This window comes from Streptomyces sp. NPDC059010 (assembly GCF_042740355.1).
GTDB lineage: Bacteria > Actinomycetota > Actinomycetes > Streptomycetales > Streptomycetaceae > Streptomyces.
This window is the reverse complement of sequence record NZ_JBHYJA010000025.1, coordinates 57,553-105,433: the sequence shown is the minus strand read 5'-3', so window position 1 is coordinate 105,433 and position 47,881 is coordinate 57,553. Positions and strand designations below refer to the sequence as shown.

At 71.6% G+C, this 47,881-nt stretch carries 45 protein-coding genes, 1 pseudogene and 1 riboswitch (1 of these 47 cut by a window edge); of the genes and pseudogenes, 18 read left to right on the top strand and 28 right to left on the bottom strand.

What is annotated here, in order from left to right; all coding sequences use genetic code 11:
* Positions 1-4 precede the first annotated feature (4 nt).
* Genes ACFWYS_RS26480 through ACFWYS_RS26460 form a run of 5 tightly spaced genes read left to right on the top strand, consistent with a single transcriptional unit; the run spans position 5 to position 4,427 of the window.
* Positions 5-1,312, top strand: a complete 1,308-nt coding sequence (locus tag ACFWYS_RS26480; protein WP_384773807.1) for an MFS transporter — start codon at positions 5-7, stop codon at positions 1,310-1,312.
* On the top strand, positions 1,309-2,160 hold the full coding sequence (locus ACFWYS_RS26475) for a putative hydro-lyase (RefSeq protein ID WP_384773736.1): 852 nt from the start codon (positions 1,309-1,311) through the stop codon (positions 2,158-2,160). The genes ACFWYS_RS26480 and ACFWYS_RS26475 overlap by 4 nt, the downstream gene beginning before the upstream one ends.
* Positions 2,161-2,188: 28 nt before the next feature.
* On the top strand, positions 2,189-2,947 hold the full coding sequence (locus ACFWYS_RS26470; protein WP_384773734.1) for a LamB/YcsF family protein: 759 nt from the start codon (positions 2,189-2,191) through the stop codon (positions 2,945-2,947).
* Complete coding sequence (gene pxpB / locus ACFWYS_RS26465) at positions 2,944-3,561, top strand: 5-oxoprolinase subunit PxpB (protein ID WP_384773732.1); 618 nt, start codon at positions 2,944-2,946, stop codon at positions 3,559-3,561. The genes ACFWYS_RS26470 and pxpB overlap by 4 nt, the downstream gene beginning before the upstream one ends.
* Positions 3,558-4,427 carry a biotin-dependent carboxyltransferase family protein gene (locus ACFWYS_RS26460; protein ID WP_384773729.1) on the top strand — a complete coding sequence of 290 codons (870 nt, stop codon included), beginning with the start codon at positions 3,558-3,560 and terminating at the stop codon, positions 4,425-4,427. The genes pxpB and ACFWYS_RS26460 overlap by 4 nt, the downstream gene beginning before the upstream one ends.
* Positions 4,428-4,705: 278 nt before the next feature.
* Here the strand turns inward: ACFWYS_RS26460 and ACFWYS_RS26455 are convergent.
* The 3 genes and pseudogenes from ACFWYS_RS26455 to ACFWYS_RS26445 all read right to left on the bottom strand — a co-directional run.
* Positions 4,706-5,551: pseudogene (locus ACFWYS_RS26455) on the bottom strand (SGNH/GDSL hydrolase family protein); the annotation flags it as partial.
* On the bottom strand, positions 5,548-6,711 hold the full coding sequence (locus tag ACFWYS_RS26450; protein ID WP_384773727.1) for a glycosyltransferase: 1,164 nt from the start codon (positions 6,709-6,711) through the stop codon (positions 5,548-5,550). The pseudogene ACFWYS_RS26455 and the gene ACFWYS_RS26450, both read right to left, overlap by 4 nt.
* Positions 6,708-7,838: a glycosyltransferase family 4 protein gene (locus tag ACFWYS_RS26445; protein WP_384773724.1), complete on the bottom strand. Its 1,131-nt coding sequence runs from the start codon at positions 7,836-7,838 to the stop codon at positions 6,708-6,710. Before ACFWYS_RS26445 ends, ACFWYS_RS26450 begins: the two co-directional genes overlap by 4 nt.
* Here ACFWYS_RS26445 and ACFWYS_RS26440 point away from each other — a divergent pair.
* Positions 7,740-7,958 carry a hypothetical protein gene (locus ACFWYS_RS26440; protein WP_384773813.1) on the top strand — a complete coding sequence of 73 codons (219 nt, stop codon included), beginning with the start codon at positions 7,740-7,742 and terminating at the stop codon, positions 7,956-7,958. The two genes, ACFWYS_RS26445 and ACFWYS_RS26440, sit on opposite strands and share 99 nt — an antisense overlap.
* A 102-nt stretch (positions 7,959-8,060) precedes the next feature.
* On the opposite strand, the gene ACFWYS_RS26435 is transcribed toward ACFWYS_RS26440, so the two are convergent.
* Positions 8,061-9,479 carry a HEAT repeat domain-containing protein gene (locus ACFWYS_RS26435; RefSeq protein ID WP_384773721.1) on the bottom strand — a complete coding sequence of 473 codons (1,419 nt, stop codon included), beginning with the start codon at positions 9,477-9,479 and terminating at the stop codon, positions 8,061-8,063.
* Positions 9,480-9,780: 301 nt separating this feature from the next.
* Positions 9,781-10,173 (bottom strand): ankyrin repeat domain-containing protein, encoded by a 393-nt coding sequence (locus tag ACFWYS_RS26430; RefSeq protein WP_272118490.1) that lies wholly within the window; start codon positions 10,171-10,173, stop codon positions 9,781-9,783.
* A 327-nt stretch (positions 10,174-10,500) separates the two neighbouring features.
* Between ACFWYS_RS26430 and ACFWYS_RS26425 the strand changes: the two genes are divergently transcribed.
* Together ACFWYS_RS26425 and ACFWYS_RS26420 are read left to right on the top strand one after the other, a co-directional pair.
* A complete protein-coding gene (locus ACFWYS_RS26425; RefSeq protein WP_004002760.1) occupies positions 10,501-10,695 on the top strand; it encodes a hypothetical protein in 195 nt (64 codons plus the stop codon).
* 39 nt (positions 10,696-10,734) lie between these two features.
* Positions 10,735-12,396 (top strand): ATP-binding protein, encoded by a 1,662-nt coding sequence (locus ACFWYS_RS26420; protein WP_384773718.1) that lies wholly within the window; start codon positions 10,735-10,737, stop codon positions 12,394-12,396.
* Positions 12,397-12,643: 247 nt separating this feature from the next.
* Here the strand turns inward: ACFWYS_RS26420 and ACFWYS_RS26415 are convergent, their stop codons facing one another.
* On the bottom strand, positions 12,644-14,143 hold the full coding sequence (locus ACFWYS_RS26415) for a PLP-dependent aminotransferase family protein (RefSeq protein WP_384773715.1): 1,500 nt from the start codon (positions 14,141-14,143) through the stop codon (positions 12,644-12,646).
* Between the two features lie 30 nt (positions 14,144-14,173).
* On the opposite strand from ACFWYS_RS26415, the gene ACFWYS_RS26410 reads away from it, so the two are divergent.
* The 4 genes from ACFWYS_RS26410 (at position 14,174) to ACFWYS_RS26395 (ending at position 17,804) form a co-directional block, all read left to right on the top strand.
* Positions 14,174-14,923, top strand: a complete 750-nt coding sequence (locus tag ACFWYS_RS26410) for a YitT family protein (protein WP_384773712.1) — start codon at positions 14,174-14,176, stop codon at positions 14,921-14,923.
* Positions 14,920-15,690, top strand: a complete 771-nt coding sequence (locus ACFWYS_RS26405) for a glycerophosphodiester phosphodiesterase (RefSeq protein WP_384773709.1) — start codon at positions 14,920-14,922, stop codon at positions 15,688-15,690. The genes ACFWYS_RS26410 and ACFWYS_RS26405 overlap by 4 nt, the downstream gene beginning before the upstream one ends.
* Before the next feature lie 57 nt (positions 15,691-15,747).
* Complete coding sequence (locus ACFWYS_RS26400; RefSeq protein ID WP_384773706.1) at positions 15,748-17,151, top strand: MFS transporter; 1,404 nt, start codon at positions 15,748-15,750, stop codon at positions 17,149-17,151.
* A 278-nt stretch (positions 17,152-17,429) separates the two neighbouring features.
* On the top strand, positions 17,430-17,804 hold the full coding sequence (locus tag ACFWYS_RS26395) for an RNA polymerase-binding protein RbpA (protein ID WP_003977404.1): 375 nt from the start codon (positions 17,430-17,432) through the stop codon (positions 17,802-17,804).
* 166 nt (positions 17,805-17,970) lie between these two features.
* On the opposite strand, the gene fxsA is transcribed toward ACFWYS_RS26395, so the two are convergent.
* The 4 genes from fxsA to ACFWYS_RS26375 all read right to left on the bottom strand — a co-directional run bounded on the left by fxsA (position 17,971) and on the right by ACFWYS_RS26375 (position 22,226).
* Positions 17,971-18,525 (bottom strand): FxsA family membrane protein, encoded by a 555-nt coding sequence (gene fxsA / locus ACFWYS_RS26390; RefSeq protein WP_384773703.1) that lies wholly within the window; start codon positions 18,523-18,525, stop codon positions 17,971-17,973.
* A gap of 105 nt (positions 18,526-18,630) precedes the next feature.
* Positions 18,631-19,452, bottom strand: coding sequence for a polyprenol monophosphomannose synthase (locus ACFWYS_RS26385; RefSeq protein WP_384773700.1), 822 nt, complete (start codon positions 19,450-19,452; stop codon positions 18,631-18,633).
* 597 nt (positions 19,453-20,049) lie between these two features.
* Positions 20,050-21,663: an amidohydrolase gene (locus ACFWYS_RS26380; protein WP_384773697.1), complete on the bottom strand. Its 1,614-nt coding sequence runs from the start codon at positions 21,661-21,663 to the stop codon at positions 20,050-20,052.
* 122 nt (positions 21,664-21,785) lie between these two features.
* A complete protein-coding gene (locus tag ACFWYS_RS26375) occupies positions 21,786-22,226 on the bottom strand; it encodes an Lrp/AsnC family transcriptional regulator (RefSeq protein ID WP_384773695.1) in 441 nt (146 codons plus the stop codon).
* Between the two features lie 268 nt (positions 22,227-22,494).
* Here ACFWYS_RS26375 and ACFWYS_RS26370 point away from each other — a divergent pair, with 268 nt between their 5' ends.
* Positions 22,495-22,932, top strand: a complete 438-nt coding sequence (locus ACFWYS_RS26370) for a hypothetical protein (protein WP_384773692.1) — start codon at positions 22,495-22,497, stop codon at positions 22,930-22,932.
* 25 nt (positions 22,933-22,957) lie between these two features.
* Here the strand turns inward: ACFWYS_RS26370 and ACFWYS_RS26365 are convergent, their stop codons facing one another.
* The 3 genes from ACFWYS_RS26365 to ACFWYS_RS26355 all read right to left on the bottom strand — a co-directional run bounded on the left by ACFWYS_RS26365 (position 22,958) and on the right by ACFWYS_RS26355 (position 26,705).
* A complete protein-coding gene (locus ACFWYS_RS26365) occupies positions 22,958-24,055 on the bottom strand; it encodes a phosphotransferase family protein (RefSeq protein WP_384773690.1) in 1,098 nt (365 codons plus the stop codon).
* A gap of 12 nt (positions 24,056-24,067) precedes the next feature.
* Entirely contained in the window at positions 24,068-25,108 is a 1,041-nt protein-coding gene (locus ACFWYS_RS26360; RefSeq protein ID WP_384773804.1) for a hypothetical protein, read from the bottom strand.
* A 424-nt stretch (positions 25,109-25,532) separates the two neighbouring features.
* The gene (locus ACFWYS_RS26355) at positions 25,533-26,705 is read right to left on the bottom strand and encodes an acyl-CoA dehydrogenase family protein (protein ID WP_384773687.1); all 1,173 of its coding nucleotides are present in this window, start codon (positions 26,703-26,705) and stop codon (positions 25,533-25,535) included.
* 332 nt (positions 26,706-27,037) lie between these two features.
* Between ACFWYS_RS26355 and ACFWYS_RS26350 the strand changes: the two genes are divergently transcribed.
* Positions 27,038-28,288, top strand: coding sequence for a glycoside hydrolase family 18 protein (locus tag ACFWYS_RS26350; protein WP_384773684.1), 1,251 nt, complete (start codon positions 27,038-27,040; stop codon positions 28,286-28,288).
* Between the two features lie 63 nt (positions 28,289-28,351).
* Here ACFWYS_RS26350 and ACFWYS_RS26345 read toward each other — a convergent pair whose 3' ends face one another.
* The 5 genes from ACFWYS_RS26345 to ACFWYS_RS26325 all read right to left on the bottom strand — a co-directional run bounded on the left by ACFWYS_RS26345 (position 28,352) and on the right by ACFWYS_RS26325 (position 33,509).
* Positions 28,352-29,011 carry a TetR/AcrR family transcriptional regulator gene (locus ACFWYS_RS26345; protein ID WP_384773681.1) on the bottom strand — a complete coding sequence of 220 codons (660 nt, stop codon included), beginning with the start codon at positions 29,009-29,011 and terminating at the stop codon, positions 28,352-28,354.
* A gap of 147 nt (positions 29,012-29,158) precedes the next feature.
* Complete coding sequence (locus tag ACFWYS_RS26340) at positions 29,159-29,299, bottom strand: SCO1431 family membrane protein (RefSeq protein ID WP_384773678.1); 141 nt, start codon at positions 29,297-29,299, stop codon at positions 29,159-29,161.
* Between the two features lie 46 nt (positions 29,300-29,345).
* Positions 29,346-30,725 (bottom strand): peptidase C39 family protein, encoded by a 1,380-nt coding sequence (locus tag ACFWYS_RS26335; RefSeq protein WP_384773675.1) that lies wholly within the window; start codon positions 30,723-30,725, stop codon positions 29,346-29,348.
* Between the two features lie 251 nt (positions 30,726-30,976).
* Positions 30,977-32,431, bottom strand: coding sequence for an amino acid permease (locus tag ACFWYS_RS26330; RefSeq protein WP_384773672.1), 1,455 nt, complete (start codon positions 32,429-32,431; stop codon positions 30,977-30,979).
* A 124-nt stretch (positions 32,432-32,555) separates the two neighbouring features.
* The gene (locus ACFWYS_RS26325; RefSeq protein WP_384773669.1) at positions 32,556-33,509 is read right to left on the bottom strand and encodes a hypothetical protein; all 954 of its coding nucleotides are present in this window, start codon (positions 33,507-33,509) and stop codon (positions 32,556-32,558) included.
* A 253-nt stretch (positions 33,510-33,762) separates the two neighbouring features.
* On the opposite strand from ACFWYS_RS26325, the gene ACFWYS_RS26320 reads away from it, so the two are divergent.
* Together ACFWYS_RS26320 and ACFWYS_RS26315 are read left to right on the top strand one after the other, a co-directional pair.
* Entirely contained in the window at positions 33,763-34,383 is a 621-nt protein-coding gene (locus ACFWYS_RS26320; protein WP_384773801.1) for a uridine kinase, read from the top strand.
* A 431-nt stretch (positions 34,384-34,814) separates the two neighbouring features.
* Positions 34,815-36,680, top strand: a complete 1,866-nt coding sequence (locus ACFWYS_RS26315; protein ID WP_384773667.1) for an AAA family ATPase — start codon at positions 34,815-34,817, stop codon at positions 36,678-36,680.
* 32 nt (positions 36,681-36,712) lie between these two features.
* On the opposite strand, the gene ACFWYS_RS26310 is transcribed toward ACFWYS_RS26315, so the two are convergent.
* The 9 genes from ACFWYS_RS26310 to ACFWYS_RS26270 all read right to left on the bottom strand — a co-directional run bounded on the left by ACFWYS_RS26310 (position 36,713) and on the right by ACFWYS_RS26270 (position 44,243).
* Positions 36,713-37,801: a hemolysin family protein gene (locus ACFWYS_RS26310; protein WP_384773664.1), complete on the bottom strand. Its 1,089-nt coding sequence runs from the start codon at positions 37,799-37,801 to the stop codon at positions 36,713-36,715.
* The gene (locus ACFWYS_RS26305) at positions 37,798-39,123 is read right to left on the bottom strand and encodes a hemolysin family protein (protein ID WP_384773661.1); all 1,326 of its coding nucleotides are present in this window, start codon (positions 39,121-39,123) and stop codon (positions 37,798-37,800) included. The genes ACFWYS_RS26310 and ACFWYS_RS26305 overlap by 4 nt, the downstream gene beginning before the upstream one ends.
* Positions 39,124-39,328: 205 nt before the next feature.
* A complete protein-coding gene (locus ACFWYS_RS26300; RefSeq protein ID WP_384773658.1) occupies positions 39,329-39,787 on the bottom strand; it encodes a PH domain-containing protein in 459 nt (152 codons plus the stop codon).
* A gap of 19 nt (positions 39,788-39,806) precedes the next feature.
* Complete coding sequence (gene hisG, locus ACFWYS_RS26295) at positions 39,807-40,658, bottom strand: ATP phosphoribosyltransferase (RefSeq protein WP_384773656.1); 852 nt, start codon at positions 40,656-40,658, stop codon at positions 39,807-39,809.
* A gap of 49 nt (positions 40,659-40,707) precedes the next feature.
* Positions 40,708-40,980, bottom strand: a complete 273-nt coding sequence (locus ACFWYS_RS26290) for a phosphoribosyl-ATP diphosphatase (RefSeq protein WP_384773652.1) — start codon at positions 40,978-40,980, stop codon at positions 40,708-40,710.
* Positions 40,981-41,014: 34 nt separating this feature from the next.
* On the bottom strand, positions 41,015-41,500 hold the full coding sequence (gene ribH / locus ACFWYS_RS26285; protein WP_093908860.1) for a 6,7-dimethyl-8-ribityllumazine synthase: 486 nt from the start codon (positions 41,498-41,500) through the stop codon (positions 41,015-41,017).
* A 42-nt stretch (positions 41,501-41,542) separates the two neighbouring features.
* Entirely contained in the window at positions 41,543-42,922 is a 1,380-nt protein-coding gene (ribB, locus tag ACFWYS_RS26280; RefSeq protein ID WP_384773649.1) for a 3,4-dihydroxy-2-butanone-4-phosphate synthase, read from the bottom strand.
* Positions 42,919-43,569 (bottom strand): nicotinamide riboside transporter PnuC, encoded by a 651-nt coding sequence (locus ACFWYS_RS26275; protein ID WP_384773646.1) that lies wholly within the window; start codon positions 43,567-43,569, stop codon positions 42,919-42,921. Before ACFWYS_RS26275 ends, ribB begins: the two co-directional genes overlap by 4 nt.
* Positions 43,566-44,243, bottom strand: coding sequence for a riboflavin synthase (locus ACFWYS_RS26270; RefSeq protein ID WP_384773643.1), 678 nt, complete (start codon positions 44,241-44,243; stop codon positions 43,566-43,568). Before ACFWYS_RS26270 ends, ACFWYS_RS26275 begins: the two co-directional genes overlap by 4 nt.
* 147 nt (positions 44,244-44,390) lie before the next feature.
* Positions 44,391-44,521, bottom strand: a riboswitch (FMN riboswitch).
* 332 nt (positions 44,522-44,853) lie between these two features.
* Between ACFWYS_RS26270 and ACFWYS_RS26265 the strand changes: the two genes are divergently transcribed.
* Both ACFWYS_RS26265 and ACFWYS_RS26260 read left to right on the top strand, forming a co-directional pair.
* Entirely contained in the window at positions 44,854-45,744 is an 891-nt protein-coding gene (locus ACFWYS_RS26265) for an RNA polymerase sigma-70 factor (RefSeq protein WP_384773641.1), read from the top strand.
* A 112-nt stretch (positions 45,745-45,856) separates the two neighbouring features.
* Complete coding sequence (locus tag ACFWYS_RS26260; protein ID WP_384773638.1) at positions 45,857-46,612, top strand: SDR family oxidoreductase; 756 nt, start codon at positions 45,857-45,859, stop codon at positions 46,610-46,612.
* 359 nt (positions 46,613-46,971) lie between these two features.
* On the opposite strand, the gene ACFWYS_RS26255 is transcribed toward ACFWYS_RS26260, so the two are convergent.
* Positions 46,972-47,881, bottom strand: partial view of an ROK family transcriptional regulator gene (locus tag ACFWYS_RS26255; RefSeq protein ID WP_384773636.1) — the 3' portion only. Its footprint extends 443 nt past the window's final position; 910 of the gene's 1,353 nt are visible here — the last part of the coding sequence; the start codon falls outside the window, past its right edge; the stop codon is at positions 46,972-46,974.

Here is a 47,881-nt window from a genome sequence, read left to right as displayed (position 1 = left end):
CAGCGTGGTCCCCAGTCGCACCACCCCACCACCTACGGCACTCACAAACCCCAACCCCACAAAACACAACCGGCCCCTCGTCTCCGCCGCGTTCGGCTGGCTGCACGCCCTCGGCCCGCGCGGCCGCCGCGCTTTCGCGGGCGCTTTCGGTGGCTATGCTCTGGATTCGTACGACTACTTCACCCTCCCGCTGAGCATGGTCGCGCTGGCCGCGTACTTCGGCCTGGACAGCGGCCAGACCGGTCTGTTCACCACCGTCACGCTCGTGGTCTCCGCGATCGGCGGCGCCCTCGCGGGGGTGCTGGCCGACCGGATCGGCCGGGTCAGGGCGCTGATGATCACGGTGATCACCTACGCGGTCTTCACCGTCGCCTGCGGTTTCGCGCCCAACTACGAGACGCTGCTGGTCTTCCGCGCCCTCCAGGGCCTCGGCTTCGGCGGTGAGTGGGCGGTCGGCGCGATCCTTGTCGCCGAGTACGCGAGCGCCAAGCACCGCGGCCGCACCCTCGGCGCGATCCAGAGTTCGTGGGCCGTCGGCTGGGCCCTGGCCGCGATCATGTACACGGTCGTCTTCTCGTTCGCCGACGACGACCTGGCCTGGCGCGTCATGTTCTGGACCGGCGCGCTGCCCGCCCTGCTCGTCATCTGGATGCGGCGCCGGGTGCACGACGCCCCCCAGGCCGTGGCCGTGCGGGAACAGAGCGCCGAGAAGGGCTCGTTCTCGGCGATCTTCAAGCCCGGCCTGCTGCGTACGACGATCTTCGCCGGGCTGCTCTCCACCGGCGTCCAGGGCGGCTACTACACGCTCGCCACCTGGGTGCCGACCTATCTCAAGACCGAGCGCGAGCTGTCGGTCGTCGGCACCGGCGGCTATCTGACGTTCCTGATCTCGGGCGCCTTCATCGGCTATCTGACCGGCGGTTACCTCACCGACCGGCTGGGCCGTCGGCGCAACATCTGGCTGTTCGCGCTGCTGTCGGCGGTCTGCATCCTGGCGTACGCGAACATCCCGAGCGGCGCCAACACCCTGCTCCTCGTGCTCGGTTTCCCGCTCGGGTTCTGCATGTCGGCGATCTTCAGCGGGTTCGGGTCCTACCTGAGCGAGCTGTACCCGACGGCCGTGCGCGGCACGGGACAGGGCTTCACGTACAACACCGGCCGCGCGGTGGGCGCCGTCTTCCCCACCACGGTCGGCTTCCTGGCCGACAGCTGGGGCGTGGGCGGAGCGCTGGTCTTCGGCGCGATCGGCTACGGCATCGCGGCGCTGGCCCTGTTCGGGCTGCCGGAGACGCGCGGGAAGGAGCTGGTGTGAACCGCACGGACGACCGTCCGCCCGCCGTAGCGACGGCGGACCAGCCCGTCACCGCCGTCGACGAGCACGCGCACGCGTGGAGCCCCGCGACCGCCCGCGCACGATTCCGGGACGGACTCACAGGCCCCACGGCCGGAGTCGCGGCGGGCCACACCCAGGTGAACCTTATCTCGGTGCCCGCCGACTGGGCGTACGACATGCTGCTGTTCTGCCAGCGCAACCCCAAGCCCTGCCCGGTGCTCGACGTCACCGACGCCGGCTCCTGGACGACCGTCCTGGCGAACGGCGCCGACCTCCGCACCGACCTGCCGCGCTACCGGGTGTGGCGGGACGGCGAGCTGGTGGACGAACCGACGGACGTCCGCGCTCACTGGCGAGGCGATCTGGTGTCGTTCCTGATCGGCTGCAGCTTCACCTTCGAGTGGGCGCTGGCCGAGGCGGGCGTCCCGATCCGCCATGTCGAGCAGGGGCGCAACGTCCCGATGTACGTCACCGGCCGCCCGTGTCGTCCGGCGGGACGGCTGCACGGCCCGATGGTGGTGTCCATGCGCCCGGTGCCGCCGCAGCACGTGTCGGCGGCGCTGCGGGAGACCGGCCTCCTGCCCGCGGTGCACGGCGGCCCCGTGCACTGCGGCGATCCCTCGGCGCTCGGCATCACCGACCTCGGCCGACCGGACTTCGGCGACCCCGTGGTCCTGGAGCCGGACGACATCCCGATGTTCTGGGCCTGCGGAGTGACCCCGCAGGCCGCGGTGATGGCCTCGCGCCCGCCGTTCGCCATCACCCACGCACCGGGCCAGATGTTCCTGACCGATGCCCGCGACGAGCAGTACCGCATCGTCGCTTGACCACCGGACTGAGGAAACGACGGAATTCATGACCTCGATCGATCTCAACGCCGACCTCGGCGAGGGCTTCGGCCGCTGGCAGCTCACCGACGACGAACGGCTGCTGTCCGTCGTCACCAGCGCCAACGTGGCCTGCGGCTTCCACGCCGGGGACGCGGCCACCATGCGGCGGGTGTGCGAGCAGGCGGCCGAGCGCGGGGTGCGGATCGGTGCCCAGGTCTCCTACCGCGACCTGGCGGGGTTCGGGCGGCGCGCGATGGACGTGCCGCCCGCCGAGCTGGCGGCCGAAGTGGCGTACCAGATCGGCGCCCTGGAGGTCTTCGCGCGAGCGGCGGGCACGCGCGTGTCGTACGTCAAACCGCACGGCGCGCTCTACAACCGCGTCGTGCACGACGAGGAGCAGGCCGGCGCGGTCGTCGACGGCGTGCTCCTGGCGGACGCCACGCTGCCCGTGCTCGGCCTGCCGGGCGCACGCCTGCTGGAGCTGGCCGCCAAGGCGGGACTCCCGGCCGTCACGGAGGCGTTCGCGGACCGCGCGTACACCGAGCGGGGCACGCTCGTGCCGCGCGGGCAGGACGGCGCCGTGGTCACCGACCCGGAGGCCGTCGTGGCGCGCTCGGTGGGCCTGGCCCGCTCGGGCGTGGTCACCTCGCACTCCGGCACGAACGTCGAGGTACGCGCGCGTTCCCTGTGTCTGCACGGGGACACGCCCGGCGCCGTCGAGCTGGCCCGCCGGGTGCGGGCGCGGCTGGAGGAGTCGGGTGTCCGCGTGGAGGCCTTCGTATGAGGACGCGGCCCGTCGGCGACGACGCCCTGCTCGTCGAGGTGTCCTCGGGCGAGGAGGCCCGGGCACTGCACGCGGAGCTGTTGCGCCGCCGCGCCGAGGGCACGCTGTCGGTCCGCGAGATCGTCCCCGCGGCCCGCACGGTCCTGCTCGACGGCCTCACCGACCCGGCCCGTCTGGCCTCCGAGCTGACCGCGTCCGAGGTGCCGCCCGCTCCCCCACGCGCGCGTGAGGCCGTCGAACTCCCGGTGCGCTACGACGGCCCGGACCTGGCCGACGTCGCCGCGCACTGGGGCGTCTCCCCGCGCGAGGTGGCCCGCATCCACGCGGACACCGAGTTCAGCGTCGCGTTCTGCGGTTTCGCGCCCGGGTTCGGCTATCTCACCGGTCTGCCGCCGCGCTACGACGTCCCGCGCCGGGCCACTCCGCGCACGGCCGTCCCCGCCGGTGCGGTGGCGCTGGCGGGCCCGTACACGGGCGTGTACCCGCGCTCGTCGCCGGGTGGCTGGCAGTTGATCGGCACCACGGACACGGTGCTGTGGGACCACACGCGTGTGCCGGCCGCGCTGCTGTCGCCGGGCACACGCGTGCGCTTCGTTCCGGTGGGGAGCTCATGACCGACCGCGCGCTCTGCGTCGTACGCGCCGGGGCGCTGACCACCGTGCAGGACCTCGGCCGTCCCGGGCACGCCCACCTCGGAGTGCCGCGCTCCGGTGCGCTGGACGGGCCCACGGCGACGCTCGTCAACCGGCTGGTCGGCAACGCCCCCGAGGCAGCCGTACTGGAGACCACGCTCAACGGCTGTGCGGTACGGCCCCGTTCGACGGTCACCGTGGCGGTCGGCGGAGCCCCCTGCCGGGTCACGGTGGACGGACGCCCGGTGGCGTGGGGCGCCCCGGTGCGCATAGAAGCGGGTTCGCTCCTGGACGTGGGCGCGGCCGTCCGCGGCGTACGCAGCTATGTGGCCGTCTCCGGCGGCATCGCCGTGGAGCCGGTCCTCGGCAGCCGGTCCACGGACCTCCTGTCCGGCCTCGGCCCGCCGCCCCTCACGGACGGCGCGGTGCTCCCCCTGGGCCCGCCGACGCCGCTCCACGCGCGCGTGGACGTCGCCCCGCAGCCGGCTCCCCCCGCCGAACTGGTCCTGCGTGTGACGCTGGGCCCGCGCGAGGACTGGTTCACGCCGGAGGCCGTGCGGGTCCTCGTCTCCCGCAGCTATCGCGTGTCCCCCGCGAGCAACCGCATCGGCCTGCGCACCGACGGCCCGGCCCTGGAACGGGAGCTCACCCGCGAACTCCCCAGCGAGGGCATGGTCCTGGGCGCGGTCCAGGTCCCGCCCGACGGCAGGCCGGTCGTGTTCCTGGCCGACCACCCGACGACGGGCGGCTACCCGGTGATCGCCGTCGTCCGCCCGGCCGACCTCCCGGCCGCCGCCCAGGCCGTACCGGGCACGCCGGTCCGCTTCGTGGCCGTACGCCGCCGCTGACTCCCCCAGCGATATCTGCGGTACCCGCAGTACCCGCGACACCTGCGCTACGCCGCCTCCGGTTCCGGCTGCTGCTTCGGCGCCGAGCGCTGTCCGGGCAGCAGCAGTCCCTCGGGCAGGGACAGCTGGCCGGGCACCGTCAACCCCTCCGACGGCAAGGACCGCTGACCCGGCATCGACACCCCCTCCGGCACCGACCAGTGCTCGGCCGCCGGCCGCTGCTCGGACAGCGCCCGGTACTCCGGTACCACCCGCTGCTCGGCCAGCGGCGCACGCTCAGCCACCGGCACCTCCTCAGGCACCCCCAGCGACGCCAGCGCCCTCGACACCGCCTGCGCCGCACGCAGGTCGAGCCGCCCGCTGGTGCCCCGCGCGCGGTGCCGCATCTCGGTGGCGGCGAGGCGCAGCAGCTGGGGCAGCAGGTCGTTGCAGCGCCGGATCACCCAGGCGGTACCCGCGGTGGCCAGCCAGAGCAGGCTCGCCGACTTGGTGGGCGGCGGGAACTCGGGCTCGGGCGAGGGCGCCGTCTGTGTCGCGATGCCCCGGTGCCGCAGCATCGCGTGGAAGCGCAGGGCGATCTGCCGGTGCCCGCGCTCCCCGGGATGCAGCCGGTCCGCGCTCCACATCCCGCGGTCCATGATCCAGGCGTCGTCGACGGCGTGCAGATGCACCGCCCCGTACCGCTCGGACAGTGTGTGGACCACCGTGTTGACGGCCCGCTGCCTGCGAGCCAGCGGATGGCCCAGCACCCCCGGCAGCCCCAGCATCGTGCCCGGGTCGGGCAGGCAGGCGGTCAGCACGGCCGTGCCCTGCCGGGTGAAGGACGCGTAGACCTTGTCGAGGCGCTGGGCGATCTTCTCGATGTCGAAGGTGCCGCGCAGGGTGTCATTGACGCCCACCAGCACGGACGCGACGTCCGGGCGCAGCTCCAGCGCGGCCGGCAGCTGCTTCTCCAGCACGTCGCGCGTCTGCGCCCCGCTCACCGCCAGGTTGGTGAACTCGGCGGACGGCTCGGACAGCCCGCCGGCGAGCAGCGCGGCCCAGCCGCGCCACCCGCTCCCCACGGGATCGCCCACGCCCTCGGTCAGCGAGTCCCCGAGGGCGACATACCGGAGCGGTCTCATGCCGCGCCCTCCGCACGGACGAAGGGACGTGCCGGCACCGCCGCGTCGTGCGCGGTGAGGAAGGCGTCCACCGCCGTGCCCCAGCCGAAGCACTCCGCACGCGCGCGTGCCGCCTCCCGGCGCTCGCGCTCGGGACGGTCGAGGAGCATCTCCACGGCGTCCGCGAAGGCGTCCCCGTTGTCCGCCGCGGTCGCACCGGCGGATCCGATCACCTCCGGCAGCGCGGAGGACGCGCTCGCCACGACGGGCGTACCGCAGGCCATGGCCTCCAGCGCGGCGAGTCCGAACGTCTCGGCGGGCCCGGGGGCCAGGGCCACGTCGGCGGAGGCCTGGAGGGCGCCGAGCAGGCTGCGGTCGGCGACATGCCCGAGGAAGGTCACCGGCAGATCGCGCTCCTGGGCCCGCTTCTCCAGCCCCGCGCGCAGCGGCCCGTTCCCGGCGACCACGAGCACGGCGCGCACTCCGCGCCGGCGCAGGGACTCCAGGGCGTCCAGCGCGGTGCCGGGCCGCTTCTCCACGGAGAGCCGGGAGCACATCACCAGCAGCGTCTCGTCGGCACGCACGTGTGTGCCGCGCAGTGCCGCGTCACGCAGGGTGGGACGCCGGTTCATCAGGTCGACGCCCAGGGGGGCCCGTACGACGTTGCGGGCACCGATCCGCACGAACTCCCGCTCGGCGAACTCGGTGGTGCACACGACCTTGGAGTACGTGTGGGCGGTGCGGACGTTGAGGGCGTCGGCGGCGCGCCGGGACATGTTCTCCGACAGGCCCCAGGTGCGCAGTACGCCGTCGGCGGTCTCGTGGGAGACCATCACGGCGGGGACGCGGGCACGGCGGGCCCACCGTCCTGTCCACCGCAGCGTCGTACGGTCGGAGACCTCCAGGCGGTCGGGCGCGAGCTCCTCCAGGAGGGCCGCGACCCGCCGCTTGTCGAGCAGCACGCGGTAGCCGCCGGTGCCGGGCAGCATCGGGCCGGGCAGGGTGATCACCCGGCCCTGCTCGGTCTCGCAGTCGCTGTACTTCTCGCCCGGCACGATGAGGACGGGGTCGTGCCCCGCCAGCTTGAAGCCCTTGCCGAGCTCGCGCAGGGCGGTGCGCAGCCCTCCGGAGGCGGGGGCGACGAAGTTCGCCAGCCGGACGATCCGAAGCGAGGTGTTCATGCCACCACCGCCGGCCTCCGCGCCTTGAGCACGGCCTCGTAGTGATCGATGAGCTGGTCGCCGATGGCCGCCCAGGTACGGCCCTCGACCGTCGCCCGCCCGGCGGTGCCGTACACGGTCCGCAGCGCCGGGTCGGCGACCAGGGACCGCACGGCGTCCCGTACGGCGTCGGCGTCGCGCGGCGGCACCAGCAGGCCGGTGCGGCCGTGGTCGACCAGATCGAGCGGACCGCCCGCGGCCGGTGCGACGACGGGCACACCGCTGGCCATGGCCTCCTGCACGGTCTGGCAGAAGGTCTCGAACGGACCCGTGTGGGCGAAGACGTCGAACGAGGCGAAGATCCGGGCGAGATCGTCGCCGCCGCGGCGGCCCAGGAAGACCGCGCCGGGCAGCGCCTCGGCGAGCGCGGGCTGGCTCGGCCCGTCGCCGACGATGACGACCTTGACGCCGTCCAGGCCGCACACGCCGGAGAGCAGCTCGATGTGCTTCTCCGGGGCGAGCCGTCCGACGTAGCCGACGATGACCTCGCCGTTCGGGGCGAGTTCGCGGCGCAGCTTCTCGTCGCGGAGCTCGGGGCGGAAGCGGGCGGTGTCCACGCCGCGTGCCCACAGCCGGAGCCGGGGAACGCCGTGGGCCTCCAGGTCGTTCATGGAAGCGCTGGAGGGGACGAGGGTGAGGTCGGCGGCGGAGTGGACGGACCGTATGCGCCGCCAGGCTGCGGCCTCGCCGGCGCCCATGTAGGTGCGGGCGTAACCGGCCAGGTCGGTCTGGTAGACGGCGACGGCGGGGATGCCGAGCCGGGCGGCGGCGGCCATACCGCGTACGCCGAGGACGAAGGGGCTGGCCAGGTGCACGACGTCGGGCTGGTGCTGGATCAGCGCGGCAGCCAGGCGCCGGCTCGGGAGCGCGACCCTGACCTGGGGATAGCCGGGGAGCGGGAGGGAGGGGACATGGACGACGGGGCAGGGCGCCATGGAGGCGGCTGCCTTGTTCCCGGGAGCGGGAGCCGGTGCGACGACGAGGGGAGCGTGACCGCGATCGACGAGGTGTCGGGCGGTCTGGAGCGCGCAGTGGGCCACGCCGTTCACATCGGGGGGAAAGGATTCGGTCACGATGACGACACGCATACCGGTGTTGTCGCCGCACCGGACGTGGCCGCGTCAAAGTGGATCTTTCCGAACGACAAACGTCCCATGAGCGTTCCGCTGCGCACCCGAGCGGGTCAGATCGCGTCCATGCGCGCCTGACCCGCAGGTCATCGGGTGTTCACCCGGCGGGCGGTTCTCCCCGAGATTCACAGCGTGCGCACATGTCCCGCCCGATGATCAGCCGACCGTCGGGGCCGGTGATCAGCCGACGGTCGGGTCCGGTCCGATCCGGCTGCGTACGGCCGTCTGCACCTCGGCCTCCTCGGCCGGGTCGGCGGCGAGCCGGCGCAGTCGCTCCACGACGCGCGTGTCCCCGGTCTCGGCGTGCCGGGCGGCGATCTCGCGGGTGGTCTCCTCGCAGTCCCAGAGGCACTCGACGGCGAATCCGGACGGGAAGGAGGGATCGGTGGCGGCCAGGGCGCGGGCCGTACGGCCGCGCAGGTGGGAGGAGGCGGTCTCCCGGTAGATGTGGCGCAGCACCGGGGCGGCGCAGGCGATGCCGAGGCGTCCGGTGCCGTCGACGAGGGTCCACAGGGTCGGGGCGTCGGGACCTTCGCCTCGTACGGCCTCACGCAGGGCCGCGAGGACGAGGTCCTTGTCCTCGGCTCCGCCCCGGCAGGCGAGCATGCGTCCGGCGGCGGCACCCAGCGGATCGGGCCGTCGGGCCCAGCCACGCGCACGGTCGACGGCGGCGATACTGCGCATACGTTCGAATGCGTCGACGGCAGCTTCCACGACGGCGGGCGAGCCGGTGATCACGGCCGCCTCGATCAGGTCGAGGGCTTCCGGATCGTTGCTGTCGGCCAGGTACCGCAGAGCCGTGCAGCGGGCTCCGTCGGTGCCGTCCTTGGCGGCGGCGACGATCTCGGGCCGGTCCTCGGGACCCGCGACGGCGACGAGGCACCGCGCGGCGGGCACATACAGCGCGGCACCGCGCTCGAAGCCCTGCTGGGCCCACTCGAAGACCGCCTGCACGCTCCACCCCGGACGGGGCCCGGTAGGTCGCATCTGGCGTTGCCAGCGGTCGAAGCAGCCGGCCTCCTGAGCGGCACGCACACGCGTGGCGATCGATTCACGCGGATCCTCGGCCCACAGGCGCCACGGCCGTGGCTCAAAAGCATCGCGTACGGCGGCGGCCAGCTCGGCCTCGCCCTCGGGATCGGCCGGGAAACGCGCCAGGACGGGCGCCGCCAGAGCGCGCAGCCCGGCGTCGTCGTCCCTGAGCGCCAGTTCGTCCAGCGCCCAGGCCCAGCTGGAGCCCGAGGCGGCGTACCTGCGCAGCAGTTCCAGGGCGTCCCGCCTGCCGTAGGAGGCCAGATGACCGAGGACGGCGAGGGCCAGCCCGGTGCGTGACTCGTCGGTGTCGAGGGCGTCCTCGACGTCGAAGAGGTGCGCCTCGATCTCGTCCAGCTCGCCGTTCAGGTCGAGGAAGAGACGGGCGTAGTACAGGGAGCGGTTCTCCACCTGCCAGTCGTGGCGGGGGTCCCGCAGCACACAGTGGTTCAGGGCCGCGAGCGCCTCGGCGCGCGGGGCGGTGAGCGCGTGCAGCGTGCCGTCGCCGCGGCCCCGCTGGAGCAGGCCGAGCAGCGTACCGCTGGGCGCTATGACCGGTTCGAACATGGGAAACAGCCTCACATCAAGCGTCGACGCAACCGGGGTTCTTGCTTCACCTGGCCGCGTGACAACACGTCGGGGCGCCCGCCGTTTCCTGCTTGCTGTAGACCATTTTCCTCTGCCTCTCGTCAGTGGCCCATGCGGACCGCATCACGGTCCGCGTGGTGCGGCAACACCTGCCCAGCCATCGCGTCCGTGAATCACGACGTCATGATGACTCGGCACTTACATCTGCCGCGACCGAAATTTCGGCGGCCCTGTACCGCCTCCCCCGTTTTCTGTGTTTTCGCTGGTCAGCGAAGTCGGATCAGTGTGCGCCGAACAGTTCGAGCAGTTCCGTCTTGCCGAACATCCGGGCCGTGTCGACGGCCGAGGGGGTCCCCTCGGCCGGGTCGGCACCGCCGTCCAGAAGAGCCTTGATCACTTCCGTCTCACCCTTGAAGACGGCACCGGCGAGTGGTGTCTGGCCTCGGTCGTTGACACGGCCCGCCTCGGCGCCCCGGGCGAGCAGGGCGCGCACCGCGTCGGAGTGGCCGTGATAGGCGGCGAGCATCACGAGCGAGTCGCCGCGGTCGTTGGTGAGGTTGGCCGGAACCCCCGCGTCGACATACGCCACGAGCGCCTCGGTCTGCCCCTGCCGGGCCAGATCGAAGATCTTGGTCGCCAGCTCCACGACCTCGGGGTCGGGGGCTTCAGTCATCGGCCGGACCGCCTCTCACTACGAACACGGGGACTGCAGGGGAACTACGGGAACTGCGGTGAGCACGGGTACGGCCGGCGAGCGGTGTCGTCCGTACGAGTGATTCGCCAGGGTACTGGCTCGCGCCACACATGACCCGTCGCGCCCGCGGCAAAGATCATCGCAGACACGGGCCGACGCGACACCCAAGCCCATCCGCCTCAGGACACTCCGCCAACCGAGGGAAATCCGCCGGATTTCACCCAGTTGCACCTTTTATCGTATGGATACATCCTGTGAGCCTGGAAGTACTCATGGTGACTGTCCCCACAATCCAGGAGCACTCACATGATCCTCTCGATCTCTGGCGTCGTTCTGCTCGGCATCGTCGTCTTCATCTTCTTCCGCAAGGACGGACTGAAGGCGTCGCACGCCCTGATCTCGGCCCTGTTCGGCTTCTATCTGGCGAGCACGGCCATCGCCCCGAGTATCAAGGCCGGCGGCGAGAGCCTGGCGAGCCTCCTCGGCGGCATCCAGTTCTGACGCCGTACTCCCGCCCGTACGCACCTGTAGGAGACAGCAGTGGCCCGCCGCCCCCTCCCCCGCATCCTGAGCACAGGCAGCTCGCAGATCGCCCGGAGCCGGGAGCTGGCCCGGACGCAGTTCGCCCGCAGCCGGGAGCTGGCCCGGACGGCGTCCGACAGCGCCTCTGACGTCCTCCACCCGCTGATCACGATCACCCGCGGTCTGCGCCGGCTGGCCTCGGCCGGGCGGCGCAAGTGGGCGGACACGCCCAAGGACAGGCGCGGCATGCTGCTGTTCCTGGTGGCCTCGGTGGTCATGGTCGTGGCGCTCGTTCCGTACGGCCCGCTGCTCGCCGTCATCACCCTGATGGCGGCGGCGGCCTGGCAGGGCCGGGACCGCGGGCCGTCGGAGCCGGAGGGCCCCGACGAGTCGCAGACGGAGCGGCTGAGGTCGCTGTACGAGGCACTGGTCCCCTACTTCTCCGCCGCCGAGGACCCGGCACCGCTGTACGCCCACGGCGGCGAGTGGGAGAAGGCCTTCCCGGAGTACGAGTTCGACGGCACGGGACGCATCAGCGGGCTGCTGATCCGCTACCCGGCCTACTTCACCGACGGCGAGGCGGAGTGCCGCGCGCGGATCGAGCACCTGCTGACCGCGAAGTCCGGCCGTGGCCGGGAGTACCACTTCACCTGGGACGAGGAGGGCAACGAGCTCACCGTCACCGTCCTCGCGCCGCTGCCCACCGACATCGCCGCCCAGCGTTTCGTCACGGCCCCCGGCGAGACGGTCCTCGGCTTCACCGACCCCACCCTGGTGCACCGCACGCTCCCGCTCACCCACGGCGTGGAGCAGCGCGATGTACCGCCGGTGGTCTGGCGCACCGGCATCCGCTCCACCGAGCCCCACCTGCTGGTCGTCGGCCAGCCCGGCAGCGGCACCTCGACCCTGCTGCGCTGCGTCGCCCTGCAGGCCCTGCGGTACGGCGACGTCGTCATCGTCGAGGGCGGCAGCACCGGCGAGTACGCCTGCCTGATCGGGCGCGACGGCGTGCTGTCCGTCGAGTGCGGGCTGGCCGGGGCGCTGGCGAGCCTGGAGTGGGCGGCGACGGAGACGGAGCGGCGCCTGATCGCCGTGAACCGGGCCCGTCAGGCCGGCAACCCGCCGCCCGACGACACCAGACGCCCGCTGTGGATCCTCCTGGACCGCCCGACCGCGTTCACCCACCTCGCCGCGGCGGACCACCGCAAGGACCCCCAGTCCCTGCTCCAGGTACCCCTCCGGCACGGCCGCGCGGCGAACGTCACGGTGGTAGTGGCCGACCAGTGGGACGCCTTGGACACGCTCAGCGACGCCGTACGGCAGCACACGCGCGCGCGTGTCGTGCTCGGCCCCGCCACGGCCCAGCAGCTGGAGTCCGTCCTCGGCGCTCCCCCGCACACCACCCCGGTCACCGACGTCCCACCCGGCCGCGGCTACGCCCGCCTCGGCACGGGCCCGGTCCACCGTCTCCAGGTCCCGGCGACCCCGGACCCCTACGACGACGCCACCAGCGACGCCCACCGCCAGGCCGTGCTCGACCTGCTGCCGGAGCGGACGACGCCGGTGGAGGCGGAGTCGCTGGGCAGGGTGGAGAAGGTGGAGAAGGCGCAACAGGACACAGAGCCGGTGCCCGAGCCGGAGCCGGTGCCGGCGGATGCAGTGGTCGCCGAGACGTCGTAGCAGTCACGGCAGCCAGTGCTGCCGCGGCGAGACAGGCGGCACCCGGCCGACGCGGGTCGAATGCCCCCCCGCATCGGCTCCCACTCCGCTCACGCCACGAACGACCACGCAGTCCCCGCAGCACCGCAGTCGGCAGTCGGCGGTCCCGCGTGGCAAGAAGCGGCACCCAGCCGACGCGGGTTGGGCGACGCCCCACCCCGGCGCCGCCCCGATGTCGGGCCCACCCCCACATCGCCCCCCACCCCGCTCACGCCACGAACGACCGCACCGACTCCCCGTTCCCGCTGGCCCCGCTCTCCACCAGCCGAGCCGCCGCGGCCAAGCGCGCCGCGGCCTCCTCGGCCACCGCGCCCCCCACGGTGAACGGCAACCGCACATACCCCTCGAAAGCCCCGTCCACCCCGAACCGAGGCCCGGACGGCACCCGGACCCCCACCCGCTCGCCCACCTCGGCGAGCCGCGAGCCCGACAGTCCCCCGGTCCGCACCCACAAGGTGAGCCCGCCCGCCGGCACCTCGAACTCCCACTCGGGCAGCTCCCGCCGCACGGCCGCCACGAGCGCGTCCCGGTTCTCCCGGGCCTGTCCCCGCCGCACCTCCACGGCCTGCTCCCAACCCCCGGTGCCGAACAGCCAGTTCACAGCCAGCTGCTCCAGCACAGGCGTGCCCAGATCGGCGTACGCGCGCGCGGCGACCAGGCTGCGGATCACATCCGGAGCCGCCCGCACCCAGCCGATCCGCATCCCCGCCCAGAAGGCCTTGCTGGCCGATCCGACCGTGATCACGGTCGACCCGGCGGGGTCGAAGGCGCACACCGGCCGCGGCATGTCGAGACCCTCGTCGAGCCACAGCTCGCTCATCGTCTCGTCGGCGACCAGCACCGTCCCCGCCGACCGGGCCGCGTCCACCAGCCGCCGCCGCTGGTCCTCGTCGGCCAGCGCGCCGGTCGGGTTGTGGAAGTCGGCGACGACATAGGCGACCCGGGGCGCCGCCTCCCGCAGCACCTGCCGCCACCGGTCCAGATCCCAGCCGGCCAGCCCCTCCGCCATGGCGACGGGCACCAGCCGGGCACCCCCCTCCCGCATCAGCTGGAGGATGTTGGCGTACGACGGCGACTCGACCGCGATCCGCTCACCGCGCCCGGCGAACAGATGGCAGATGGCGTCGATCGCGCCCATCGCCCCGGTCGTCACCATGATCTGCTCGGGCATGGTCGGGATCCCGCGCGCCGTGTACCGTTCGGCGATCATCGACCGCAGCGCGGGCAGCCCGGCCGGATAGTCGCCGTGGGTGTGGGCGTACGGCGGCAGCTCCTCCAGGGCGCCCTGCACGGCACGGGTCAGCCACGGCTCGGGCGCCGGCAGCGCCGCACAGCCGAGGTCGATCATCGAGCCGAGCGCCTCGGGCGGCAGCGGCTCAAGACCGCGCGCGGGCAGCGGGTTCCCGGCCGGTACGGCGGTCCAACTCCCGGCCCCGCGCCGGGACTCCAGGAACCCTTCGGCGCGCAGCGCCTCGTACGCGGCGGCCACGGTCGTACGGCTCACGGACAGCGCGAGGGCCAGCTCACGCTCGGCGGGCAGCCGGGCGGCGACCGGAACACGGCCCTCCAGCACGAGCAGCCGAATGCCGTCGGCCAGCGCCCGGTACGCCGGCGGGCGCTTGGTGCCGGGGCCGGCGGGGCGGTCCTGCTGTGAGGTGAGGAGCCGGGCGAGCTGCGCGGCACCTACCGCCGAAGTCCACTGCGCCATGTTTTCCAGTCCACCTTCCCCGAATTGGCCATGGAGGGCGATGCATTCCAAGCCACAGGGTGTCATGCATCAGTCCACTACCACCACAGGGGGCACGTTTTGTCCACGCAGGGGCATCCCGCGAAGCGGCTCACGCAGGGGCATCTCACACGACGGCTGTCACAGCTGTACGCCGGACTCGCGCTGTACGGCGCGAGCTCGGCGCTGCTCGTCGAGGCGGGCCTGGGCCTGGAGCCCTGGAACGTGCTGCACCAGGGCCTCGCCGAGCTCACCGGCCTGACGATCGGCGTCGTGTCGATCTTCGTGGGGGCGGCCGTGCTGCTCCTGTGGATCCCGCTGCGCCAGCGCCCCGGCCTCGGCACCGTCTCCAACGTCTTCGTGGTCGGCATCGCCATGGACGGCACGCTCGCCCTGGTCCCCGAGGCGCACTCCCTGGCCGTACGGATCCCCCTCCTCCTGGCCGGCATCGTGCTCAACGGCGTGGCCACCGGCCTCTACATCGCCGCCCGCTTCGGACCGGGTCCCCGGGACGGCCTCATGACCGGTCTGCACCAGCGCACCGGCCGCTCGGTCCGGCTGATGCGTACAGCCGTCGAGATCGCGGTCGTCGCCACCGGCTTCGCGCTGGGCGGCACGGTCGGCGTCGGCACCGTCCTCTACGCCCTGTCCATCGGCCCGCTCGCCCAGCTGTTCCTACGGGTGTTCGCCGTCCCCGCGGCATCCGACGGCAGCACGGTCGTTGCCACCGGGCAACCCCGGGGAGCGATACTGCGTCCGTGAGCACCACGCGGATACGCCACCCCTATCTCGACCACCCCGGCCCCATCCCGTTCGCCCACCGGGGCGGGGCGGCGGACGGTCTGGAGAACACCGTGCTGCAGTTCCGGCGCGCGGTCGACCTGGGCTACCGGTACATCGAGACCGACGTCCACACCACGCGCGACGGCAAGATCGTCGCCTTCCACGACTCGACGCTGGACCGGGTGACGGACGGGGCGGGCCGGATCGCCGACCTGCCCTGGGCAGACGTACGGGACGCGCGCGTGGCGGGCAAGGAGCCGGTGCCGCTCTTCGAGGAGCTCCTGGAGACCTTCCCCGACGCACGCTGGAACGTCGACCTCAAGGCGGAGCCGGCGCTCCACCCCTTCCTGGACCTCATCGAGCGCATGAATGCCTGGGACCGCATCTGCGTGGGCTCCTTCTCCGAGGCCCGCGTCATCCGCGCCCAGCGCCTGGCCGGACCGCGCCTGGCGACGTCGTACGGCACCCGGGGTGTCCTCAATCTGCGGCTGCGCTCCTGGGGTGTGCCGGCCGCGCTGCGCCGTTCGGCCGTCGCCGCCCAGGTTCCCGAGGCGCAGTCCGGCATCCAGGTGGTGGACCACCGCTTCGTACGGGCCGCCCACGCGCTCGGGCTCCAGGTGCACGTGTGGACCATCAATGATCCCGATGCGATGCACCGGCTCCTGGACCTGGGAGTCGATGGCATCATGACCGATCACATCGACACGTTGCGCAAGGTCATGGAGGACCGGGGCGTCTGGGTCTGACCCTGTCGCCGGCTCCGCCCTCGCGCGGGATCTTCACGGGGAAGCGAGGGGCGCGGGGTGGGCATCGACACCGTGCGGACGGAGGCCGCGGACGACGCCGGGGGCCGCCGCCGCGAGCAACGCGGCTGGTACTTCTACGACTGGGCGTGCTCCGTCTACTCGACGAGCGTGCTCACCGTGTTCCTCGGCCCCTATCTGACGTCGGTCGCCGAGGAGGCGGCGGACGCGGACGGGTTCGTCCACCCCTTGGGCATCCCGGTGCGCGCCGGGTCCTTCTTCGCGTACTCGGTGTCCCTGTCGGTGATCGTCGCCGTCCTGGTGATGCCCCTGGTGGGCGCGGCGGCCGACCGCACCGGCCGCAAGAAGCCCCTCCTCGCGGCCTCCGCCTACCTGGGGGCCACCGCCACCACCGCCATGTTCTTCCTCGGCGGCGACCGCTACCTCCTCGGTGGCCTCCTGCTGATCGTCGCGAACGCGGCCCAGTCGGTCGCGATGATGCTCTACAACTCCTACCTCCCGCAGATCGCCCCGCCCGAGGAGCGCGACGCGGTCTCCTCCCGGGGCTGGGCCTTCGGCTACGCGTCGGGCTCGCTGATGCTGATCGTGAACCTGGTCCTGTACCTGGCCCACGACTCCTTCTCAGTCTCCGAGGGCACGGCCGTCCGTATCTGTCTCGCGTCGGCCGGACTGTGGTGGGGCGGCTTCGCGATCATCCCGCTACGACGCCTGCGCGACCGCCGGTCCACGAGCGCGGAAGCCGGGAAGGAGCCGGGCGGGAAGGAGCCGGGTGCGCCGGAGCCGGGCGGGAAGCGACCGAGCGCCATGGGCTTCCGGCAGCTCGCCGCCACCGTCCGCGACATGCGCCGCCACCCCCTGACGCTCGCCTTCCTCCTCGCCTACCTCATCTACAACGACGGCATCCAGACGGTGATCTCCCAGGCGTCGATCTACGGCTCCGAGGAGCTGGACCTCTCCCAGTCCACCCTCATCGTCGCCGTCCTGCTGGTCCAGGTGCTGGCGGTGGCGGGCGCGCTGGCGATGGGGCGGCTGGCCCGGACCTACGGCGCCAAGCGGACGATCCTCGGCTCACTGGTGGCGTGGACGGTGGTGCTGGCGGCCGGGTACTTCCTGCCGGCCGGGGTCCCGGTGTGGTTCTTCGTGCTGGCGGCCGGCATCGGGCTGGTCCTGGGCGGCAGCCAGGCCCTGTCCCGGTCGCTGTTCTCCCATCTCGTCCCGCCGGGCAAGGAGGCCGAATATTTCTCGGCGTACGAGATGAGCGACCGCGGTATGAGCTGGCTGGGCCCGCTGCTGTTCGGGCTCACCTACCAGCTGACCGGAAGTTATCGGGACGCGATCATCTCGCTCGTGGCCTTCTTCGTCATCGGGTTCGCCCTGCTCGCGAGGGTTCCGGTGCGGCGGGCGATCAACGACGCGGGCAATCCGGTGCCACCGACGATTTAGCGTTCCGAGCGAAAGGGCGGTAGTGTACGCGTTTGGCCTGCCAGGCGTACCGTTACTGCGCGTCAAAGATGCCGAAACGCTGGGTCACATCTGCTAGCAGATGTGACAAACCGGGCGCCGGTGGGTACGACATTGGTCAGCAAGGCTGCGGCTACGACGGCGACGCATCACCCGGAACGGGACACCGATCGGGAATCTTTACCGCCGACCGGACGTTGACCGGATGACGACGACAGCGACACCTGTCCTGTGGGCGACAAGCCCGGGAGGCACGATTCATGAGTGAGCGAGCTCTTCGCGGCACGCGCCTCGTGGTGACCAGCTACGAGACGGACCGCGGCATCGACCTGGCCCCGCGCCAGGCCGTGGAGTACGCATGCGAGAAGGGGCACCGGTTCGAGATGCCCTTCTCGGTCGAGGCGGAGATCCCGCCGGAGTGGGAGTGCAAGGTCTGCGGGGCCCAGGCACTCCTCGTGGATGGCGACGGCCCTGAAGAGAAGAAGGCCAAGCCCGCGCGTACGCATTGGGACATGCTGATGGAGCGGCGTACCCGCGAGGAACTCGAAGAGGTCCTTGAGGAGCGACTTGCTGTTCTCCGGTCCGGGGCGATGAACATCGCAGTTCATCCCCGGGACAGCCGCAAGTCAGCCTAGGTCCCTGCGCGCGGCTTGGGTGGATTTACCAGGCACCGCGTGTAACCGCGGGCGCCGTACGTGAACGTGACGTACGGCGCCCGCGGTTTGCTGTGCCCAAAAAGCCCGAAAAGCAAAAAAAGAGACCCGGCGCTCAGTGGCGCCGGGCTTCCGCGATGTCAGCGCGTCAACGCGTCAGCGGCGGCACAGGGCCCTGCGGCTCGTCCCCCGGCTGGTCCCTGACGACCTCACCCGGCACGATCTTGCCGTCGGGGCGATGGATGCGCGCCTGCTGGAAGGCATCGCCGAACGAACCGGCGCTCGCCGCCCGGAGCTTTCGGTCGACGGTCCGCTCCGCATAGCGGCTCAGGGTCTTCTGGACCGGCGGGATCAGCAGGATCAGCCCCAGCGCGTCCGAGACCAGACCGGGCAGCATGATCAGCAGGCCGCCCAGCATCATCAGACCGTTGCCGCCGCCGCTCTCCGGGGTGCCGCCGCGTTGCAACGCCTCGTTCAGGGCCTGGAAGGCGCGTCGGCCCGCCCGCTTGACGACCACCGAGCCGAGCACGAGGCCGCCGAGCAGCAGCAGGAACACCACGAGCCCGCTCGTCGCGTCCGCGACCACGGTCAGCAGCCAGATCTCCAGCACCAGCCACGCGGCGACGCCCAGCGGCAGGAAGGTACGCAGCCGGGAGCGCCGGGGCCGGGCGGGATAGGTGGGGGTCGGTGCGCCAGTCGTCATGCGTCCAGTGTGCCTGGGCCCGGCTCAGAGCGGGATAAGGGCAAGACCGGCGCCGTCTGTGCGGATGTGGGCCCGCGGCTGTGAACGCCGCTGCGACGACCGCTGCTACGACGACCGCTGCCGCGATGCCGACGACGGCTTCGAGCGGCGGGCCATCAGCTTGCCCACCCGCTCCTGCGCGCCCCACGACGTGACCCGCCACAGCGCCTCGACCAGGATGTCGCGACTCATCTTCGAGTCACCGAGTTCGCGCTCGACGAACGTGATCGGCACCTCGACCACATGGAAGCCGGCCTTGACCGCACGGCGGGCGAGGTCGACCTGGAAGCAGTAGCCCTGGGAGGCGACGTCGGCGAGGCCGAGGCCCTCCAGGGTCTCGCGGCGGAAGGCGCGGTAGCCGCCGGTGATGTCCCGCAGCGGGAGATCCAGCGCGAGCCGGGAGTAGAGGCTGCCGCCGCGGGAGATGAACTCACGGGACTTCGGCCAGTTCACCACCCGGCCGCCCGGTACCCAGCGCGAGCCGAGGACCAGGTCGGCTCCCTTGAGGGCGGTCAGCAGGCGGGGCAGTTCCTCGGGCTGGTGGGAGCCGTCGGCGTCCATCTCGATCAGGACGCCGTAGCCCTTCTCCATGCCCCAGCGGAAGCCCGCGAGGTAGGCGGCGCCAAGGCCTTCCTTGCCCTTGCGGTGCATGACCTGGACCTGGTCGTCCTCGGCGGCCAGTTCGTCGGCGAGCTTGCCGGTGCCGTCGGGGCTGTTGTCGTCGGCCACGAGCACATGCGCCTCGGGCACCGCCTTGCGGACCCGGCCGACGATGCTCTTGATGTTCTCCGCCTCGTTGTAGGTCGGAATGATCACCAACGCCGTGCCGAGCGGACCGAACCGCTTTCCCCGGTCCTGTGCCGCGAGGTCCCCGTCGCCGTCGTTCACTGCTGCCCCTTCACATCCGTACGCAGACGTCCACCATAGTGGGCGCTGCCTGGGCTGACGCGACAGCACGTTCGTATGGTGGTGTCGATTCCACAAGAGCGGGGTAAGGCTGGGTTTTCCGGGGCCGGTTCGGGACCGGTCGACACCGGTACGTCGCTTTCGCACCCTGTACCGAGGTTCGCGCCTTCTGCGGATGGGGGCCCGGCGCCCTTCGGGCCGACCTGGGACCCGCTGGCTGCGGATCGACCGAAAGCCGTTGTCTACTGAGCGCCCGGGCCCCACCCGGGTCACACCTCCCCGATCGGCCGCGACGTTCCGTCGTCGCCGCGCGGACGCTGAGCCTGGCTCCCAGTGGCGGTGCCCGGTGCGGCACACCGTCCCTGACCCAGCGGCGTTGCGACGGGTTCCCGGAAGTTCCGCGGTGGCCCGGTCGGGCGTCCGGTGGTGGACTCGGCCGAACCTACCGGCCCCGGGCCTCCGCCTGTCAACAGCCGTTTGACCTGCGGGTCTTCGCCCAATTCGCTGGTCAGCGCGGAGGATGCGCAGGTCGCACGCCGGGGTGGTGCGCGACGATCGGACGCGCGCCACCCCGGGAGATCACTCGCCCGGCCGTACGAAGACCGTTCGTCCGCCCACCACCGTGCGCAGGCAGACCGGGAGCTCACGGCCCGGGCTCAGGTCGGGCAGGCCGGGGGTGCCGGAGCGGGGGTCGGTGGACCAGCGCGCGACCCGGTCGTCGGGGGCCTGGACCACGAGTTCGTCGGTGCGCCACACGGCGTAGTCGGCGGGCGCGCCGGGCACCAGGACGCCCGCGTCGTCGCGGCCGATCGCCCGCCAGCCGCCGCGCGTGTGCGCCGTGAACGCGGCGCGCACGGAGACCCGGTGCCCGGGCGTGCGGTGGAAGGCGGCCGCGCGGACCGTGCCCCAGGGGTCGAGGGGGGTGACCGGGCTGTCCGAGCCGAAGGCGAGCGGGACGCCGGCGCGCAGCAGGGCCGCGAAGGGGTTCAGGGTGCGGGCCCGCTCGGCGCCCAGGCGCTGGGCGTACATGCCGTCCTCGCCGCCCCACAGCGCGTCGAACGCGGGCTGGACGGAGGCCGTCAGCCCCAGCTCGGCGAAGGCCGCGACGGTGTCCGGCGTGAGCATCTCGGCGTGCTCGACGCGGTGCCGGGCGGCGCGCACACGGGCCAGGCCGAGCTTCTCGGCGGCGGCGCGCACGCCCTCCACGACGGCGGTCACGGCGGCGTCGCCGATCGCGTGGAAGCCCGCCTGGAGGCCGGCCTCGGTGCAGGCGACGACATGGGCGGCGACGGCGGCCGCGTCCAGGTAGGCGGTGCCGGTGTGGGCGGCGTCGGCGTATGGCTCGTGCAGACAGGCGGTGTGCGAGCCGAGGGCGCCGTCGACGAAGAGGTCGCCGGCCGCGCCGATCGCGCCCAGCTCGCGCGCCCTGGCGATCCCCTCCTCGCCGGGCTCGGCCCAGTAGCCGACGACCCGTGGGCCGGGCTCCTCGGCGGCCAGGCGCAGCAGCCCGGCGAAGTCGTCCTCGCTGGAGATGTCCGGCCCACCGCACTCGTGGACGGTGCCGATGCCGAGCGAGGCGGCCCGGGCGAGGGCGGCGCGCTGGGCCTCGATGCGCTGAGCGGGCGTGATGGAGGCCAGCGCGGTGGCGCGTACGGCGTGATGGGCGTCGGCGACGAGCGGCCCGTCGGCCGCGGTGAGATCACCGGGCGCCATGTCCAGCAGTGCCGTGGTGACGACCGCCGAGTGGACGTCGATGCGGGACAGATACAGAGGACGGCCCCCGGTGGCCTCGTCGAGCTCGGCGCGCGTCGGAGGGCGGCCACCGGGCCAGCGGGCGGCGTCCCAGCCGTGACCGAGGAGGACGCGGTCGTCCGGCCGGGCGGCGGCGAAGTCCCGGACGAGAGCGAGCGCCGCCTCCAGGGAGGGCGCGCCGGACAGGTCGAGCCCGGTCAGGGCGAGGCCTGTGGCGGTGGTGTGCACATGCGCGTCGGTGAACGCCGGGGTGACCAGCGCACCGTCCAGATCGACGACCTCGTCGACGCCCTCGGCAAAGGCATCGGCGGCCCCTTCGGACCCGACCCAGGCGACCTGCCCACGCTCCAGGACCATCGCGGTGGCGAAGGGATCCGCGGGACTGTGGACTTCCCCGCGGCGGAGGAGAACGGTCTGGGGCGGGGCGGAGGTGTCACTCATGGAGAACAGTCTCCCGCCTCCTGCCCAGGCCCTCCGGGCAGGGGTCGACCGCAACGCCGGAGGGGGAGCGAGGAACTGCGCGACCAGCCGCGAACCACCCGCGGCCAAGGGAAGTCCGGCGATCAGATCTTCGGCGGCCTGGCCTCGTACGGCGTGGACAGAACCACCGTCGTCCGCGTGGAAACCCCCGACAGCGACCGCACCCGGGCCAGCAACTCCTCCAGCTCGTGCGGGGTGGCCACCCGCACCTTGAGGATGTAGTTCTCGTCGCCCGCCACGCTGTGGCACGCCTCGATCTCCGGCACGTCCGCCAGCCGGTCCGCGATGTCGTCGGGGGCGCTTGGATCGAACGGCTTCACCGAGATGAACGCGGTCATGGGCAGCCCCACCGCCTCGGGGTCCACGACCGCGGCATAGCCACGGATGACCCCACGCTGCTCCAGCCGCCGCACCCGCTGGTGCACGGCCGACGTGGACAGGCCCGTAGCCTTGCCCAGGTCGGTGTAGCTCATCCGCCCGTCCTTGACGAGCAGCTGCACGATCTGTCGGTCCAGCTCCTCCATGGCGCAAGAACCTACAGGGCCGCTGATCTCCACGGATACCTGAGCGGCCCAGGTCATGCCCGGTTCGTGATGTGATCAGGGGGCGGCTGTGCGCCGGCCGGGGGACAAACCGGCCGCCACAGGCATCTGCGGGCGGCATGTGACGAACGCCACAGTCCCCGAACAGGCTCCGTGATGTGCCCGTGATTAACGCCGAGACCGGACGGGAAGTGCTTGCTGTGGTCGAGGCCGCAGTGCCGTCACGGCCCAGCCCGAGGGGGAGAATCCCATGCAGAGTCTTAAGCGCCCTGGTCGTACCGCGCCCAAGCGCCTTCAGCCGGTCGTCGAGCCCGCTCCGGAGGGCGTCGAACCCGACGACTTCGACGACGAAGAGCTCGACGCGTACGACACCTTCGAGATGTACCGGGTGATCTGCCCGGACTGCGCGCAGCCCATCGCCCTGCTGGCCGACGAGGAGGTCCTGCCGGAGCACGCGCTGTGCGCCTCACCGTGGAACCCCTTCGGCCTCACGGTCTGCGCCGGTACCGGCCGCAGGGCTTCCACCGCCCGCTCCGCCGACGACTCGGCGAAGCCCCACGAGCAGGACACGGCCCTGCTGTTGACGCTCCCTCAGGGGCTCGACTGGCGGACACAGCCCTTCTCGCACGTCGGCGGCCCGGGCTCGCGCCCGATGAGGGTCCCCGAGATGCGCCGCCAGGCCGCCTGAGCGCACGCCGGCCCGGTCGCGTCGCTCAATCCCAGTAGCTGCCCTGCACCATGGCTCGCAGGCTGCCGTGGTGCAGGATCAGTGTGTCCGGGTCCGCCGGGACGTCGACCTCGCCGAAGTGCGCCTGGCGGTAGGCGATCCGCAGCATCACCACGGCGTGTCGCAGAGCGGCGTACAGCGTGTGGAAGTCCATGTCACGCGGGGTGTGGCCGGTGAGGTCGGCATAGCGGGCCTCGATCCGGTCGCGGCGCAGGAAGTCGGGCAGCCCGCGCTGTCCGAAGCCGACCGTCAGGTCGTGGAAGAAGCGGTGCAGATAGACGGTCCAGCCGAGGTCGACCTCGCGCGGGGCCAGTGCCGCCATCTCCCAGTCGAGGACGGCCACGGGTTCGAAACCGTCGTAGACGACGTTCCCGATGCGCGCGTCGCCCCAGTTGAGCACGGACGGGCCCGGATCACGCGGCCAGAACTCCTCCAGGCGGTCGAAAGCGTCCTCGATGAGCGGTGAGCGGGCGAGTCCGTCAACCACCCATTCGTAGTACGCGCGTTGGGCCGTGACATGCCGCCGCAGTGCGTCCCCGTCACCCGGCAGGGTGAGGAACTCGGCCTTTTGCGGCGGGACTTGGTCGTGCAGCCGGGCCAGCAGTCCGACGGTGGCCGCCTCCAGGTGCTCGCGTTCCTCGTCGCTGGCGGCGTGCAGCCAGTTGCCCTCGTAGGTGTACGGCATGACGTCCGGCGGCACCCGCCCCTCGACGCGCTCCATGACGAAGAAGGGCGCCCCCAGCGGGCCGGGGTCCTCCTCCAGCCACAGCACCTTCGGCACGGGCACATCCGTGTGCTCGGCCACGAGGCGCATCGTCCGGTACTGCCGCGGCATGTCGTACACCGGGAACACCGTGTACGCCGCCGGGTCCGCCGCGAGCCGCAACGCACAGGCGCGCACCGGCGGTTCGGGGTGCTCGATGTCGAAGAGCAGGGTCTCGCTGGACATGCCGTTCGACTTGGGAGCGGTGACACCGACCGCCTTGGCGCCGGGCAGCCGGGTGTCGAGCCAGGCGGTGAGGCGGCGGGTGATCTCGTGCGGGTCGCGGGTGGTGGTGCGAGGTCGTGGTGCCGTCGCTGCCATGGCGCGAACCCCCTACGGTGCGGCCGACTCGAAGTCCGTGAACCCGCTCGGCGTGTGCCGCCCGAACGAGCCGTGCTCGAAGATCCCGTGGCCGACCCTGCCGTCCAGCCGGAAGCGGGCGGCGTGGTCGGTGACCCCGTAGGCGGCCAACGGGTGGGCCGCGGTGAGGTCGTAGGTACGGCGGTCGGTCCAGCCGCGCCCCTGCCAGGTGCCGTGCTGCCAGTCGTCGGCGGGCGGATACCCGGCGCCGATGGCGAGCGGGGAGGAGGTGAGGACCTCCACCTCCAGTTCCTGCGGTTTGCGGACGTCGCCGAGGTGGATGAGGGCGCGTTCGGGGTGGCGGGTGCCCGAGCGGTAGCTGATCTCGGGCTGGGGCCAGCCGAGTTGGCGGTCGCGATGGCCGGGGCGGACCAGTGTCGCCTCGTTCAGCGTGCGGTGTCCGTCCGCGTCCTCCTGGACGATCACCATCAGGAACCGGTCGTCGAAGCGCACCGGACACCAGATCCAGTGGAAGCCCTCGGCCGGCCGCTCCTCGGCGAACCGCCCGCCCTCCTCCCCCGGTATCGGGCGCACGCCCCAGCTGCGGTCCCGCGTACCGGTCCACTCGCCCGGCGTGACCCGGAACTCCCGGCCGCCCGCGCGCACGACGCCCTCCACACCACCCGCCTGTACGAAGCGGCGCCCTTCGAGGCTGAGCCGGTCGCCGCGGCGCTGGACGTGGTGAGGCTCCCAGAGGGCGGGGAACTCCGCGGTCCAGGTGATGTCGTACGACAACGTGTCGTCGTCGCAGATCAGCCGCAGCCGGCGCAGCGGCTCCCCGACCTCGATGCGCAGCGGCCCGACGGCGAGCCGCATGCGGTCCTCGCCGAGCGCGTCCGACGCCCGCACCGCGTGCAGGGCGTCCCCCACACGCAGGGTCGCGTAGGCGTCGATCACCCCGACGTTGGGGTACACCCCGAGGCCCACGATCAGCAGGGCGCGGCCCTCGTGGTCGAGGACGTGGAAGATGCAGCGGTCGTAGGCGTTGCGGTCGCTGGTCGCGACGTACCTCATGGACAGGGGCGCCTGATGCACCGGGTACTCGTCGAGCGGTACGGGGCGGTCGTCGTCGGCCACGGCAAGCCTCCCTGGAGACGGCTGGGCTGACGGTACGTCAGACAGCGTCGGGTGGCCAGAGGGCGACCGGCGGGAGGGCCGGATACTCGCGAACTCACGCCCGAATCCCATGGGCGGTGACTTGTCCGCCTGCCTCCGCGTTGCCCTGGTATGCCCCCCACCTATTCAACGACCGGGCCACAGCGCCGCATCTTCGTTCCGCGACCCGCAGGAACGCTTCCGCCCGCGCCGCCGCAGCCGTCCGATCCGCCGATCTACCAGGATCTGATGCGCAAGTGGGCCGACCGGGGCCGGACCCTGCCCGGGCGCCATGATCCGGAGTGGATCGAACTCACGGCGCCACAGGTCAGGCGGGGGCAGTTCAGCGTCCTTCGGGACCTGCCAGGTGACGGGCGATGACCATCCGCTGAATCTGGTTGGTGCCCTCGACGATCTGCAGGACCTTGGCCTCGCGCATATAGCGCTCGGCCGGGAAGTCCGCGGTGTAGCCGTATCCGCCGAGAATCTGGACGGCGTCGGTGGTGACCTTCATCGCGGTGTCGGTGCAGTGCAGTTTGGCCATGGCCGCCTGCTTGGCGAACGGCCGGCCCGCGTCACGCAGCCGCGCCGCCGCCAGATACAGCGCGCGGCCCGCCTCTATCTGGGTCGCCATGTCGGCGAGCATGAAGCGCAGCCCCTGGAAGTCGGCGATCGGCTTGCCGAACTGCCGGCGCTCGGTCGCGTACGCCACCGCCTCGTCCAGCGCCGCCTGGGCCACGCCGATCGCGCAGGCCGCGATGCCGAGCCGCCCGGAGTCGAGCGCGGCCAGGGCGATGGCGAAGCCCTGACCCTCGTCGCCGAGCCGCCGGTCGTCGGAGACCCGCACGCCGTCGAAGTGGACCTGGGCCGTGGGCGAGCCCTTCATGCCCATCTTCTTCTCGGGCACCGCCGCGCTCAGCCCGGCCGCGTCGCCGGGCACCAGGAACGCGGTGATCCCGCGCGGGCCGTCCTCGCCGGTGCGCGCCATGACCGTGTAGAAGTCGGCGATGCCGCCGTGCGTGATCCATGCCTTGGTGCCGCTGATCACCCAGCCGTCGCCGTCCCCCATCGCCCTGGTCCGCAGGGAGGCCGCGTCCGACCCCGACGACGGCTCGGAGAGGCAGTACGCACCGAGGAGCCTGCCGCCGAGCATCGCGGGCAGGTGCTCGACCTGCTGCTGCTTGGTGCCGTAGGTGGCCAGGGCATAGGAGGCGAGGGTGTGCACGCTGACACCGAGGCCGACCGTGAGGCGGACCGCGGCGAGCTCTTCGAGGACCTGGAGGTAGACCTCGTACGGCTGGTCGCCGCCGCCGTACTCGGAGTCGTACGGCAGGCCGAGCAGTCCGGATTCGGAGAGCAGGGTGAAGACCTCGCGCGGGAAGCGTCCGGCGTCCTCCTCCTCGGCCGCGTTCGGGGCGATCTCGCGCTGCGCGATGTCGCGGACGAGCGAGATCAGATCCCGGGCCTCGTCCGTGGGCAGTTGACGGTCCACCGGCTGCGGGGCGCGGTCGGGCATGGCGACGCTCTCCTCCCTTTCGGGAATGTCGGCGGTCGCACGCCTTGGGTGGGGCGGCTCCGCCTGGTGTCTCGGGCGCTGGCCGGTACTCCGCTCCCGGGTCACGGAAGCTGCTGACCAGCGGCTCTGCGGTGAGTATGCCCGATCGAGGACATCGAGTCACCAGTTAACGACCGCTTACTCCAAGAAACTTTCCCCTTCTCCCCCGCTTCCCAAATTGGTCCGAACCATTGACCAATTGGTCTAGTCCTCCTAGCGTTTCGGTCCAACGCCTCTCCGCGTTCATGCCAATCGGCGTGCGATCCCCTCTGTCCTCTGCGAGGAGACACCCGATGCACACCCCGCTCCCCTCCCGCGCTCGCGGCCGCACCCTGCCGGCCGCCGCGTGTTCCGCCGCGCTCGGCGCCGCCCTGCTCGCCGGTGCCGGTACGGCGACCGCCGACCAGGACGGCCCGGACCAGGACGGTGCCCGCAGGGCGGCCGGCTCCAAGGTGGTCGGCTACTTCACCGACTGGGGCATCTACGACCGCCAGTACTACGTCAGGAACATCGAGACCTCCGGCTCGGCGAAGAAGCTCACGCACATCAACTACGCCTTCGGGAACGTCGTCGGCGGCAAATGCACGCTCGGCGACTCCTGGGCGGACACCGACAGGCCGTTCACCGCGGCCGAGTCCGTGGACGGCGTCGCGGACACCGCGGGCCAGTCCCTGAGCGGCAACTTCAACCAGCTGCGCAAGCTGAAGAAGCTGCACCCGAACCTCAAGGTGGTCTGGTCGTTCGGCGGCTGGAGCTGGTCCGGCGGCTTCGGCGAGGCGGCCAAGAACCCGGCCGCGTTCGCCCAGTCCTGCCACGACCTGGTCGAGAACCCCAAGTGGGCGGACGTCTTCGACGGCATCGACATCGACTGGGAGTACCCGGGCGCCTGTGGGCTGACCTGCGACACCAGCGGACAGGAGGCGTTCCCCGAGCTGATGAAGGCGCTGCGTGCCAAGTTCGGCAAGCGGGATCTGGTCACGGCGGCGATCACGGCCGACGCGAGCGAGGGCGGCAGGATCGACGCGGCGAACTACGCGGGCGCGGCCCGGTACGTCGACTGGTACAACCCGATGACGTACGACTACTTCGGCGCCTGGGCGGCCACCGGCCCCACGGCCCCCCACTCCCCGCTGCAGTCCTACCCGGGCATCCCGCAGCAGGGCTACAACACGGCCGCCACCATCGCCAAGCTCAAGGGCCTGGGCGTCCCGTCCTCGAAGCTGCTGCTCGGCATCGGTTTCTACGGCCGCGGCTGGACCGGCGTCACCCAGGCGGCCCCCGGCGGTACCGCCACCGGCCCGGCGAAGGGCACCTACGAGGACGGCTTCGAGGACTACAAGGTGCTCAAGCGGACCTGCCCGGCGACCGGCACGGTGGGCGGCACCGCGTACGCCAAGTGCGGCAACGACTGGTGGAGCTACGACACCCCGGCGACGATCGCGACCAAGATGCGGTTCAAGGACCGGCAGGGGCTGGGCGGCACCTTCTTCTGGGAGCTCAGCGGAGACACCGCGAACGGTGAGCTGATCAAGGCCATCAAGTAGCGGGATCCACGGGGGGCTTGGGGCGGAGGACCACGAGACCTCCGCCCCCTGCCGTGCTCCGGTTCAGTCGTCCCGTCGGGCCGGATCGGGGGTCTTGTAGGCGGGGTCGAGTTCCTCGATGGCGCGCATGGCGCCGCCCAGGGTCTTCACCAGCAGGTCGCGCATGGTGTCGCGGGGCAGCTCGGGGCGGTCGATCCAGTCGAGGGTGGCGCCCTCCACGCTGCACACCCAGGCCAGCAGGCCCATCCGGGCCAGCGGAGCGATGTCGGTGCGGCCGTACGCCCCCTCGGCGAGCGTCGCCACGATCGCCTCGCGCACCCCGTCCCGGATGGAGTGCACCTCGGCGTCGAAGCCGACGCCGCCGCTGACGATGGTGCGGAAGGCCGCCTGGTTGTGCTCGGCGTAGCGCAGATAGCTGTCGATGGTGCGATGGACCCGGTCCACCGGCTCCAGTTCGAGGCCGCCCGCCGCGAAGGTCACCAGGTCGGCGACGGAGTCCTCGATGATCGCCAGGTAGTAGCCGCGCTTGGACTGGAAGTAGTAGTAGATGAGCCCCTTGGCGACATGGGCCTGCCGGGCGATGTCGTCCATGGAGAGCGCGTCGTACGACGTGTCGGCGAACAACTTCCGCCCGATGGTGATGAGTTCGGCACGACGCGCCACCGAACGCTCGGTGCCGCGAGCCCGGGGACGGGCCGCTTCGCGCTGTTGACTAATATTCAATTTCGAACCCTGGATTCCAACGGGCGGCGGGACATCGGCAGTATGGCAGACCCGCATCAGCTGCTCGTTCGAGTCTGATCGACTCTGATGGGTTCGCTCGACATCGGGTCGGCATATGTCCGACCAAAGCATCGAGTGTGTGTCAGGTCACAACAGGCCGAGCTGGGTGACAAGCATCGCGACGACCACGACGAGGGTCCAGCCCATGACGTGCTCGACGATCTTCGGGCCGTCTCCCTCGGGGCCGCCGGTACGGACGCGGGCGGCGGTGGCAGAGTGCGCGGTCATACGCCCACCCTGCCACCGGGATCGGCTTCTGCGGCGGAGACCTTGCTCACAGCACCCCGACCGCGGCGAGCGCCGCACGCTGGCGCGGTGTCGGACAGGCCGGGAAGTACAGGTAGCAGACGCCTCCGGTGCCGGAGACGACCTTGCCCGAGGCGTTGTACCGCTTGGTCCGCAGCCAGATGTTCTCCCATTCGCGCCGCTTGTAGACGCGCCGCACCGCCTCGTTGCTCGGCGAGAACGGGTCGTTGGCGATCACGTCGCCGTCCGCGGTGAACCCTATGACGGTCATCAGATGCCCGGCGGTGCCGTACCCCGCCCCCGTCAGCTCCTCCTTCCGGAAGGACTGCGACGTTATGGCCGGGATGCCGGCCGCGATCAGCGTCTCCAGATCGGTGAGCGAGCCGAGCCGGGTCACGACGGCCCGGAGGTCCTCGAAGGTGGCCGCGTAGGCGGCGTTGAACGGCCAGTTCCCGCAGCCCTCGTACTGGTAGTCGAAGGTGAACCGGGCCGCGTGGCAGACCTGTGGGTCGGCGAACGACGGGTCGACCCAGGCCAGCTGCTCCGGGGTGAGGCGGCCGCCCCAGTACTCGATGATCATCTGCGAGGAGGTGGGGCTGCACCAGGCCTCGCCCCCGTTGTCGTACTCGGGGTACTGCCCGGTGTGGATCTCCTGCGAGTAGCGCGGGACGACCAGCTCGCGGGCGAGGCCGGGGGTGCTGGCCGGGACGGTGAAGCGGTCGGGGACGTCGGAGCCCATCGCGCCGACCCGCCACACCTTGGGCGTGAGCCGGGTGCCGGGCCTGCGGTAGAGGGTCAGCCGCAGCCGGTAGGAGCTGAGACGCAGCCCGGTGGCCGGGTCGTCGATGGCGAAGGTGTCCGTCCAGATGCTGCTCCTGCCGTCGCTCTGGTCGTCGACCGAGGTCCGCCTGATGTCCTGGTCGCCCGCCGCCCAGCGGCCCATCACGTACCACGGGGTGGCGGTGCCGTCGGAGTAGGTGCCCGCGAGCTCGATCAGGAGCCAGGTGCCGTCGGGGGTGTGCGCGTTCCAGGAGGCGATGGCCTCGGTCGCGGGGACGCCTAGCTCATGGACGGGGGACGTCCAGGTCGCGTACTCCCAGCGGGCGGTCCGCCCGGTGTGCGGGTCGGTGTAGTCGGTGGTGCCGGCGGGCCTGGCGATCACGAGGCCGGGGCGGGAGCCCGCGGCGGCGCGCGTCCCCTCGTGGGTCCCGCAGCGCCAGTCGGCGTACGTGGTCCAGGCGCGGTTGTCGACCGTACGGGCCGGGGTCGGAGCGGGGGGCACGGGATCGGCGGGGGCTTCGGCGCCGGTGTCGGCGGCGGCCGGCCCCGCGGTGCCGGCGACGGCTGCGGCTGCGGCGACCGCGGCAGCCAGAACGTTTCTCCGGGACGGCTGTTCGGCTCTGCTCATGGGCGCAAACCCCCAGGTCTCCGAGTCGGGCAGGTCCAGTGCACAGTTGTCCGCCAACTATGGCCGCAGGCGGCACCGTCTGCCAGCACTTCGGTCCCCGGCGCGCCCACGTTCATCGGTGTCGGCCACTGGCGGGTACAGGGGCGGCCGTCGCCCCCAACCACCTTACGAGCAGGGCGAGATGAGCGGGAGAGGGGGCCCGGCGTACGCCACCGCGAGGGCGTGCGTACGCCGGGACCCGTGCCGGGGCCTCAGACCAGGTCCATGGCCGCCACCTCGTCCGGACGGCCGTAGCTGACGGGCCCGTGGAAGCGGCGGCGGGCGGTGGTGAACCACCACACCGTGGCCACGGCGAGGACGGCGGCCAGGGCGACCGGCGCGTAGTTGAACGATTCGGCGGTGACCGGTGAGGCCTGCGGCAGCATGAACAGGATGCTGCTGAGCAGGATCCAGGTCACCGCGACGATCCCGACCGGACGTCCCCAGCGGCCCAGATGCCAGGGCCCTGGCTGGAACTCGTCCCCGAGTCGCAGCCGGAGCAGGATCGGGACGGCGTAGGCGAGGAAGAGTCCGACGACGTTGACGCTGACGATGGCGGTGAACGCCGTGTGCGACCACCAGCCGGGCAGCACGAGCGCCAGCGAGCAGGCGACCGCCAGCCACACCGCCTTGACGGGGGTGCGGGTGCGCGGCGAGACCGAGTGCCACCAGCGGGAGCCGGGCATCGCGCCGTCCCGGGAGAAGGCGAAGATCTGCCGGGTGTTGCTGGTGAGATTGGCCAGACCACAGAAGAGCATGGCGCCGATCACGATCAGCAGCAGTGCCTTCGCGGTGCCGACCCCGAGCCCGTCGATGAGGATCTGCACGGGAGGTGCGTCGGCGCTCGCCACCCGGTCGTAGTCACGAATGCTGTAGACCAATGCGAGCATCAGCAGCAGCCCCGAGATCGCCGAGTAAGCGATCGCCCGCGTGATCCCGCGCGGTGCGTTGACCGTCGCCCGCACCGTTTCCTCGGACATGTGGAAGCTGCCGTCGAAGCCGGTGAAGGTCCAGCTCGTGACCAGCAGCCCGAGCATCCCGCCGTAAAGGCCGCTCGTGAAACCGGTGTTGTTCGCGAAATGCGTGACAAAGGAAGCCGACTGATGATGGTCGGGCATGACGATCAGGGCGGTGACGATCACCACCAGTCCGCTCAGCAGCCACCACACGGAGATCCGGTTCAGTACGGCCACCAGCTGCACGGTGTAGGTGTTGGCGAGCCCCTGCAACACGATGATCAGGCCCGTGATCAGCACCGTCCGGTGCGGCGTCGGCTCGTACGAGGGCCACTGCAGGGCCATGAAGGCCTGTACGAAGGTGGCGGCGGCGTAGCCGGTTGCGGCGGTGCCGCCGACCTGGCCCACGAAGTTCAGCCAGCCGGTGTACCAGGACCAGGCGCCCTTGTGCCGTTTGGCGAGCTTTCCGGCGGAGAAATACAGCGCACCGCTCGTCGGATAGGCCGAGGCGACTTCCGCCATCGCTGCCCCCACGAAGAGCACCATGACGGAGACGCCGATCCAGCCGAAGACGAGAATGCTGGGTCCGCCCGCGTTCAGACCGAAACCGAATCCCGAGAAGATACCCGAGATTATGTTGATGATGGTGAACGAGATGGCGAAATTGTCGAACGCCTGAAAACGCCGCGTGAGTTTCCTCGGATAACCCATCGCATGCAGGGTCGCATCGTCGTCGAGCTCGATCGGAGCGGCTCCCCCGCGGGCTTTCGCACGCTGAGCCGATATCCGTTGCTGCACGGGTCGGACCTTTCTCTCGGTGGGGGGTTGAGATGCGTCAGACGGCCGGTACGGGCAGACCGCAGGCGCGGCGCGCCCGGGACAGCTGCTCGGCCGGGTCGCCGAAGACGCACCAGGGCATCCGGGAGGCGTAGGGCCCCATCGTGGTGAAGACGGCGCGTGCCTCCTCCTCGCGCCGGGCCATGACCAGGGCGTGTGCCAGGTAGGCCAGGTCGAGGACGGGGGTGAACTGATATTCGGCCACCGCGGGCAGCCACTGCTCGTGGATCGCCAGGGCGGTCGCGGTCCATTGCGGCTGCTCCCAGACGCGGTCGGCTAGCAGTTGGGTCGGGTCGTAGCACTCGACCAGGGCCACCAGCGGCAGCAGGCGCAGCGGTGAGTCGGCGGGGGCGCGCTGGCCGAGGAAGGCGGCGACGTCCCAGGCGCCGGTGACGGAGCCGCCGTGCCGCGGGAAGAAGCAGGCCAGGAAGCGGTGGTGGGCCTCGCGGTGCCAGGGGTCGAGCGAGAGGACGTGCGCGAACAGGCGCCATGGCCCGGCGGGTGCCGTGAGCAGACCGCGCGGCGCCTGGTCGCGCAGCCGGTGCAGCCGGGCCATGGCCAGCTTGGCCACCCAGGGGGTGGGATCGGCCGGGTCGGCCGACGCGGCCCGGTCGCAGGCGGCCAGCGCTATCCGCTCCAGTGCCTCGGTGCGCGGGTCGCGGGCGTCGGCCGCGCGCAGCGCCCGCAGCACGGCCACCCGTGCCCACAGCAGTGCCGCCTCGGCGCCGGGCTCCTCGGCCAGCCAGCGCTCGACGAGGTCGGAGTCGGCGGCCTCCGAGGCGAGCACCAGGGAGCGATGGGCGCGCAGACGGGCGTTACCGCGCGTCTCGGCCAGGGCGTCGCGGGCGCTGAGATATCGGCCGGCCCGGACATCGACGCATACGCTCGCGAGCACGCGGTCGTCGGCCGCCGGATGCCACACATACTGCCCTTCGAATAACCCCGCGGCCATCTGTCCCAGCCCATCCCCGTTACGGTGCCTCACAGTTGTGCACCAAGCACCCTACTCACCACGGGTCTCAACCGGAACGTAGATTTCGATGTGGCGGCCGGAGTTTTTCGGCGGCATTGCACAGAACCGGCCGCTAGTTCAAAGCGACACGTTTTCTGTTCGGGTCGCGCCATCCACGTCAAGTACGCGCTTTCAGCCCTAGTAGAATGTTCCACAGAAATATGCCCATCACCGCTCGTCACCGGGAAAAACGATTCACGACCTCGCCACCCGGCTCCGCCGGCTCCCCCCGTCCTGCGGCCCCGTCCGTCTGATCGGTGTCGACGGGCACGCCGGTTCCGGAAAGTCCACGTTCGCCGGACAGTTGGCCCGGGCACTGGGCGACGCCCCCGTGCTCCATCTCGACGACATCGCCAGCCATGACGAGCTGTTCGAGTGGACCGACCGGCTGCTGGCCCAGGTGATCGCACCGCTCGCCCGGGGCGAGAGCGCCCACTACACGCCCTACGACTGGCGGGCCCGCCGGTTCGGACCGCCCGCCCCCGTGCCGCCCGCCCCGGTGATCGTCGTCGAGGGCGTCGGCGCCGGCCGCCGTGCGCTGCGCCCGTATCTCGCCCGGCTGCTGTGGATGGAGCTGCCGCACGAGGAGTCCTGGCTGCGCGGCCGCTCACGGGACGGAGAGGAGCAGCGGGAGTTCTGGCGCGGGTGGGTCCGGGCGGAGCTGAGGCACTTCACCGACGACCCGTCCAGGCCGTTCGCCGACCTTCTGATTCGGCAGTGCGGCAAGGGATATGAGGTGCTCACTGGGCCTGCCGGGACGGTTGGACCGGACCAGCCCATCACGCAGGGTGACGACCCATCGGCAATGTGCTGAACTTGTGAAGAGCCTTGCGGGGGAAGTTCCCGGAGTGCTCCAACTCGGCTTGACCCGGGGGCCGTACAGGACTTACGTTCTCAATGTGCGGCCTATCGAGGTCGCCCCCTTACGCGAAGCCCCCGGTTGTTCCCCCGTGATCGGGGGCTTCGTTCTGCCCTCACACCCTCATTCCGGGCGCCGAGAGGCGTGGTTCGCTCACCCTCGGTCACCAAAGACTCGCGCCCGATCTGCTCCCACCTCGTCAAACGTCCGGTGCGGCACCCTGGGGCGGGCCATGCCCGCGCAGGTACGATGCCCTCGGTGCGACCTACGGACGGCTGCTCTGCGCACCGTTGCAACTCCGGTCCGCGGTACGGCGGTTCGAACAAGGCGGCCCCGGGCGACGGCCCGGTGGCCAACCGACGGGGGCACGGTTTGTGGGGGACGTGATGGACTTCGGCATGCAGGGCCCCGAGGCCCCGGCCGACCTCGCCTGGCTGCGGGGTGTGGACGCCTACACGATGGGGGCCTATCCGCAGGCGGAGGAGGAGTTCCGCACCGCGGTGCGGATCGATCCCGGGATGGCCGACGGCTGGCTCGGCCTGCACGCGCTGCGCGTCGACACGACGACCGCGCTGCTGCGGATGTTCCGGCATCGGGACCGCTTCGGGGAACAGCGGGCCCGGCATCGGCGGGCGCTGAACTCCTGGTACTGGCTGGGCTGGTGGGTGCAGCCGGTCCTGGAGAGCCCGCGGGATCTGCTGCTGGCGCACGCCTCGCACTGGCTGGACGGCAGGCATGTCCCGGAGCTGGACCGGGCGCTGGCCGGGCTCCCGCCCGTGGACACCGATCATCAGGTCCGCTTTCTGCACGCCTGCCGCGCCTATCTGGTCAAGGACTGGGAACAGCTGGTCCGGCACACCGACCCGCTGCTCGACGACGCGCTGCTCGGCATCGAGGCGGGCCTGTTCGGCGGCATGGCCCGGGTTCGGCTGGAGATGTACGGCCAGGCCGAGCCGCTGCTGTCGGCCGCGCTGATGCGGTGCCGCAGCGAGCAGCCGCAGCGCAAGGAGCTGCGGTACTGGCTGGCCCGGGCGCACGAGGGCACGGGCAGGTCGGCGGCCGCGTTACCGCTCTACCGTGCCGTGCACCGCGTCGACCCCGCCTTCATGGACACCTCGGCCCGGCTCGCGGCGATCGCCGAGTGCGACGGGTACGACGACCCCGCCGACCTCGCGGCGATCACGCTGACCGGGATCGGGCAGGACATGGTCGACGGCCCCGACGGGCTCGACCCGCTCTTCGGCACCGAGGGCAGGGACCTGCGGCTGCCCGACCCGGATCTGCCGCCGACCGGTGCGCTGCCGTCCGTGGTGGATCCGGCGGTGCGCGAGAAGGCGAGCGGGGCGCCGGATCCGCTGCCCGCCGGGCCGACCGACCCCGGGCTGCTTGAGGAGGCGCTCGCCGAACTGGAGCGCATGGTGGGCCTGGAGCCCGTCAAACGCCAGGTCAAGGCGCTCTCCGCCCAGTTGAACATGGCCCGGTTGCGCACCGGGCAGGGCCTGCCGGTGCAGCCACCCAAACGGCACTTCGTCTTCTCCGGCCCCTCCGGCACCGGCAAGACCACGGTCGCCCGCATCCTGGGCCGGGTCTTCTACGCCCTCGGCCTGCTCGGCGGCGACCATCTCGTGGAGGCCCAGCGGGCCGATCTGGTCGGCGAGTATCTGGGCCAGACGGCCGTGAAGGCCAACGAGCTCATCGACTCCGCGCTCGGCGGGGTGCTGTTCGTGGACGAGGCGTACTCCCTGTCCAACACCGGCTACGGCAAGGGCGACGCCTACGGCGACGAGGCACTGCAGGTACTGCTGAAGCGGGCCGAGGACAACCGGGACCACCTGGTGGTGATCCTCGCCGGCTACCCCGAGGGCATGGACCGGCTGCTGGCCGCCAACCCCGGCCTGTCCTCGCGCTTCACGACCCGCGTCGACTTCCCGTCCTACCGCCCCCTCGAACTCACCTCGATCGGTGAGGTCCTCGCCGCGGAGAACGGTGACGTGTGGGACGAGGAGGCACTGGACGAGCTGCGGTCCATCGCCGGGCATGTGGTCGATCAGGGGTGGATCGACGAGTTGGGCAACGGGCGGTTCCTGCGGACGCTGTACGAGAAGAGCTGTGCCTATCGGGATCTGCGGCTGTCGACCTATCCGGGCGCCCTGACACGGGACGACCTGTCGACCTTGCGGTTGCCGGATCTGATGCAGGCGTACGGGGAGGTCCTGTCGGGGAGGGGCCCGCAGGATCCGTCTGCCATGTGAGGCAGGCGGATCCCGCGGGCTCCGCCCGGGCCCTATCCGGCCAGTACCCCTTCCGGCTCCCCACTGCTCACCCGCGGCCCGGTGACCCGGACCTCCGGCAGCTCCCTATGGGCCGGATCCCGTACCTCGCCGACCAGCAGCTCCAGTACGTCCTCCAGGGCGACGAGCCCCAGGACCCTGCCGGACGCGTCGGCCACCTGGGCCAGATGGGTCGCGGCGCGGCGCATCACGGTGAGGGCGTCGTCCAGCGGGAGTTCCGAGCGCAGGGTCGTCATCGGGCGCCACACCTGCTGCGGCACCGCACGCTCGGACTCCTCCAGGTCGAGTACGTCCTTCACATGCAGGTAGCCCATGAAGGCGCCGTTCTCCGTGGCGACCGGGAAGCGGGAGTAGCCGGTGCGGGCGGTGAGGGCGACGATCTGTCCCGGGGTGACCGACGGGCTGACCGTGACCAGGGACTCACGGTCGAGGAGTACGTCCGTCACCGGGCGGGAGCCCAGTTCCAGCGCGTCCTCCAGACGTTCCTGCTCCTCGGGGTCGAGCAGTCCCGCCTGGCCGGAGTCCTCCACGAGCCGGTTGAGCTGCTCGCTGGTGAACACCGCCTCGATCTCGTCCTTCGGCTCGACCCGGAACAGCCGCAGAATGGCCTGCGCGACCGCGCCGAGGGCCACCGTGATCGGCTTGCAGAAGCGGGCGAACCAGACCAGGCCGGGGCTGAGCCACAGCGCGGCCTTCTCCGGCGCCGCCATCGCCAGGTTCTTCGGCACCATCTCGCCGATGACCAGATGGAAGAAGACCACCGCGGCGAGCGCGATCACATACGTCAGCGGATGGATCATGCCGTCCGGCAGATGGATCCACTCGAACACCGGCTCCAGCAGATGCGCCACCGTCGGCTCGGCGACCGCGCCGAGCGTCAGCGAGCAGACCGTGATGCCGAACTGGGCCGCGGCCATCATCTGCGGCAGCCGCTGAAGGCCGTACAGGACCTGACGGGCCCGTGCCGTGCCCAGCGGTTCGATCTGGCTGCGGCGGACCGAGACGAGGGCGAACTCGGCGCCGACGAAGAAACCATTGGCCAGCACGAGCAGCGCGGCGAAGAGAAGTTGGAGCACGCTCATCGGGCGACCTCCACCACGGGCCCGGTCCGGACCAGCCGGACCCGCTCGGCGCGGTAGTGGCCGACCCGGCGCACCGACAGCCGCCAGCCCGGCAGTTCCGCCCGGTCACCGACGGCCGGGATGCGCCCGAGCAGGTCGGCGACCAGTCCGGCGACGGTCTCGTACGGCCCCTCGGGCACATCGAGGCCTATGCGCTGAAGGATGTCGACCCGGCAGCTGCCGTCGGCGTCCCAGGCGGGCCGGCCGTCCTCCGGCGGGGCGGCGGCGAGTTCGGGCAGGTCCTGACCGTCGTGCTCGTCGCGGACCTCGCCGACGATCTCCTCGACGATGTCCTCCAGCGTGACCACGCCGGCCGTACCGCCGTACTCGTCGACGACGACCGCGATGGGCTGCTCGCTGCGCAGCTGGGCGAGGAGCGGCTGGACCGGCAGGGTCTCGGGGACCAGCAGCGCCGGGCGGGCGATACGGCCGACGGGCGTGCGCAGCCGGTCACTCGAACGGATCGCCAGCGCGTCCTTCAGATGGACCATGCCGACGATTTCGTCGATCTTCTCCCGGTAGACCGGAAAACGGGACAGACCGGTCGCGCGGGTCAGGTTCACCACGTCCTCGGCCGTGGCCGACGACTGCAGGGCGCTGACCTTCACGCGTGGGGTCATCACATGCTGCGCGGTCAGTTCGCCCAGCGACAGCGTCCGTACGAAGAGATCCGCGGTGTCCTGTTCCAGGGCGCCGGCCTGGGCGGAGTGGCGGGCCAGGGAGACGAGTTCGGCGGGGGTGCGGGCGGAGGCCAGCTCCTCGGTGGGCTCGATTCCCATCGCCCGGACGAGGCGGTTGGCGACGGAGTTCAGCCCGGCGATCACCGGGTGGAACAGCCGTGCGAAGGCGTGCTGCGGGCCGGCGACGAAGCGCGCGACCTGCATCGGCCGGGACACCGCCCAGTTCTTGGGCACGAGCTCGCCGATCACCATCTGCACGGCCGAGGCCAGCAGCATGCCGACGACCACGGCCACCCCGGACACCGCGCCCTCGGGGACGCCGATCGCGGTGAAGGGGACACCGAGCAGCTCCGCGAGCGCCGGTTCGGCGAGCATGCCGACGACGAGGGAGGTGATGGTGATGCCGAGCTGGGTGCCGGAGAGCTGGAAGGACAGTTCCCTGAGCGACTCGACGACCCGGTGGGCGCGCTTGTCGCCCTCCGCGGCGGCCTTTTCGGCGTCCGTCGCCTCGACCGTGACCAGGCCGAACTCGGCGGCCACGAAGAAGCCGTTGGCGAGGATCAGGAGGAACGCGGCTGCGAGCAGCAGCAAGGAGATGGTCATGATGCCGCCGCCCCGGTATGTCGGGGGCGGGCGGCGCAGGTACTACAGGACGATCCGTCCATCGCTGGAGGGAATCACTCCTCGGGTAGCAGGGGGGACCTCTGAGGATCCGGTCGGAACATCAGAGGCGGAGGCGTCACAGAAACGCCTCCGCCAACAGATTAATCAAGACATGGGGATTTACGGCAGGGTGGACGCCCCCGAGTCAGCCCTCATGCTTCCCGGGCTCCTTGATGGACCGGGCCTCGGCCAGAGCCCGCAGGGCGCGCGCGTCGGCGATGGCGTGCTGCTTGGCGATGCCGGGCTGGATGCCGAGCGCGGGCAGGCTGGTGCCGTCGCTGAGGTTGAGGAACACCCAGGGATCACCCGGGCGGAGGTTCACCTGGAGGATCTCGGCCCAGTCGAGTCGGCGCCGGGTGACGATGTTCACCACGGTGACACCGGACTCGTCGGCGACGACCTTGACCCGGGCCAGCATCGCCAGCACACCGGCCATGAGCGCCGCGGTGAGGATGAAGCTGAGGCGCTCGCCCGGGCTGAGCTTCTCCAGCATCAGGGCGACCGCGGTGATCACCACGAAGATCGCGGCGGCCGCGGTGAGCAGCACGGCCCGGGTGCGGCCCGGCCGGAAGGTGACGGGCAGGGTGGGCAGTTGTTCGGACATCTCGGTACGGCCTCTCGGATCAGAGGCGGCAGGCGTGGATGGCCGTGGTCAGGATGGCCCGGGCGCCGATGTCGTACAGGTCGTCCATGATCCGCTGGGCCTCCTTGGCCGGAACCATCGCCCGGACGGCGACCCAGCCCTCGTTGTGCAGCGGCGACACGGTCGGGGACTCCAGACCGGGGGTGAGGGCGACGGCCTTCTCCAGCTGCTCGACCCGGCAGTCGTAGTCCATCATCACGTACGTCCGGGCGACCAGGACGCCCTGGAGGCGGCGCAGGAACTGCTGCACCTTGGGCTCCTCGGCGTCCGCGTCGGTGCGGCGGATGACGACGGCCTCGGACTTCATGATCGGGTCGCCGACGACCTCCAGTCCGGCGTTGCGCAGCGAGGTGCCGGTCTCGACGACGTCCGCGATGACCTGGGCGACACCGAGCTGGATGGCGGTCTCGACGGCGCCGTCGAGGTGGACGACGGAGGCGTCGATGCCGTGGTCGGCGAGGTGCTTGGCGACGATGCCCTCGTAGGAGGTGGCGACCGTCTTGCCGTTGAGGTCCGCCAGGTCGTTGCCGACGATGCCCGGCTTGGTGGCGAAGCGGAAGGTGGAGCGGGCGAAGCCGAGCGGCAGGATCTCCTCGGCGTTGGCGCCCGAGTCGATCAGCAGGTCCCGGCCGGTGATGCCGATGTCGAGCTGGCCGGAGGCGACGTAGATGGCGATGTCGCGGGGGCGGAGGTAGAAGAACTCGACGTCGTTCTCCGGGTCGACGATCCGCAGTTCCTTGGTCTCGCGGCGCTGCTGGTAGCCGGCCTCATGCAGCATGTCCGCCGCAGGGCCGGAGAGTGAACCCTTGTTGGGGACGGCGATGCGCAGCATGAGGTCGGCTTCCTTTGTTCGCTCTTGCGGTGGGTGGGGTTGCAGGTGCTCAGAGGTGGGCGTAGACGTCGTCGAGGGAGATCCCGCGGGCGACCATCATCACCTGGACGTGGTAGAGCAGCTGCGAGATCTCCTCGGCGGCCGCTTCCTTGCCCTCGTACTCGGCGGCCATCCAGACCTCGGCGGCTTCCTCGACGACCTTCTTGCCGATGGCATGGACGCCCTTGCCCACCAGTTCGGCGGTGCGGGACGTGGCGGGGTCGCCGTTTGCGGCCTTCTGCTGGAGCTCGACGAAGAGCTCCTCGAACGTCTTCTTCGACATGGTGACGCTCAGCTTAGGCCACATACGGCTTTCGTCAGCGCCAGGGTTCAGATACTGAGCGAAGCGTGGCCGCCGTCGCCACGGCCGCCGTCACCGCCTCGTGCCCCTTGTCCTCGTTCGAGCCCTCGATACCGGCCCGGTCCAGGGCCTGCTCCTCGGTGTCGCAGGTCAGCACGCCGAAGCCGATGGGGACGCCGGTCTCGACCGACACCTGGGTGAGGCCCTGGGTGACGCCCTGGCAGACGAACTCGAAGTGCGGAGTGCCGCCGCGGATGACAACGCCGAGGGCCACGATCGCGTCGTAGCCGCGGCCCGCGAGGACCTTGGCGACCACCGGGAGCTCCCAGCTGCCGGGGACCCGCAGCAGGGTCGGCTCGTCGATGCCCAGGTCGTGCAGGGCGCGCAACGCGCCGTCCACCAGTCCGTCCATCACCTTCTCGTGCCACTGCGCCGCGATGACCGCGACCCGCAGGTCGCCCACATTGCGTACGGACAGCTCCGGTGCGCCCTTGCCGCTCACGTTCCTGAGTCTCCTCGGTGTGCTCTTACTGGGGGTGTGCTCTTACTGGTTGGTGCAGGTGGACAGCGCCGCTTCGGGGGCCTTGTCCAGCCAGGGCAGGTCGTGGCCCATCCGGTCGCGCTTGGTGCGCAGATACGTCAGGTTGTGCTCGCCCGCCTGTACCGGCATCGGCTCCCGTCCGCTGACCTTGAGGCCGTGGGCGAGGAGGGCGTCGGACTTGTCGGGGTTGTTCGTCAGCAGGCGCACACTGCGCACGCCGAGGTCGGTGAGGATCTGCGCGCCGGCGCCGTAGTCGCGGGCGTCGGCGGGCAGGCCGAGTTCGAGGTTGGCGTCGAGGGTGTCGCGGCCGCGCTCCTGGAGTTCGTAGGCGCGCAGCTTGGACATCAGGCCGATGCCGCGGCCCTCGTGTCCGCGCAGGTAGACGACGACTCCCCGGCCCTCGGCCTGGATGCGCTCCAGGGCGGCTTCCAGCTGGGGGCCGCAGTCGCAGCGCAGGGAGTGGAAGACATCGCCGGTGAGGCATTCGGAGTGGATGCGGACGACGACGTCCTCGCCGTCGCCGATCTCGCCGTGGACGAGGGCGACGTGTTCGACGCCGTCGACGGTGGAGCGGTAGCCGTACGCCGTGAAGGCGCCGTGGACGGTGGGCAGATGGACCTCGGCCTCACGGCGGACGGTGGGCTCGGCGAGGGCCGGCTCCTCTTCCACCGGAACGGCCGCCTGCTCGGCCGGGACGGTCTCCCGCTCGACCGGCCGCGGGCGCTCGGCGTCCCGGCGGTAGGCGATCAGGTCCTCGATGGAGACGATCGTCAGGCCGTGCTTGCGGGCGAACGGGATCAGCTCGGGCAGCCGCAGCATCTCGCCGTCCTCGCCGGCGATCTCGACGATGGCGCCGGCCGGGCGCAGCCCCGCGAGGCGGGCGAGGTCGACGGCGGCCTCGGTGTGGCCGTTGCGGACGAGCACGCCGCCGTGCCGGGCGCGCAGCGGGAAGATGTGGCCGGGCCGGACGAGGTCCGACGGCTCCGCCTTGCCGCTCGCGAGGAGCTGAAGGGTGGTGGCCCGGTCGGAGGCGGAGATACCGGTGGTCACGCCGTGCGCGGCGGAGGCGTCGACGGAGACCGTGAACGCGGTCTTCATCGACTCGGTGTTGTCCGCGACCATCTGCGGCAGTTCGAGCCGGTCCAGTTCCTCGGTCTCCATGGGCGCGCAGATCAGGCCGCGGCACTCGCTCATCATGAAGGCGACGATCTCGGGGGTCGCGTGCTCGGCGGCGATGACGAGGTCGCCCTCGTTCTCGCGGTCCTCGTCGTCCACGACCACGACCGGGCGGCCGGCCGCGATGTCGGCGATGGCCTGCTCGATCGGGTCGAGGGTGAGGTCCTCGACGCCTTCGGTGCGGTACAGGATCGGTGCCGTCGTCATGCCGGCGCTCCTTCCAGGACGGGCCGCGCGTCGTTGCGGGAGCGCAGCCACCAGTCGCGCATGCCCCACAGGACGAGTGCGCCGTAGATGACGTAGACGAAGCCGGAGAAGGCGTAGCCGTTGGCGAAATTGAGGGGGACGCCGACCAGGTCGACGAGGAGCCAGGCGAACCAGAACTCGACCATGCCGCGCGCCTGGGCGTACATGGCGACGATGGTGCCGACGAAGATGTAGGCGTCGGGCCAGGGGTCCCAGGACAGGGTCGGGTACGCCTTGAAGAGCAGCGCCACCGCGACGGTGCCGGCGGCGGCCGCCGCGACCATGGCCCCGCGTTCGCGCCAGGTGGCGAACCGGACGCTGATGTGGCCGTCGCCACCGTCCTCGGGCCGCCCCTTGCTGCGCTGCCACTGCCACCAGCCGTACAGGGCGACCAGCATGACGACCGCCTGCTTGCCGGCGCTGCCGGTCAGATGACCGAAGAACGCCCCGAACAGGATGAGACCGGCGAGGAACTGCACGGGCCAGGTCCATATGGAGCGCCGCCAGCCGAGTGCCAGGGCGGCGAGGCCGAAGAGGTTGCCGATCATGTCCGACCAGAGGATGTGCTGGCCGAACAGGACGAACGCCTCGGAGTTCAGCGAGTTCACCGGGCCGCCGCCTCTTCGGACGAGCCGCGGCCGGCGGAGGCGCGGTCGGCGGAGGCGTGGTCGGCGGAGGCGTGGTCGGAGATGAGCCGGTCGCCCAGCATCCGCTCGACGTACTTGGCGATGACGTCGACCTCAAGGTTGACCGGGTCGCCGGGCTGCTTGTGGCCGAGCGTGGTCAGGTCGAGGGTGGTGGGGATGAGGCTGACGGTGAAGTAGTCGGGTCCGGCGTCGACGACGGTGAGGCTGATGCCGTCGACCGTGATGGAGCCCTTCTCGACCACGTACCGGGAGAGGTCCGCGGGGAGCGAGATCTTCACGATCTCCCAGTTGTCGGAGGGCTTGCGCTCCAGGACCGTGCCCGTGCCGTCGACGTGTCCCTGGACGATGTGCCCGCCGAGGCGTGCGCCCACGGCCATGGGGCGTTCCAGGTTGACCCGGGAGCCGACGCCGAGGGCGCCGAGACTGGAGCGGTTCAGGGTCTCCGCCATGACATCGGCGGTGAATTCGTCGCCCTCGTGCTCCACGACGGTGAGACAGACGCCGTTCACGGCGATGGAGTCGCCATGCTGCGCGCCCTCCGTCACGACCGGTCCACGGAGACGGAAGCGGGAGGCGTCGTCGAGGATCTCGACGGCGGTGATCTCACCCAGCTCTTCGACGATTCCGGTGAACACTTCCCGGGTCCTCCTGCCACATTGGGGCACGGACTCCGGGGCCTGTCGATGACGACAGAATGTACGAGCAGGGACACCGGGGGCGACGCCGGACAGGGCTCGCCTCAAGGACGAACCGGTACGGCGGCGCGCACGAATGCCCGCCCGCCGCGCACTGCCTCCCATCCGGACTTTAACCGTCGGTCCAGGAATTTCACCTGGTCAACCGGTCGCTGGAGGCGACCGGGTCGCGGACTGTAACCGCCGGTTCGGACTTTCACCGACCCCGGAGTGCGCTGCTTCTGGTACACGGCCAGTGTGCCACGCCTGATCGGCGTCCATACGGGTGGACGGTGTGGGTTGGCTCACAGGCCGACACGCTGGACTTTCACGGTTGCCCATCAAGGCCCCAACTGGCCCTCATGGACATCCCGTTGAGCTTGGTCCAGACCTATTGACGCTATGGTCTAGTCCTCTCTAGGGTGCGGGAACCCGGTGCGGGAACCTTCCCGGCCTCGGGTCCCTCTTCCAGTGGAGCCCCCCGCAGACGGCCCGGCGGCGGTGACGACGGCCCTTGCCCGCCGCCGGGCCTCCCAACTCCCGTCGGCTGCGGCTCTGGCAGGGTGAGGGCATGACGACCGCGACCGCCGACGAGTTCGAGACACATCGGCCCCGGCTGTTCGGCCTGGCGTATCGCATGCTGGGCTCGGCCGAGGAGGCCGAGGACACCGTCCAGGACGCGTATCTGCGCTTCAGCGGTGCCGATCGCGGTGCGATCGAGTACCCGTCGGCCTGGCTCGCGAAGGTCGTCACCAACCTCTGCCTCACCCGGCTGACTTCGGCCAGGGCCCGGCGCGAACAGTACGTCGGGCCCTGGCTGCCGGAGCCCGTGGTCACCTCCGACGGCACGCTCGGTCCCCTGGAGTCCGCCGAGCAACGGGACGCCGTGTCCATGGCGATGCTGGTGCTGCTGGAGCGGCTCACACCGACCGAGCGGGCGGTGTACGTGCTGCGGGAGGCGTTCGCCTACGGCCACCGGGAGATCGCCGAGGCGCTGGAGCTGACGGAGGCGAACTGCCGACAGCTGTACCGGCGGGCGGTCCAGCGGGTGGGTGAGTCGCGGTCGCGGTTCGAGTCGACGCCCGAGCGGCAGGAGGAACTGGTCAGGTCGTTCCTCACGGCCGCCCGGGAAGGCGATCTCGGCGCGCTGGAGAAGACGCTCGCGGCCGACGTCACCTGGTGGAGCGACGGCGGCGGCAAGGTCACGGCGGCCCGGCGGCCGATCGAGGGCCGCGAGAAGGTGTTCCGCTTCCTGGCGGGCGCCGCGCGCACGTTCCTGGTCGGCGTGGACTTCTCGGTCGTCGAGATCAACGGCTCCGCCGCGCTGGCCGCCTGGACGGGCGACACGCTGCTCTCGGTGGTGGCGTTCGAGGTGCGGGACGGGCTGGTGGCGGATGCGTGGGCCGTGGTGAACCCGGACAAGCTGGAGTACGTGCGCCGGCAGCTGACGCGGGCCACATAGAGGCCGCGTAGAGGCCGCACAGCCGCTGTCACATTTCGCGTGGGGTACTCGGTCCCAGCTGACGAGGGGCGTTCCATCCCGGAGCGTCCGACGTCCGAAGGGGCTGAACGACATGACCACGATCCTGGTGACCGGCGGTACCGGAACACTCGGCCGGCTCGTCACCGAGCGGCTGCGCGCGGACGGGCACGAGGTGCGGGTGCTCAGCCGGCACGCCCAGCAGTACGCCGTCGATCTGCGCAAGGGTGGGCCCGCCCTGGATGCGGCGGTGGCGGGCGTGGACACGATCGTGCACTGCGCGAGCTCGCCGGGCGGCGGGGACGAGGAGGCGGCCGGCCATCTGATCGCGGCGGCGCACAAGGCGGGCGTACGGCATCTGGTGTACATCTCGATCGTCGGCGTCGACCGGGTGCCGTTCGGCTACTACAAGAGCAAGCTCGCGGTGGAGCGGCTGGTCGAGGAGTCGGGGCTGGGCTGGACCGTGCTGCGGGCGACCCAGTTCCACGACCTGCTGGTGAGGGTGTTCGCCATGGTGTCCAAGCTGCCGGTCATGCTGCTGCCGGCCCGGGTGAAGGACCAGCCCGTCGAAGTGGCGGAGGTCGCCGACCGGCTCGCCGAGCTGGCTCAGGGGGCTCCGGCCGGGCGGGTCGAGGACATGGGCGGCCCCGAGGTACGCACCTTCGATTCGCTGGCCCGCGCATACCTCAAGGCGACGGGCCGCCGACGGCTCGTGGTGAGCGTGCCGCTGTGGGGGAAGGCGTACGGCGGCTTCCGCTCGGGCGGCCATCTGACGCCGGGGTGCGCGGTGGGGAAGGCGACGTTCGAGGAGTATCTGGGGCAGCGGTTCGGGGGTGGGCGGGGTGTCTGACGCCTGACTGACGCTTCCTGGCCGGGCCGAGCCGAGCTGGGCAGGGCTGGGCTGGGCTGGGCCGAGCTGGGCAGGGCAGGGCCGAGCTGGGCAGGGCTGGGCAGGGCTGGGCAGGGCTGAGCTGGGCGGGCATCCGGTCGGCGCCTCTGAGGCGACGCCTGCTCACCGCTCGGGAGTCGGCGGAACCGCTGGCCGTGCCTCGCCCCGGCCCCCACTCCGGGCCACGGTCAGGGGGCCGGGCAGCCCGGGCAGCGGTCACGGGGCCGGGCAGCCCGGGCAGCGGTCAGGGGGCCGGGCCGCGGTCAGGGGGCCGGGCCGCGGTCAGCGGTCCGGGCCGCGGTCAGCGGTCCGGGCCGCGGTCAGCGGTCCGGGGGTGCGAACAGTTCGTCCTGGGCCGCGTCCCGCGCGGTGAGCAGCGCCCCGCGCAGGACGGCTCCGCCGCCGAGGCTGCTGGGCCGCACCACCGTCACCAGCGGCGACATCCGCCGGATCCGCTCCTCCACCCGACCGGCGAGCTCCTCCCCGCCGGCCTGCCCGACCTCCCCGCCGAGGACCACACAGCCGGGGTCGAGGATGGCGACGACGGCGGCGGCACCCACGGCGAGGCGGTCGGCGAGGGCGTCCAGGAACCGGCCGGCCGAAGCGGCGTCGCCGGAGATGCCCGTCGACTCGGCACGCTTCGACAGCCCTGCTCCCTTCGACAGACCTGCACGTTCCGTCAGCCCGGTGCCCTTCGAGAGCCCGCCCCCCTCCGACACCCCGGCCCGCTCCGACCGCCCCTCCCCCGGATGCTCACCGCTTATCCCCGCCACCAGCGCCACGGCCTCTCTCACGGCCACCGCGGCCAGTGGCTCGTATGTGGGGGCGCCCTCCACGGTCAGGCCCTGTGCCGCCGCCAGCTCCACGATCGCCGCCGCCCCCGCCAGCGAGTGGAATCCGCCCTCGCAGTCCACCGCCGACGGCAGACCCGTCGTCCCGGGCACCGGCAGGAAGCCGATCTCGCCGGTGCCGCCGGAGGCTCCGCGGCGCAACGCCCCGTCGAGGACCACGGCCGCGCCCGTGCCATGGCCCAGCCACAGCAGGACGAAGGTGTCCCGGTCCTGGGCCACCCCGTCGCGCTGTTCCGCGAGGGCGGCGAGGTTGGTCTCGTTCTCCACGTTGACGCGGGCCTCGGGGAGCCGCTCCTGCAGGGCCGCCACCAGGCGACGGTGCCATGCGGGCAGGCCCGAGGAGTCGCGCAGCTCACCGCTGGCCGGGTCGATCAGGCCC

Coding starts and splice junctions, on each gene's coding strand:
- ACFWYS_RS26325 (WP_384773669.1), bottom strand. CDS start 33,509: ATGGCCGCGGGGTTATTCGAAGGGCAGTATGTGTGGCATCCGGCGGCC.
- ACFWYS_RS26370 (WP_384773692.1), top strand. CDS start 22,495: ATGCAGAGTCTTAAGCGCCCTGGTCGTACCGCGCCCAAGCGCCTTCAG.
- ACFWYS_RS26265 (WP_384773641.1), top strand. CDS start 44,854: ATGACGACCGCGACCGCCGACGAGTTCGAGACACATCGGCCCCGGCTG.
- ACFWYS_RS26435 (WP_384773721.1), bottom strand. CDS start 9,479: ATGTTCGAACCGGTCATAGCGCCCAGCGGTACGCTGCTCGGCCTGCTC.
- ACFWYS_RS26340 (WP_384773678.1), bottom strand. CDS start 29,299: ATGACCGCGCACTCTGCCACCGCCGCCCGCGTCCGTACCGGCGGCCCC.
- ACFWYS_RS26360 (WP_384773804.1), bottom strand. CDS start 25,108: ATGAGGTACGTCGCGACCAGCGACCGCAACGCCTACGACCGCTGCATC.
- ACFWYS_RS26355 (WP_384773687.1), bottom strand. CDS start 26,705: ATGCCCGACCGCGCCCCGCAGCCGGTGGACCGTCAACTGCCCACGGAC.
- ACFWYS_RS26350 (WP_384773684.1), top strand. CDS start 27,038: ATGCACACCCCGCTCCCCTCCCGCGCTCGCGGCCGCACCCTGCCGGCC.
- ACFWYS_RS26450 (WP_384773727.1), bottom strand. CDS start 6,711: ATGAACACCTCGCTTCGGATCGTCCGGCTGGCGAACTTCGTCGCCCCC.
- hisG (WP_384773656.1), bottom strand. CDS start 40,658: ATGCTGCGCATCGCCGTCCCCAACAAGGGTTCACTCTCCGGCCCTGCG.
- ACFWYS_RS26330 (WP_384773672.1), bottom strand. CDS start 32,431: ATGGGTTATCCGAGGAAACTCACGCGGCGTTTTCAGGCGTTCGACAAT.
- ACFWYS_RS26415 (WP_384773715.1), bottom strand. CDS start 14,143: ATGGCGCAGTGGACTTCGGCGGTAGGTGCCGCGCAGCTCGCCCGGCTC.
- ribB (WP_384773649.1), bottom strand. CDS start 42,922: ATGACGACGGCACCGATCCTGTACCGCACCGAAGGCGTCGAGGACCTC.
- ACFWYS_RS26470 (WP_384773734.1), top strand. CDS start 2,189: ATGACCTCGATCGATCTCAACGCCGACCTCGGCGAGGGCTTCGGCCGC.
- ACFWYS_RS26310 (WP_384773664.1), bottom strand. CDS start 37,801: ATGAGCGTGCTCCAACTTCTCTTCGCCGCGCTGCTCGTGCTGGCCAAT.
- ACFWYS_RS26460 (WP_384773729.1), top strand. CDS start 3,558: ATGACCGACCGCGCGCTCTGCGTCGTACGCGCCGGGGCGCTGACCACC.
- pxpB (WP_384773732.1), top strand. CDS start 2,944: ATGAGGACGCGGCCCGTCGGCGACGACGCCCTGCTCGTCGAGGTGTCC.
- ACFWYS_RS26260 (WP_384773638.1), top strand. CDS start 45,857: ATGACCACGATCCTGGTGACCGGCGGTACCGGAACACTCGGCCGGCTC.
- ACFWYS_RS26395 (WP_003977404.1), top strand. CDS start 17,430: ATGAGTGAGCGAGCTCTTCGCGGCACGCGCCTCGTGGTGACCAGCTAC.
- fxsA (WP_384773703.1), bottom strand. CDS start 18,525: ATGACGACTGGCGCACCGACCCCCACCTATCCCGCCCGGCCCCGGCGC.
- ACFWYS_RS26365 (WP_384773690.1), bottom strand. CDS start 24,055: ATGGCAGCGACGGCACCACGACCTCGCACCACCACCCGCGACCCGCAC.
- ACFWYS_RS26305 (WP_384773661.1), bottom strand. CDS start 39,123: ATGACCATCTCCTTGCTGCTGCTCGCAGCCGCGTTCCTCCTGATCCTC.
- ACFWYS_RS26290 (WP_384773652.1), bottom strand. CDS start 40,980: ATGTCGAAGAAGACGTTCGAGGAGCTCTTCGTCGAGCTCCAGCAGAAG.
- ACFWYS_RS26375 (WP_384773695.1), bottom strand. CDS start 22,226: ATGGAGGAGCTGGACCGACAGATCGTGCAGCTGCTCGTCAAGGACGGG.
- ACFWYS_RS26300 (WP_384773658.1), bottom strand. CDS start 39,787: ATGTCCGAACAACTGCCCACCCTGCCCGTCACCTTCCGGCCGGGCCGC.
- ACFWYS_RS26445 (WP_384773724.1), bottom strand. CDS start 7,838: ATGCGTGTCGTCATCGTGACCGAATCCTTTCCCCCCGATGTGAACGGC.
- ACFWYS_RS26380 (WP_384773697.1), bottom strand. CDS start 21,663: ATGAGTGACACCTCCGCCCCGCCCCAGACCGTTCTCCTCCGCCGCGGG.
- ACFWYS_RS26410 (WP_384773712.1), top strand. CDS start 14,174: ATGGAGGGCGATGCATTCCAAGCCACAGGGTGTCATGCATCAGTCCAC.
- ACFWYS_RS26430 (WP_272118490.1), bottom strand. CDS start 10,173: ATGACTGAAGCCCCCGACCCCGAGGTCGTGGAGCTGGCGACCAAGATC.
- ACFWYS_RS26335 (WP_384773675.1), bottom strand. CDS start 30,725: ATGAGCAGAGCCGAACAGCCGTCCCGGAGAAACGTTCTGGCTGCCGCG.
- ACFWYS_RS26425 (WP_004002760.1), top strand. CDS start 10,501: ATGATCCTCTCGATCTCTGGCGTCGTTCTGCTCGGCATCGTCGTCTTC.
- ACFWYS_RS26315 (WP_384773667.1), top strand. CDS start 34,815: ATGGACTTCGGCATGCAGGGCCCCGAGGCCCCGGCCGACCTCGCCTGG.